We start from the raw sequence: 57,671 nt of genomic DNA on the forward strand, positions 1-57,671 counted from the left end.
GCGGCGTCGGCGTTCCTGGCCGAGCAGTTCGCCACCCTTGTCGTTGCTGTTAGTCATAAACATACCCGTTTGCCTATCCCTTATCTTAAGGGCGGAACGGTGTCCTGTCTTTCATGGGGCTCGTTCATAAAGTAGCTCGGCCCGCACAGATTTGGAGGATCGCAGAGAGTGAAGCCCTACTCCTTTGGAGGCGCATCCCTGCTCTGAGCTTCCCAGAAAGGTGGGCACAAAAAAGCCGCCTTGGAGGGGCGGCTTTCTCGGCCAGCTAGCTTTTGGAGAAGCTTACCGGCGACTTGATGACACGTTCGACGGGTTGAATATAGCTACGTGTTAAATCACGTGCAATAGCATCCTACGTTGCCTTTTTTGATCAAGCGCTCCATCTCTACGAAGCTCATCGGGATTCTATGGATCTCTTCGGAAAGATTGAACATCATCATTTTGGTGGCGTTTTGACTCCATTTTGGGGGTTAAGCTAGCTGAATCGGGCATTTAGGCGATTTCCGCCTACCTAGACACACCGTCGGATAGAGGTGTGTTGCTACTAGCAACAGGGGTTACACGATATGTGTATTTCACCCATACCGTTCGTCGGAAACATGCCAAAATCCGACGAGAAACAGTCGCCACTGCTCTAGGTCGGCTCGCCGATCAATGGTAAAAAGATGGCACGCGCTAGCTTGCTATCGCTTGGCCCCTCAACCACGGGTGGAACCGTGCCGGGAATGGGCCTATTCAAAGAATTCGGACTTGATGGTGCGTTCGACAACAAATCATCAGCCGACCGCCGAGCCCGGAGAGGCGGTCGGAGTCCGGTTCCTGCACTAGGAGCCTTCCCCAATGGGGTTGAAACTTCCTTTGCGCTACGTGTGGCGCGCTTTGCAGGTGATCCCTGGCGTGCTTAACGCTGGTCGCTTGTTCAGCGGTGTGCTGGACATGCTTGATCGCTTGGATCACTGAATAAAAGACCCCGCCAATCGGCGGGGTCTTTTTTTGGGCTTTGCCTGTCGAGGGAAGGCCCCCTATCCAGCAACAACCCAAGGGGTATGGGTGAAAAGCGAAGGCGGTATCGACGCTGGCTCACACTACCGGCTGGATTTTACGGCCACCTAGCTGAATGGTTAGCTGAGGGTGTCCCTCCACGGCTCCGCGCAGCTCGATGGTGCCACCCTCGTAGTCAACGCGCCCCCTCGCCAAAAGGGTGTAGTTGTCGATGCCTACGACGTTTACGTTACCGTTACGATATTTCCGAACGATAAACCGTGACTCGAACTCGCCAGATTGAGTTGGAACCTCCCCTTGATAGAGGTAGTGAGGATCGCCTCCATTCACCGCGCCGTCCTTCACAACCACGAGCCCGTCACCGAAATCGCCTGTGCTCGCGCGAAACTCCACATGAAAAATCCCACTGGCCATACGCATTAACCTCGGTTTATTGGAGTGAAGAAGCGTAGTTCACCAAGGCTAGAGGCGTGGTGGGGCACTGTAACTTTGTGTGTAGCAAAATTTTGGGAAATTGCACCTGAACTGACAAGGCGTTTGCATCCCACTTAACCACCTGTTGGCATTCAACTTGGCCAGCCGTTTGCATCGGATGTGACCAGCACACTGCAAAAATCTACCCATCGAGACCATTCAACACTTGGCTAAGGGGGTGTCCACCGGAGTTGCTGAGCGGCAAGCCTAGGCAGCATGCTTCACATTTGGTTTCAGATTGGTAGCAAGGCGTCTTGCACGCTCCAGGCCAAGGCCCGAGTCATGGATTCGCCCGGCCGAGAGTCGAATCCTCTTCATGTAGGATCATTCTGCAACCGGCCTACACGCCTATGCGTGTCGCAGTCACTCGTGCAATGAAAAAGGTCATTATCCTAACGCCGAATGGACGATTTCGCAGCCCGCTACTTTGAGCGTTTGGAGTCATGCCGATGGTGGTCCTGAGGCTAATGGAAACTTACTCCTGCTGGCTAGTGGGTATAGGCGCCTTCGCTAACAGCCGCTGACGACGCACCGCCGTCCCTCGCGTCGCACCGCAAGCGGCTAGGAGAAGCCACTCGTGGAGGCCTTGTAATTTTGAGTAGGCTCCGACTATTGTCTGGAGCAGTTGTATCGGGTTCTGGCGAAGCCAATGGGTTACAGTTACGACTCAATGCTACTAACGTAAATATTTCAACATGACTCCTAGGATGGCTCATGGAAAAGGAAATCGTACAGAGGGCGGTCAGTCGGCTTGCCAATACAATGCGGATCTATGGTGAGGAACATCTTCGTTACAAGAGTTTGGTAGCAGTTGACAAAGAGGAAGCTATCGAGAACTTAGATAGAGCCTGGGAAGCAAAGTTAGAGGCTTTTCATACACTGTACGATGTCTCTAAAGATGAGTTCGATTACTTTGCACAGTCGGATACATCTTTGCTTATTGCCTTGCGTAATGCGTTGCATCATCGAGATCACTCATTATTTTCCAGTTTGCTCCCAGAGTTGTGGCTCTGCGAGGCCCCTGAGAGGTTGGAGGGAGCAGCATTTTTACTGGCGAGCCATAAATTTGTGGGCGGCGAGCAATCACGCATGCATCATTTTATCAAGTTGGATGACATATATTCTCGCCTAGATCCCAGTAAGAATTCGCCAGAACTTCTGGGGCTCGGAAAAACGGCCGATCTCCAAAAACGGTTCAATCTCATAGCGGAAGGCCTTACTTTTATGAAGATTCAGGCAGAGGCTAAATCTGAGCGATATCCAGAAAAGCAAGTGTATCTCGATATCATGCCGATTTTTATATCCGGTGTGGTTAGGGTGTTTAGGGCACTAAAATCCTTGGGCGTAGAGTTCAAGGGGTACGACGCAAGAGCTTATGAGAAGTGCTTTACGGAAGAGCTTGAAATAGATCTAAGTTTCTTTGAGTTCAAAATTCTCAGGATGAATATGGTCCAGCTCTATCTTGGGCCGGCTCTTACAGTTAATGAGGCTGCAATTTTATATGGTCGCAAGATAAAATCTTGCGAAGAAGATTCTTATTTTGATTTTTAGATGCTAAGCTACATTGAATAGAATCTAATATTGTCCCGCTGCAAGATGACTAGGCCGCGCCTAGATTCTGAGAAGGCGAATGATCTTCGGCGCCATAGCATGTAGTGGTTACGCCAATTTTTATGTTCATGCAGGCGCGCTAGCAGCATTAATCATAAGGGTAGCCCTAGGTCGTCTTTCGCTTCTAGACTAAGGTCATTTGACCCAGCGAGTAGCCTTTGGGCTACTCGCGATAAACCCGGGATTACAGCGCCGGGCCTCAATCTAACCGGGAGCATGATATTGACTCGTAGAATTGCGGTAGACCACGTTCGCGACAACTTTATCAGGGAGATTCAAACCGCACGAAAATTGGTTCAGTCGATTCACGCGTTGCCTCGCTACTCTCCCAAATCACAAGGTATTCATCCCTCGCATGTGCTTCAGGTAGCTGAGCTTGCATTCATGGGATTGGTTGCCTCTTGGGAAGAGTTCTTGGAAGGAACACTTGTAAGATATGTTGCCAATGCTACGACCAACTCAGGCTACAAGCCGACGGCCAAGATAGGTTATTCTGCCACATTATCAGATGCCTATGTGGTTCTATCCCAGAACCCAAACTACGATCCTGCCAAACACTACCTAAAGGTCACTGATTACCAATGGGTAGTGAAAACTGCTGACTTCCTTTTCTCGGTCCACCCCTATAGCTGTATTAGTAACCAACTGAACCTATTGAAATATGCGATTTCCATCCGTAATCGGGTCGCTCATGCTTCCGATAAGTGTAGGAAGGACTTCGTGTTAGTTGCAAAGCTATTCAAGTTTGCGGCCCCTAATGCACAGCCCTTACCACAAGGCTTCACACCAGGCAAATTGCTATTCGAAAATGTACAGCGCCACTTCCCTCAACAATGCATCCAGCGGCAAACAACTCATTTCGAGGCCTATGCGAGTTTATACGAGGTATTAGCTCGCCAGATCGTTCCCTGAAGTTGACAAGCGTTAGCACAGAATTGATTTAAACTTTGTCGTAAGCTAAGGCCGTAGTCGCTCTTCACAAAGGCAGCTATGGGTCAACGGCCGTCATTCGTGGTCACCAGACTTCGTTCCAAGTCGCACGATCATGAATGACGGTCCTTGGTAATAGAGAGGCGCGCACTCATCGAGATGATGCCCTTCGACAACGAGTTATCTCATCTCAAATAGATTTCAGCAGGTGTGGTTCATGGCCGCAGCGCCAGATCAGTTTGAGCTCGCGTACCACTTTGGGCGGCAGGGGAGCATCTTAGGCTCTGTACGAAAAGAGATGTCGCAAACACCGCATGGAACAAGCCAGGGAGACAATGGCGGCGCAACTTTTAGCGAGCTTGTCGAAGCGCGTCACGATCCGGCAGTTCTCTTTCAGCCAGCCAAACATGCGCTCGATGATGTTGCGCTGTCGGTACTTGGGCCGATCAAACAGCCTGGGTAAGCCAGGCTTGGGTTTGCGCTTCATCGAGCGCAGCGGGATGACGGGCTGCATCCGATATTGATCGCAATAGCGGCGTAGCGCGTCGGCGTCGTAGCCTTTATCGGCAAGCAGCCATTTGCAGCGTTTGCGCGGGCGGCCATTTTGGCTCGAATGTCACTGGCTTGACCGCCAGATAGTAGGAAGCGCAACGGTGTCCCGTTAGCGTCGCAGAGCATGTGGATTTTGGTTGTCAGGCCGCCGCGACTGCGGCCTAGAGCGTGATCGGCAGGCTCGTCAGGCCCCCTTTTTTCCCGGCGCCAGAAGAGGCTCGGGTTGCACGTACTGCGGTTGAGTCGATCATCCAGGTTTGCAGATCGATCAAGCCTTGCTCATTCAATCTCAGGTGCAGGCGTTTCAGCATCTGATCGAACGTCCCCTGATTTCGCCAGCCCCGAAACCGTTGATACACCGTTGACCACGGGCCGAAGCGCTCCGGCATATCTCGCCACGCAGCGCCCGAGCAGAGACCCCAGAGCACGCCATCAAGCATCAGTCGGTCGCTCAAGCGAGGCCGCCCTCGGCCATGGGTTTCGATGAAGAGATCGGAGACTACTCCCCAGGCCACGTCCAAGAGTTCCTAACGCTTTGCCATCACAGAATTCCTTTCCGTCGATGGCGGGTGACTCTACAAAATCTCGGTGTTCAAGGGGCGGCGATTGGTTTTCTCGGGATTTCGTACAGAGCCTAGCCCCGAAGGGCGCTGATGAAATTACTCGGGGACCGTACGGAGTCTTATATCTTTTTTTAACGGGGCTTTATACAGTTGAAATTAGTGACCGAATTTCTGCGACTCGCGTAAGGTAAATTTCATGATATGACTTCACACCACTCTTATATTTTTTATTAGCCAGCTGCGTATCTTTAAAGTAGTTCTCAACGAAACCATCGACTTCTTCCAGCAGGTCATTTAGGATTTTTAATGTTCGCGGTGTTTTCCAGGCAACCTTAAGCTGGGTTAAGTTAAGTAGATACTTTCGCGCAATGCTTGTTAGCTCTTCAATTTGATAAAAAGTAGCCTCAATGGTGGTTCGAAGTGCTGCTATCTTCTGATAACGATGAGCGTATTCCGCGCACTCATTAAGCATTTTCATGCTTCGCAAAGCTGGATAAAACGGATTGCCTTGGTTAAACATAAATTGGCGGTCATTTATCCTTGACCTGTCATCTGCGCCGTGTTTTTTTGCGGGCACTACCAACTCTTTAGCTTCGCGCCTACGATCGCCGATCAGCTCCTTTCCTTCAACTAGGTTGGCTAAGCAAGCGTTATATTTAAAGACAAAACGCTCCTCCACCAAGTGTTCAATTAACCTCTCTTGCTTGAGAGATACCACCTGTGAAATAGAATAGCCTGCAAGAACTAATCCGGTGACTGCTTCTATACTTGAAAGCGCTCGTGCTAAACCCAGAGGTTGCAGGTCGCCGTATCCGAGCGTTGTCACTGTTACTAAGCTAAAATAGCAAGCATCGCTGAAGCTAACACATGAGAGATTTTGGAAGACTGGAAACTTTGCGAGTGAAAGACCCCAGTAAAATACGGCGAATAGCAACACTACAAAAAAAAAATAAAGGGTAAGCCTGACTATCAATCGAATATATTGCTTATTGGTTGGATACATTGTTGACCGTCCTTGCTCAAGCCATGGATAGAGATGGTTCTACCATCCTCCGAGTAGATCTGCAAGAAAACGCGCATAGTTGAAAAATTTACTCGGATGATGCATAATTTTCGATTACCACAATTTATGCAGGGAAGCAAGATGAGTGACATGGAAAAAGCAAATATTTTACATCAATTAAAAACGTACTTTGATGTTTCTCCAGAGGTTCTTGACACTCTGCTTGACCAAATATCGAACAAGTCTGTTAAGGATAATTTCAAGCGGATCACTAGTGGGTTGACTATTGAGGATAACTATAAGCATTTGTACTCTTCTTTGCCCTGGATCAAGAACATTAGTGGACTTCATCAAGCTCAGGCAGAGAAATACAAAAAGAAATTCCAAATTCCAGATTACTCACTGCTAATTGAAAATTCTCAAAAAGACACCTTTCCTTTATTAGTAGACGTCAAATATGTAAAAGGTGCCGCCCAAAATTGCACTATAATTCCGAAGCAAAAGCATACCCTGCGCGAATACGCAAAGGCTCACCGGCAGCCGTTGTTGGTCGCAATATACTGGGAGTTTATAGGTTACTGGACGCACACCTGTCTTTCTCACTTTGGGGGCAAAAAAAATAATAAGATTGATTGGCAGACCGCAATTCGTAATGATCTGTCGCATATGCTGAGCGACTACACCTTTCTAATTAACGAGCCATTTTATAGAAAAACTGTCTTTCCGAAGCCGGCTGATCACTCGGATGGAAACGTCGCGCGCCACGAAATTTATGGGAAATATGACTCGGTTTTCATTGGTCGAGATGTGAATTCTCTCTTTAGAGAGGATGAGCCGTTTTACTCAATGGTGATTGATGCGAATTTTAACGCAACTTCTGTTTCAGTTGAAGAGCAGGAGGATAGAATCTGTCTTACTGAGGAGTTTTCTCGTCAGCCAAGCATGATAAAGATTAGCCAGTGGTTGTTGAATTTTACTCAGTTTATGAGCATTAAGCAGTCGATGGCAGTCAATGATATGCATGTTTTGGAAATGGCGAGAAACATTATAGTTGATCTTATGCATAGGCTCGGGTATTCATTGAGCTATAATATTCCTTCTGATAAGAATAAGTGCACTGACGAACTTTTTGAGCTCGCTTATAAGGACACAACTGTGATGTACAAGTATCGTCGCAGCTAGGTGCTGTACGAAATGAGGTCTTGTGAACTTCGTCGGCAGTAGGCCAATGTGGCCATAGTCGAATAATTTCTGTGTTGCAGTAACTAGTGGCCGGTCGGCGATGCTCCTTAACGCTTGAGAAAAATTCGCTCTTGGTATTCTGGATTTTCGAATAGCTGTGGCCAATTTAATTGAATAAAGGGGATGGGTCAAAGCATGACAGTGAGCGTTGGGAGATACACTTATGTGAGGTCTGCTTTTTTCGTGGTGAGTCGGCAGACATCGCAAACAACATCACTGACGCCTTCAATTTCGACTATGCCGATAACTTTCATCCCTATCTCCTTGCGTCAGCGAGCGCATGAGAGCAGATCCGCCCCGAAGGATCGCGTGCAGGGTCGCTGCTACTGGTATACACCCAAGCGAGCGCGTTCCAAGTAGTCCATCACAACCTTGAAACCCACCGAGGTATCAAGCATCTCGAAGGGAACCATACCTGACAGATGCTTACATGGCCGTCCCAGCCAATGCTCGGCTAGGGCTTGAGAGCCGAAGACCGTGACAGCAAGATCCAAGCCTTGGGCGTACTGGACCGCGACTGCACTCTGCTGGGGATTCAACCGGACTTCGTTATGGGGAGCACTCAGCCGCTGGATAGTCCGAGAAGACTTCCCCATGATTTGCTCCAGTAGCTTGCGGGCCTTGAACAGGCACGACGAGTGGACCATAACCTGGACATCACTCAGGGCGAAACCAGCTTTAACAAGCTGCAGGATGTCCAGTTGGCTCAAGCTTCCTGATTCAGCTTGGGTCAACAGGAACATCGGTGGTTGAGCTACCGCCCCTCCTTGAGGACTCAATAATGATGAACTCATTGCACTGACCTCCCTATGATCTGGATGCCAGATTAAATCCGTTTCACTCTCATAGCACTAGAATGCTGCTCAAGGGGGCTGAGTACACAGCTATATGAACTGGCCTTCTCATGCGTCGAAATCCATTTCGGCCTGATGAGGAGGCGCTTCCCTGGCACACAGTGGCTGCAGGGTGAGCTTTTTCATGATGATGTCGGCGAGCGGTATAGACTTGGCTTGTACCTCTGTCTCCGGCCAACTCATTGGCTGGCCAAGTAGGCTTTCAGGCTCAGGGAGCCTTCCCCAGTTTTGGACGTCAGGCGCCTCAAATCCAGCCATCAGCGCACGCTCAAGCCAATAACCTTCAAAGTAGGTTGCATTGCTTTGGGTGCCTGCGACCCAAGTCAACACGGCAGCGCGAACCTCCACCTGCTCATGTTTTGCCCATTCAAATAGCGCGTACGAGCTGTGCCCCACTCTGGCGTGATTGAAATGCTCTCGCAGGCGCTTGCGCAGGTTAGCTGCCTGGCCGATGTAACAGGCTTTACGAATACCGTCATCGCTCTGTGCGGTCAGCGAGTAAATCCAGTAGCCGCCTGTCTCCGTTCGACGCACGATTTTCTCAGGGCCTGGCGGCGGACGGTCTTTGAAGTCAAATCGGACTCTGAGCCGCTTTCCGCTCTTGCAGAGGAAGCCGGCGTAGTCACGACCGTTACGCGTGACGCTCAGGTCGTTGCTCGCGGCTACTGCGAGTAGCTGCTGTCGAGTTCGAATCAGCCCAGCATCAATCGCGGCCTGCATGGTGCTCCTCAGCCGCCTGGCATGTTCGATAGCTTCCCGGTCCATTTGGGCTCCTGATGGCTCTTTGCAATCGGAGCCTACGGTCAACAGTGCGGGTATGGCAATTCACGCGTTGAGCAAAGCAGCCCCAGAGAACGCGCCGGACCCATTTCTCGACTACTGTTTGGTGGCTATTAGACTTGTCATCTAAGGCTTACACGGGATCGGGAGCGGACGGATATGCGGGTTGCACGGCTGCAGATTGAGAATTTTCGGGGTATTAAGCGTGCGGATGTCTTGTTGCCCAAGCATGCCGTCGTCGTCGGTGACAACAACATCGGTAAGTCAACGTTGTTGGAGGCGGTTGATCTCGTCCTAGGCCCCGAGCGACTCTCGCGTCGGCCAGTGATTGATGAGCACGATTTTTATGCGGGGGAATATGTCGATCTACAGGGGCAACCAGTCAACATCACCATTGAAGCAGTGATCACTGATCTGAACCCGGACCAGGAAATGCGTTTCCGGGATCACATCGAGTGGTGGGATAACGGTACGGGAGATCTGCTCGGGGGCCCGCCAGCAGAGGGTACCGACGAGCAAATGGTTCAGGCCTGTTTACGCGTCGTTTTTGTCGGTAGCTACGATGCTGATGAGGATGATTTCACTGGCACCACGTATTTCTGTTCGCCGATGAAACAGGATGGGTCCTACGATTTCTTCAGGACGGCCGATAAGCGTGTCTGTGGCTTTCTGTACCTGCGCACGATCCGAACCGGCAGTCGTGCGTTGAGCCTTGAACGTGGCTCGCTCCTGGACATTATTTTGCGGTTGCAGGACAACAAGAACTTCAAGATCTGGGAAGGACTCCTAGTTGAGCTTCGACAGTTGCAGGTTGCAACTGATCCTGAGATTGGGATCAACGACATCCTGGCGAATGTGCAGGCCTCAATCCGCGGCTACATGCCCAGCGATGACGGCAGCGATCCCCAAATGCGAGTCACGCAACTGACGCGTGAGTCTCTGCGGAAAGCGTTAACTGTCTTCATGGCAACCGGTGCGCAGCGCAGTGATGGCGAAGCGCATGCAGCACCATTTCAGAGCCAAGGTACCGGTACTATTAACATGATGGTGCTGGCACTTCTGTCGCTAATCGCGGAACTGAAGCAAAACGTGATTTTTGCGATGGAGGAGCCTGAGATTGCAATCCCGCCGCACATTCAGAAACGCATCATCAACGGGGTGCGCAGCAAGTCAGCCCAAGCGCTGTTTACCTCGCATTCGCCCTACGTGCTCGAAGAGTTCGAACCCGAGCAGGTCATCGTCATCAGCCGAAACGATGGGGAGCTGAGTGCCATGCCTGCTGGGCTCCCGCCTGGCATCAAAGCAAAAATGTACCGGCAGGATATGCGGCTGCGTGTTTGTGAGGCCCTTCTAGCACGTCGAGTGCTGATTGCCGAAGGCCGGACAGAATACGACGCTTGGCCTGCCGTAGCGCGACTGCTTCATCAGCAGGAGCCAGAATCATTTATGCCGCTTGAGGCCTTGGGCATCCCAATCATCGATGCGACGACTGACTCGCTGATCGCTCCGATGGGTGCCTACTACCGCAGGCTCGGGAAGAAGGTCTATGCCGTTTTCGACGAGCAGGCACCCGAGCAATTGGAAGCTATTAGGGCGTCGGTCGACTACCCCTATCAAGCGCCTGAGAAAGGTTTTGAGAACGTCGTTCTCAAAGGAATCGATGAGGAAGTGTTGCGTGGTTGGGCTGCGTCTCTGATTGAAAGCGGTGCTTGGCCTTCAGACCTAAGGGACAAAGCCCCGGGCCCTGATGCCACGAAGGATGACGTAGCAGCGATTCTAGGGGTGCTGCTGAAGCGCTGGAAAGGCGATGGTGCTGCTGCCAGCTTGCTTTGTACCGCCATGACCCGACACCACCTCCCGGAATTCATTGTCAGCACCCTCGAGAGCATTACAGCCACAATTGTCCCAAAGAAGCCCGAGCCTGAACTTCCAGAACTGGATGATGACCTTCTCGATTTGGTCGGGCCTTAACAGATGATGGTGCTAGATCAGTCTAGACGGGATGTTATTGACTCCCCCACCCATCTGGTCGTGATGGGGGGGCCTGGCTCAGGGAAAACCACAGTCGCATTGCTTAAAGCTGAAGCATTTCTAGGCCGACTAGACCTCACAGAGTATCAGCAGGTGCTGTTCCTGAGCTTCGCCAGAGCAACGGTCGCAAGGGTTGCGGAACAGGCCGGGAAAATGCTGCCGAAACTCGAGCAGGCTCGGCTCGAGGTCAACACCTACCATGGCTTCGCGTGGAATTTGCTGCGCAGCCATGGCTATTTGCTACGCAATGGGCGTCCCTTATCACTGCTTCCTCCGCCAGAGGCTGCTGCGCGATTGTCCACATTGAGCAAAGAGCAGATAGCGTTGGAGAAAACCAAGCTGCTCGAGGAGGAGGGACTGCTGCACTTCGACCTGTTCGCCAGCAATGCTGCCATGTTGCTGGAGAGAAGCCAGTCGCTGCAACGCATCTACGGCAACAGCTATCCACTTATCATCCTCGACGAGTTCCAGGACACGAACGAGGATGAGTGGCGTTTCATTCGAGCGCTGACTCGACATAGCCAGGTAGTGGCTTTGGCTGACCCGGAACAACGAATCTACGAATTCCGCGGTGCTAGTGCTAGCAGGATTCAAGAGTTCGAAGACGCCTACCGCCCCGCCTCCTTTTCTTTTGGGATGGAAAATCACCGGAGCACAGGGACCGACATTGTCCAGTTCGGCAACGATCTGCTGACAGGAGCCAATAGGTGCAGAGCCTACACCCATGTGTCGGTGACACCCTATGCCCCGCGCAAAGGGATGCTTCATCGGGCTTTCAAATTCGCCGTTTTGACCGCCATTGCGCGGCTGAACAGAGGCGACCGTGATTGGTCGCTAGCAATTCTGGTGCCCAGCAAGAGCTTCATGGCAGAGGTTTCCGCGTATCTGTCGAGTGACTCGGATAGTTTGCCGAGACTTTCCCATGAGGTTGCGTTCGACCAAGAGGCTGCGGCGCTCTCTGCTACAGCTATAGCCGCGCTTCTCGAAGGCGGCGCGACTGCAGAAATCATTACTGAAAGGTTGCTCAGAAATTTATGTGCTCACCTGCGTGGTAGGAAAGGCGAGAATGCCCCCAGCAAGCAGCATTTGGAATTGGTGCTCGCCCTGGAGCAATTGTTCGGTGGACAAGCGCTTCGTCGAGTGCCGCACAAGAGGGTTCTTGCTGCCGCACAAGTCATCGCGGTCCAGCGCATTGACCTGCAATTGACTGGCGACCCACAGCTTGACTGGATTGCCACGCGGCAGCTGTTGGATTCAAGCACCGAGCAGGCCTTCAATCAGATAGGTATCGATGGCCGGTATGTGCGCTTGCTGGGGAAGGGATCGCTACTTCGAAGCCGTTTGGGTGAGTTGTGGCGCTTAGCTGAAGGTTACCCAGGAGCAGAGAGGCTAGTGCGAGATGCTCTTATTCAGGATCACTTCCAAGCTGTCACCAAGGACTGGAAGGGCCTCCATCTCATGACCATGCACAAGTCGAAGGGAAAGGAATTCACGGAGGTCATTCTCTATGAGGGCGTCATGAAGGGACGTTTTGTACCGACCGAAGCAACTCCAGATCGCATGCGCCAGGCCCGCTTGGCCATGCGTGTCGCGGTCACTCGTGCAATGAAGAGGGTCACCATTTTGACGCCGACTGGACGGAATCGCTGCCCGTTGCTTTGAACGCAAGAGAATGCCTCAATTGGTGTGGCCGCCTGGGATCATCGAGCTGTTACCGATGTGCGGCTGAGTGGACGAAGTTGCCCGCAGCTGCCGTCAGGCGGAGAAGGTGATCTACCTCCAGAGCAGACGGCTAAAGAGAAATTCAGATTTTCTGTGGACATTCATTTTCCGCGACAAGTCCATACAAAACAATCGGTTAAATAAATGTCCATGACTGACAATTAGTCGGTGCGATGTCAACGTCTGATGGTTGCCGTGGCGTGCCACGGTGCTTGATGGACCTGTGAACCCCCGTAATCGCTAGGCGATACGGGGGTTTTCACTTTTGGCAAATGCAAAAAATGCTGCAGAGGCTTACGGCTTCAGATGATGAAATCACACCAGAAAAGCCTGCATCAGTAAGTACTGTGCAAGAATTTCTTGATCCTGTACGCCAGGTTTTCAAGGGTTCGGGTGCTGTAATGCTGGGGATCCCACGCAGCGTGCAACGTGATGCCCAGGCTCAGCTCCGGCGTTCGCGCAGATGCCTGGATCAACACTCCGTAAAGGCCGTACTGTGGCAAGTCAGTGATGACTCCTACACTACGATTGTTTGCTGTCAACGCCTGAATGGTTTGCGATTGATCGCCCTCCTCCACCGACGCATAGCACAAACCTTCTCGGGTCATGGCCAGGTCCAGTTCCAAACGGCTGACGCTGGTATTGCTCGGCAGCAACAGGGATTGGTCGGCCAATTCCGCCAGCGTTACCATGGTAAGACGATTGATAGCCCAGGGATGCTCATTAGTGACATAGGCACGCAGTGGTACCAATCCCGACTGCACGCTGGGTTCCTTCTGAATCTTTCAGGACTAGCCTCGGCGCACTAGCTTTTCGGCCGTCGTTTATCAAGCAGCGTTTGTTCCTGTAGCCAATCAAACTTTCAACAGCCGATAGAACCTCCACAGCCATGTCAGAAGGTTTCACAGCATTGCCGTCTCTCAACGCACTTCGCATGTTCGAGGTAGTTGCCCGTCATCTGAATTTTCGCCTGGCCGCCGAGGAACTGGGCGTGACGCAGGCTGCCGTTGCGCAGCAGATCCGTGGCCTGGAGGCGAGCCTCGAGGTGCGCCTGTTCGAGCGCCTGCCCCGAGGGCTGGGAATGACGGATGCGGGACGTGCCTACAGCGGGAGCGTGCGCAGTGCATTGGCGATGATCGACGAAGCAACCCGCTTGCTGAAACCGGAGCCGTCTCATCTGACAGTCAGCGTGACCCCGACCTTTGCCTCGAAATGGCTTATTCCGAAGCTGGGCGCCTTTGCCGAAGACAACCCGGACATCGACTTGCGGGTGCTGGCGACCGACCGGCTTTCACACTTTCATACCGATAGCGTCGATATCGCCGTTCGCTACGGGCAACCGCCGTTCGGGGCCGGGCTGAACGCCGAGCTGTTGATGGAGCAACGCATCGTCGCAGTGGCGAGCCCGGGCTTGCTTGAAGACAAGGGAATGCCAGACAGCTTCGAACGCTTGCAAGACTTCCTGGTGCTCCACGATGCACACGATTTCTGGCCCGAATTCACCTCCGCTCTATTCCCCGAACACACGCAGGCCACCGGCAAGAACATGCGTTTCAACCAGACTTCGCTGGCGATCGAGGCTGCTATCAATGGACAGGGCATTACCTTGGCCAGTCATGCATTCGTAAAGCAGGATATCGCCGCAGGACGGCTCGTCCAGATGTCTCCCCAGCAACTGCGGCTCGACAAAGCGTTCTATCTTGTATGGCCGCGCAGGGCCAAGGAATCTCCGGCTCTGCAGGTCGTCAAGGACTGGCTGAAACGCCAGGCAGCCGATAGTTGAGCTATCGGCAAGGTAAAGCCTGACTGTCTCCCCCAGGCAATGGGCTGCTGCTACGGTAGGGGCACATGAAAGTGTGATCCGCATTTCCCAGGAGGCAGCATGACAGTCGAAAAAGTAGCAATCATCACCGCCGGTGGTAGTGGCATGGGCGCGGCCGCCGCACGAAAACTCGCCACCGACGGTTTCAGGGTCGGCATTCTGTCCTCCTCGGGCAAGGGTGAGGCCCTGGCCAATGAATTGGGCGGTGTCGGGTTTACCGGCAGCAACCAGTCAGTGGAAGATCTGCAGCATCTGGTCGACGGTGTCATGTCGAAATGGGGACGCATCGACGTATTGGTCAACAGCGCCGGCCACGGTCCTCGCGCGCCAATCCTGGAAATCTCCGACGAAGACTGGCACAAGGGCATGGACACCTACCTGCTCAACGTCATCCGCCCGACCCGGCTGGTCACGCCGATCATGCAGCGCCAGAAAGGTGGTGTGATCATCAACATTTCCACCGCCTGGGCCTTCGAACCCATGGATCTGTTCCCCACTTCCGCTGTTTTCCGCTCGGGCCTGGCAGCCTTCACCAAGATCTTCGCGGACAACTATGCGGGCGATAACGTACGGATCAACAATATATTGCCAGGCTGGATCGACAGCCTGCCGGCCACCGACGAGCGCCGCGACAGCGTGCCTCTCAAGCGATACGGCACCAGCGAGGAGATTGCCGCCACCATCGCTTTTCTGGCCAGTGAGGGGGCCGCCTACATCACCGGACAGAACATCAAGGTAGACGGCGGTGTGACGCGCAGCGTCTGATTGCGCAGGATCGCGTCCTGGCGCGGTCCGCTTTTTCCATCGATGCGAATGCAGCGCTGCATCAGGGGTATCAGCCAGGCTCCCGAGCTGATACCCGTCCACTCTCACGCCCGCTCGGGCACCGGCGCCTTGACCGGCACAGTGACGCCCTCGCCTGCCAGGCTTTTCTGGAGCGCGGTCGGCAGCGACTCGACATACAGCGTCCTGGCCGGGAAGGCGAACTTGACGCCTATCTTGGCGAACGCTTCCATCATGGCGATATTGATGGCCTGCTGAACGTCCATGTACACGTTGTAGCTGGGGTCGAGCACGATGTAGACGGTCTCGAAGTCCAGCGAATACTCGCCGAAACCGAGGAAGTGCGAACGGTCGAAGCGCGCAAGCTTCTGCTCGCGGATGATGCGCTCGACCTGCTGGGTGACCTGCTTGACCTGCTCGGGCGTGCTGCCGTGAGTGAGGCTGAACTTGAAGACGATACGTCGCTCTTGCAGGCGCTTGTAGTTCTGGATGGTGCTGCCGATCATCTCGGCGTTGGCCATGACGATCTGCTCGCCGCCCAGGCTGCGGATACGCGTGGTCTTGAGGCCGACATGCTCCACGGTACCCGCCAATGAGCCCACGACGATGAAGTCGCCCACTTCGAATGGCTTGTCCACCGCGATCGACAGGGAGGCGAAGACGTCGCCGAGGATGTTCTGCACGGCGAGCGCGATCGCAATACCGCCTACGCCAAGGCTGGCCACGAAGGCGGTGATGTTGACACCCAGATTGGACAGCATGGCCAGGATGACGACGGCCCACAGCAGGACCTTCGCGCCCCAAAGCGACAACGTGGCCAATGCGCTGCCACTGTAGTTTTCGGAGTGGCTATGCCTCTTGAAATAGCGCAGCATCGCCAGCGCAATGGCCCGACTGGCCCAGAGACCGACTTGCAGGGCCACGACCACGAACCACAAGCTGCTTACCCTGGAAGCCCAGCGCTCCGGAAGGTCGAGAACACCGATACCAACCAGGATCGAGCCCAGGAGCAACAGCGTATTGCTGGTACTGGACAACACGTCGATCGCGATCTGGCTGACATGTGAACCTCGCTTGCCACTGCGTGCCTTGAGGTTCCTCATTATGAAACCAATGCCCGCACGTGCGATGGTGAAGCTCAGGGTGGTAGCGCACAGCGCCAGGAACCAGTTGGCAAGTGTAATGCCAAGGAATTCGGTTTCGGTGATGACGGCTAGGAACCCTAGATCCATGATCGTTGTACCTCACTGCTGGGTGTTAGCTGAATGCCCGGCCCTCTCAGAGCCCTGTAGTCCAGGTGAGCGCAAAAGCGCTGGCCGGTAGAGAAACTCGGTTCGGTATGACCGCTTGGGCGTGCCGCTACCGTCTGGGTTTCGAGGCCCATGGTGCGGGTTTGTCCAAATTTTTTTTCCAGCGGATCCTGTCTTGGCCTCAAAAAGCGCTATCTGGGGCGTATGAACACTGTAGGAAGAGCTTGTATTGCGAATGGTCGAGCGGGCTGTTCCAGCTCAGGCTGGGCAACGTAATTGGAGGATGGTCGAGCGGGGTGTGATGCTTTCCGGGAGAAACCACCGTGCCGCGCGGCGAAGCACGCGGCACTTGGCATCAGGCGTCCTTGCCTTGGACAAGACCCGAGCCCAAGTCGACCCCAGTGATCGGGTTGGCGTCAGGGTCAGACTTGGTGCGCAGCTTCATGGCTTCCAGCACGTCGTAGTCGGCTGCATCGAGTTGAACCGACGCGGTCCCATCCCCGCCATCCACGGCAGGCTCCGGCGACTCCACGTACTCCCATTCTTCGCCTTGGTTCCAAGGCCCACGCATGTTCGGTTCGCCCGACATGTTGAAGTACTTGTTGGTGAACTCTGGATTGCCTGGCAGCTTGCCTTGCGGGAAGTTCGGCTGGATGGCATGCAGCGCCTTTTCAAAGGACATCTGATGAGCGATTTCGCGGGTCATGAGGAACCCGAGCGCTTCCTTGACGCCTGGATCATCGGTGACATTCATCAAACGCTCATAGACGATCTTCGCCCGCGCTTCCGCTGCGATGTTGGAGCGGAAATCGGCGGTCGGCTCGCCGATAGTGTCGATATAGGCCGCGGACCAAGGTACACCGGCCGAGTTGGTCAGTGGCGCACCTGCGCCATACAGCAGGCTGGTGATGTGCGAATCGTTGCCGGCGCCGTTTATGGCCCGGTAGAGCTCGCCTTCTTCCTCGACACCTTCGGCCAACTGGCCTTTGGCGCCCTTGTTGAGCATCACGATAATGGAGCCGACGATTTCGAGGTGGCTCAACTCCTCGGTGGCGATGTCCATCAGCAGGTCCTTGCGGCCTGGATCATCCTCGGCGAGCGCTTGGGTGAAATAGCGACCTGCCGCAGCCAGTTCACCTTGGGCACCACCGAATTGCTCCAGCAGCAGATTGGCCAGGCCAGGATTCGGACGGGCGACACGAACGGTATATTGGAGACGCTTGTTATGCATGAACATGTGCGTTTTCCTCAGGCTATTCTCAGGGAAGCGTGTGATCGACCATTGCTGGCGTGATGGACGCATTCAGTATTGAGAAGGGCTATGCGAGGCAAAGAGTCCATCCGATTGATGACTCCAAGATGAGCGGTGGTCTTTCGAGAGTTCCATGTAATATACGAATCACCTGGATATCCTGTGGCTATCGTCGTAGAAAAACACTTTTATGGATCAAGAGACGTGCCAGGGTTGCCGGGTGGGTTCTATCGGTTGTGGTTGCTCGTGGGAGGCAGGCGTATTTGATCCTGCTTGGGACACCGCACAACAAGAGCAAGTCTGTCCTCAAGACACCTGAAGGCAGCGAGCTAGCCGACAGATTGCCGATCAATGCCTATCGCCAAGGTCGGATGATCCGGCGCCTGCTGGAAATCGAGACCTACCGCATGATGACGTCCTTGACCTTGGATAAGGCCAAGGCATCGAGTGCCGAGCTGAACGCCTTCGACAAGACCCTGCTCGACCTGTCCCAACGTAGCGCCAGCGTCGACGGTCACGATTCCAAGGCTTTGCTCGAGGCGATTGCCCATCTGTCGCGGCAGGTAGTCAGCCGCACGGTACGCACCTGTCACCGCTTCGGTGCGACCAAGGCTTACGCACAGCTGGTATTCGAGCGCCTGGGCGAGCTGCGCGAAAGCCATGTCGGAGATTGCCAGCAGCTGGGGTGTTCATCGAGGGTCGATTCAAGCCCACCGTGCGCTCCTGCGCGGCGACCGACCAGCGTCTGGAACAACTGGCGAAGAATGTCGCCAACCTGGGCGACCTGCTGCAGGCGCGGGTGCAGGTCGAGATGGAGGAGCAGAACGCCGAGACCCTGCGCAGCCTGAACACCCGTGCCGATGCCCAGGTCAAGATCCAGCGAGCGGTGGAAGGCTTGTCCATCATCGCCATCACCTACTACCTGCTGAACCTTTTCAAACTGCTCTACAGTGGCTTGAACGTGCTTGGCACGCAGCTCACGTCGCGCGACGCGCTGTTGCGCATGGCACCGCCCGTGCTGCTGGTCCCGCTGCTGATCCTGCTCCGGATCAGGCGGGCCAAGCAGCACTGAAACGACGGTTCAGGACGCGTCGTCTACCGGGCGCAGCGTGTCCTGCAGCAAGACCATGCTCTGTGGCGTCGACAGCGCGATGCCCTTGTCACGCAAGCGACCGAGAATGGTGAACAGCAGGTCGCTGCGGGTTCCGGACACAACACGGGGCCCTGCCACGTAACCGCTCGCGCTCATGACCATCCCCGCGCTGGTGAGGTCCTTGAAGGTCACCGAAGGCGCTGGCGCGTCGAGAATCGACTCATGCTCGGCGTAGGCCTGGAGCAGTAGTTCACGCACCTCTCCCGCATCGGTGTCCAGCGGCAAGGTCAGGGTGATCCCCACCACGCCCAGGGCGTTGGCCATGGTCACGTTGCGCACGTTCTGCGAGATGAACTGGGAGTTGGGCACGATCACGGTGGAGCGGTCCGACATCTGGATCTCCGTGGCACGCACATTGATCCGCCGGATGTCTCCCTCGACACCCGCCAGGCTGACCCAGTCGCCGACCTTCACCGGGCGCTCGGTCAGCAGGATCAGGCCGGAGATGAAGTTCTGCACGATGGCCTGCAGACCGAAACCGATACCCACCGACAGCGCGCTCACGACCCAGGTCAGGCTGGTCAGGTTGATGTGCAGGGTCGACATCACGAACATCGCCAGGAGCAGGAAGCCGAGGTAACCCACCAGGGTCACCAAGGAGGCCCGCATGCCGGCGTCCATGTCGGTCTCGGGCAGCAGACGATCGTTCAGCCAGCGCTTGACCACGCGAATCGCGAACAGGCCGCCGAAAAATATCGCGACCGCAATGAAGATGTCCTGCGGCACGATGTCCAGGTTGCCGAGGATCTTGCCGCCGCTTCCATCCCATTCGGAAAGGCTCGACAACAGTTCGCCGGGGCTGGTGCCAGACGGCATGAAGATGAGCAGCACGGCGATGAACAGCAGCAAGGTGCGACTGACACCGGCCAGGACGGTACTGGCCTGGGCCTGGTGCCGCGGGGCCAATCCCAGGGCGGAAGCCAGCTTGAGGCCGTCGGGCTGGTGCGGCGATAGCAGGCTTTCGCAGAGGTCACCGAATGCGGCAATGAGCAGATAGGCACAGGTGACCACCACGCTGACCCATAGCAGCTTCGCGGTGAGGAAGTAGGCCAGTGTCAGGTAGCCGGTCAGCAAGGTGAGCAGGATGAGGCCGACCCACACGGTGATCACGAAAGGAATCAGGCCGGCCAGCCCCGCCGGACGCGCGATCCCATGCGTGCGACGGATGCGCCGATAGCGCATGAGCGCGGCCGCGAAGATCAACGACACGACCAGTGCGGTGATGCCGTTGGTCGCCACGGTCAAGGCCAGACTGCTGGCAATCACGCTGTTGATGCGCTCCTGGGTCAGCAGGAGCATCAACGCCGTGGCCAGCAGTGGTGGGAACCAGTGCAGCGCGTGAGCGACCTCGTCGGGGATCGGCGGCAAGCGCCAGCTCGGCCGCTGCAGCATGAGCACGGCCCGGCCGAGCCCGGCGATAAAGGCGCAGAAGACCGCCAGGGTAAGGAGCTGGTTGATCAGGCTGGCGACATCGCTGCCCAGCACGGCGCTGCTTTCCAGCCCCCAACGCACCAGGGACACGGCACCGCCGATGGTGATCAGGGTCGCCACGCCGACGCTCAGCGCGAAGGCGCTACGACGTAGCCGACCTTCCGGCAGCCAGCGGATCACCGCCCAGGCCAACCCACGCTCGAGCAGCAGACGACCCAGGGTCCAAACCAACAAGGCGGCGATCAGGCTGGAAATGAACAAGACGCGGTTCTGCGCGCTGAAGGCGCTGCTGATCGCGGTCGCGGCTTCGCCCCTGAGGTCTCGCAGGCGCCCGAGGTCATCATCGGTAGGACGGATGATACTGGACCAGAACGCAGGGCTCAGCGGGCTCGCCGCGCGGCTGGTGATCTGTGAGTTGAACAGGCTGCGGCGCAGGTTGACGATCTGCGTCGACAGGTCGCGGGCTGACTGAGTCACCTGGATGGCCTGTTGCTGCTGAGCGAGCAGCGTTTTCTTCTGCGCGTTCAGTTGCTGGCGCTGACGTGTCAACGTTTCGGCCTCGTCCGGCAACACCGGGCCCAGCACATTGAGCTGATCGTCCAAGCGTGCCAGATCACTGGTGCGCGACACGCTGAGAGCATCGGCCTGGCGCTGCACCTGAAGGGCTGCCTGACGCAGTTGGGCCAGCAGGTCGTCGTTGGCATTGCTGGTAACGCCCTGCCGGATCAGGTCGAGCCGGTCATTGAGCTGGTCCAGGCTGGCATCTTCGGCCAATACCGGCAGGTCGCCCGTCACCACGCGCGAAGCCGGGACGGACGGTGCCGACCAGGCCGGGGTCGCCACAGTCAGCAAAAGAGAAAATATCCCCAGGCAAATGACTCTAAGGCTGATACGCATGGAATTACCTTCCTCCCATCAAGACAGGGCGGGGATTCTACGCTGCTTGCGCGCCTCAGGTGAGCGCTGTTTCGCGCTCCAGCAACTGTCGTTTGCGCTCCACGCCCCAGCGGTAGCCACTGATATCGCCGTCACGGCGTACCACGCGATGACAAGGTATGGCTACAGCGATGTGGTTGGCAGCGCAGGCCAGGGCCACGGCGCGTACGGCCTTGGGCGCGCCAATGCGTTCGGCGAGCTCGGTATAGCTGACGCGGCTGCCGGCCGGGACCTCGCGCAAGGCCTGCCAGACACGCTCCTGAAAGACCGTGCCCTGGATATCCAGCGGCAGGTCCAGGCCCAATCCAGGATGCTCGACAAAACCCACCACCTGCGCGACCAACTGCTCGAACTGCGCATCGCCGCCAATCAGTCGGGCTTTCGGAAAACGTGCCTCCAAACTACGCAACAGCGGTTCCGGGTCATCACCCAGAAGAATCGCGCAGATTCCGCGCTCGCTCCGGGCAACCAGGATAGCCCCCAGGAAGCATTGGCCAAGGGCGAAGCGAATGGTGGCGCCCACCCCGCCCGCACGGTACTCGCGTGGGCGCATGCCCAGGCGGTGTCCGACGCTTTCATACAACCGGCTGTTGGAATTGAAGCCTGCTTCATAGATGGCATCGGTGATCGAAGTGCACGGGTCATCCAATGCCTCGCGCAGGCGCTTGGCACGATACGCCATGGCATAGGCCTTGGGCGACAGGCCGGTCTCGGCCTTGAACTGGCGTTGCAGGTGATAGGGACTCATCGCCAGTCGCCTGCCCAATTCCTCGAGCCCGAGGTCGGCATCGCTGTTCTCGATCAAGGTGCAGGCGCGTGCTACCCAGGCCGCGCGCCGGTTGTTCGAGTCAGGGTTCGCGTTGCAGCGCAGACAGGCACGATAACCCGCGCTTTCCGCCATTGCAGGCGTCAGGAAGAACTCGACGTTGTGCTGGCGTGGAGCACGCGAGCTGCAACCCGGCTGGCAATAGATCCCGGTGGTCCGTACGGCATAGACGAACTGGCCAGCCGCACTGGCATCGCGGGCCTGGACGGCACGCCAGCGCTGTTCGTCGGTTGTGAAGCATGGCGTAGGTTTCACATTGCCTCCCGTCCCTTCAGGCGCGGCCTGAGCAGGGCACTGTTCAATGCAGCGGAGCGCCGCGCTGGCTCAAGCCCGCCATAGATACCAGGATGCTACCGTGCGATGAGGGCTCCAGGGGCCAGCCAACGCACGCATCTGCGCCGGCGTCGGGGCTTTTTCAAAACCCTTGATTCGCCGGTACCCCTCGCGCACGGCAAAGTCATCCACCGGTAGTATGTCGGAGCGTTCGAGGCAGTAGATCAGCAACATCTCGACGGTCCAGCGGCCAACGCCGGGCAGGACCACCAGTCGCTCGATCAGCGCATCGTCATGCAACGCCAGGGCCTCTTCCCGCGTGGGCACCGTACCCTGCAACCGCGCCTGGGCAATGCCTCGGATCGTCGCCAATTTGTTGGCCGAAAAACCGCAGGCACGCAAGGCCTGGGGATCGAGGGCCAGCAGTTGCTCGGGCGAGGGGAAATCCACGTCCGGATACAACCCCAGCATGCGCCCGAGAATCGCTTCGGCCGCCCTGGCGTGCAGTTGCTGGTAGGCAATGGCGCGTACCAGGGCTTCGTACGGTTCACGCCCCGGCGTGGCGCGATGCAGGCAAGGCCCGATCGTTGCGATGTGCCGAGCCCAATCCGAATCGAGGGTTTCAAGAAAACGCGATGCGTTGCCATAGGCTTCGAGAGACAAGTCAGCCTGGATCATGACGCACTACCTGTGGTGGCCGTGGAGGACCATGTTAGCCCAGGCGGTCATTCGGTTGAACGTCGATTCTTGCGGAGCAATTGCCGAGGCGGCATCGCTCTTCCTGTGCCCCTTTCCCGCCTCGCCGAGCAAGGCGGATTTCAATCGGCCACTGCCCGCATCCGCCCCACCCGTCGGTAGGAATGACGGGCAAAGCACACGAACAGACCCGCCATCAGTGCCAATGCCATGGGCAGCCCATGAGGCGCCACATCCATGGCGGCACCGCTGACCAGCGGCCCGACCAGGCTGCCGACACCCCAGAGCAGGCCGACACTGGCATTGGCGGTCACCAGGTCCTGTCCCTTGAAACGCTGGCCGATCAGCACCAGGGCCAAGGTATAGATCCCACCGGCGACCGCGCCCAGCAGCAGCAGCAACGGCCAGAGCAGCCAGGTCATCTGCAGCAGCCAAGGCAACGCCACACCGATCGACATGGCCACCAGCCCGCACATCAGGTGCAGCCAGGTGCGCTCGCAGCGGTCGGCCAGCCAGCCCAAGGGCAGCTGAAAGAGCATGTCGCCAGCGAACACCACGGTCACCATCATCGCCGCCACACCGATGGCGAAGCCATGGCTGGTGGCGTAGACCGGCAGCAACGAAAGCACGACGGCATCGAAAAACGAGAAGAACAGCACGGCGACGCATAGCGCAGGTGCCACGCGGAAGAATCCGGCCAGGGAGAAGCTTTTGTCTCCTTCTTCCTCATGTTCGACATAGTCGTTCGGTACCGTCAGCACGATGCACAACAGCGCCAGACCGTAGCAACCCGTGACGACGCCGGTCACCCAGGGGCTGTGCGCGCCGAGCACGGCCAGCATGGCCGGCCCCAGTACTTGAAAACCGGTGAAGCTGGTGGCGTACAGCGCCATGATCTTGCCGCGATTGTGCTCCGGGCAGAGTTCATTGACCCAGGACTCGCCCAGGATGATGGCGACCCCCATGCCGATTCCCAAGCCCAGGCGCAACAGGGCCAACAGGTAGATCGAGCTGAATGCCCATTCGAGCAAGGCGATGCTCGTCATGCACAGGCCGAAGCACAACAGGTAGATGGTACGCCGAGTCAGGTGTCGACAGCAGGCATCGACCATGAAGGCCGACAGCATCATGCCGGCCGCAGGGATCGCCGATACGATGCCGATCTGCAAGGTATCGGCCCCGGCATCGAGCAGTCTCAGGGACACCAATGGCAGACTCGCGCCAAGACTGAAACCCACCACGGACACGGCAAACAGCAGGCCAGCCAGCAAACGCTTGTTCATTTCCACTCCTCATGCCCCCGTCGCTGGCGACATGGCCGCGACGGGTGACGATCACTCGACGATGTTCGAACGCAAGCGCCCGCGAACACACGGCAAGCGTGCCCGCACTTGGCGCGATCGATTCACGCGGTGGGTGGGGAGAAGGTGAAGGCGAACAGCACGCTGCGTCGACGCTTGAGCACCGTGTCGCTTGGCCACGCCTTGCGCATGGCCCCGACGAGGGGCTGGCAGAAACGACCAAGGATCGGATAACGGCGCATGCATCGACTACGCAGGATGAAAAGGAGGCGGCACTCTAGCCAAGGCCCGCCGCCTCGTCAATGTGCCTCAGCGCTTGCCGGTGGAAGGCAGGAAGATCGCCAGCAGCCCGAACAGCGGCAGGTAGGAGCACAGCCCATAGACATACTCGATCCCGCGAAGGTCGGCCAGATAGCCCAGCAGCGCGGCGCCGATGCCGCCGAAGCCGAACATCAGGCCGAAGAAGATCCCGGCGATCATCCCCACATTGCCTGGCACCAGCTCTTGGGCGTAGACGACGATGGCCGAGAACGCGGAGGCCAGGATGAAACCGATCACCACGCTGAGTACGCTGGTCCAGAACAGGTCGGCATAGGGCAGTGCCAGGGTGAAGGGGGCGACACCAAGGATCGAGAACCAGATCACCGCCTTGCGCCCGATACGATCGCCGATCGGGCCGCCGAAGAATGTGCCCGCCGCCACGGCGCCCAGGAACAGGAACAGGTGCAGCTGGGAGCTGGCTACCGAGAGGTCGAACTTCTCGATCAGGTAGAAAGTGAAGTAACTGGTGAAGCTGGCCATGTAGAAATACTTGGAGAACACCAGCAGCCCCAGCACCACCAATGCTGCGATCACTCGCTTGCGCGACAGCCCATGGGTGGCCTGCTGAGCGGCGCGGGTCTTGAACTGGTTCAGGTGATCCTTGTACCAGCGGCGCAGCAGCAAGGTCACGCCGAAGAAGAACAGCCCGGCGATACCGAACCAGGCGACATTGCCCTGACCGAACGGGATGACGATGGCTGCCGCCAACAGCGGACCGAACGCCGACCCCGCATTGCCGCCGACCTGGAACGTCGACTGTGCCAGGCCGAAGCGCCCACCCGAGGCCAGCCGGGCGATACGCGAAGTCTCCGGGTGGAAGGTGGAAGAACCGATACCGACCAGTGCCGAGGCCAGGAGGATCATCGGGAAACTGCCGACGAAGGCCAGCATGACGATGCCTGCCAGCGTGCAGAGCGTCCCGACGGGCAACAGGTTGGGCGTAGGTCGTTTGTCGGTGAAGAATCCGACCCACGGCTGGAGCAGCGAGGCGGTGATCTGGAAGGTCAGCGTGATCAGGCCGATCTGGGCGAAGCTCAGATCGTAGTTGGCCTTCAGCAGCGGATAGATCGCTGGCAGCACTGACTGGATCAGATCATTGATCAAGTGCGCCAAGGCGCAGAAGCCGATGATGCGCATCACCAGAGAGTTGCCTTGTGCAGTCGTTGTAGGACTGGCTGTGGGATTCCGAGTACTGCTGAGGGCCATGGGAAAGATCCATCCACTGGGGTCGGGATCCAATTATCCAGATACAACTGGACACAAATCCACCGCTTTCTGCCAACCCCCTACAATGCGCCTGTAAATGGTTCTCAACATACCTAGAATTTTTGCTTCGCCGTCGTCCCCTTAGGTACCCTTGCCCTCCGCGAGCAGCCAGACAATGAGTCCGATGCCAGCCTTGCAACACCAGCCTGATCCCGAGCGGAAAGCACTCGACTGGTTTTCGCGCCTGCGCCGTTTCCAGTGCGACGAAGCACTGCGCCAGTCCTTCGCCATGTGGTGCGAAACGTCGGCCAACGCATCCGCCTATGCCGAACTGGAACGCTACATCGAAGGGTCAGCGGCGACTTCAACCTGGATAGGTGCGCCGAGACCGTTGAGCAATTGGCCCGACAGCAGCACTTGCGGGTCCATGACGTGCTCGGGCACTGGTTGATCGTCCGCTGAGCCCTCACCTGGCTAACCTTTTGATCATGCGTGAGATTTTTTTCAAAGAGGGTGTTGACAGCAATTCGTTTCAGGGGAATAATGCGCGCCACTTGGCTACATAGCTCAGTTGGTTAGAGCATAGCATTCATAATGCTGGGGTCCGGGGTTCAAGTCCCTGTGTAGCCACCAAGTTCGATTTGCAGAGTTCCTGAGAAGTCTGCAAATCCATCAAGAAGCCCGCCTAGTGCGGGCTTTCTTGTTTTCGATCGCGCCCCTGGATTTCCTTCCCCCCTTTTGCGCTCCTTGCGAAAATTTCGCCTAGAACAAGGCGCCGCGCTTTAGCTAAACACAGTAATAGCCCCCAATCTGGGAAGTGCCGAGCAGGAACATCAGGGGATCGCGAATACCATTACGGCCCTACCTCGCATGAGCTGGCGCGATCTCTGCATGGAGCCTTGCCCCAAGGGCTGTCATGATAGTCGCAAGGCTGAGGCTTCCGTCCACAGACAGCGCTTTGTAAAGCCCCTCGCGAGCCAGGCCAGTATCATGTGCAAGCTGAGCCATTTCCCGGACGCGAGCAATGTCGCCCAGCGCAGCAGCAAGTAATCTCGGGTCGTTTTCCTCAAGACAGACCTCAAGATAGAAGGCTATGTCCTCTTCATTCTTCAAAGGGTCTACTGCGTCCCATTGGTCAGCTTGATATTTGTCATGGCGCCCTCCTAAAGGTCGCGAGCCAGCTTGAGTGCGGACTTGATGTCTTTGGCCTGACTGGCTTTATCGCCACCCGCCAAAAGGATGATGAGTTCATGACCGCGCTGAACGAAATATACCCGCTAGCTTGGACCATAATCGATTCGCAGCTCTGATACGCCCTCGCCGACCGACTTACAATCGCCCAGCACTCCAAGCTCAACCCGACGCAACCGAACATTGATACGGGCCTGCGCGCGGCCATCTCGCGAGGCAGCAAACCACTTCCTGTATGTGTCGGTTTGAATGAGTGCATGCATAGGCCGAATGTAAACCTTGGTTCACACCAAATTAATCTTTCCAGACTGAACGGTGAGGCGGGGTCCTGCGCCGCTGAATACCAGGCCCTCACCTTTGTTGAGCCGGCTCGACAGCCGATCTCGGGCAGAAGGAAGAACCCGCCCCGCCATCACCACCCCAGGTACGATGACCTGCCGTATCGATATGGATACGCCCAGACGGATAGCGCCCAAGCCCCATGTTCCAGGCCTGGCCATGTTGTTGCCAGAAGCGGCACAAGGGGTTCGGATCGGCCCAATCCGGGAGCAGCACATCGACCGCGAACGCTCTCATGTGGGCGCTGTCGGCCGCACCGCCCGCGCAAAGATTGAGCCGCGGATCGCGGTAGGCCGAGACCACTTCGAATTGACGCAGCTGGCCTTGATCGACCAGGGTCTTGAGCAATTGCAGGGTGGAGCGTACCGCGGGCCACTGGCTGGCTGGCGGTACCGCGAAGGGAGAGGCGCGGCAAAGACGCCAGTCGGATGCCGAACGCAGCAACTGATGGATGGGGACTACTCCATAGAGCCGCGCATCGACCAGCATTTCACGGAAACGGCGGGTTTCGTTGTCGCCAGCCCACTGCGCGAACATCCAGATATCGCGGTCGTCGGCGTGGGCTGGGAGTGAGCCTAGCAAGGCTGCTGTCACTACTGCTCTGCTCCAGCGGATCATCATTACCATTGTCCTCGGGAGGGACCTGAATGGAGTGTACTCAAGGCTCCAGGTGCACTCTCGTCTTGGTCAGCGTAGTACCTGAGCGCACTCGCCAGGGCGATCATAGATGATTTGAGAGCGGAAGAATGAAAGCGAAGGCTGGGTTGAAAGCCTAGAAATACGCATTGACGATATCATCCTTGTCCTGGCCAGCACCTTCCGAGCCATCAGCCTCGACGATCCGCGGAAACTGCGGATCGGAAGCGATAATCAGAACGAGCTCGTCTTTATCCCACAACTGATTCCAACCCGGCGTCACATACTTTGCATATGAGCGGGGCGGTTGAGAACAGACGGCAAACCCCATAGGTTCGTCGATCGTAACACCGTCGACCTTTACTGCATCGCGAGGCGCCGGCTTACATCCACTCAGTGCCGCTATCGCCACAACCAGGGTAGATAATATCCATGATGTATTCATGACGCGTACTCAAGGAGGATTTGCTGTTATTAGAGCGACTCCCAGAAAACGCGTCACCTGACAAAAATATCAGTATTGATGTTTATGACAGTCCAAGTTTATTCCAACGGCCGCAACCGATACTGCGGCGGCAACTGTTCGAATCCGCTGATCGTGGTATCCAGACTTTTCCAGCGGCCATCCTTGATGCCGTAGATACAGCCATGGATCGACAGGCTCTGTCCGCGGTGCCAGGCGTTCTGGATGATGCTGGTGTGACCGACGTTGGCCACCTGCTGGATGACGTTGAGTTCGCACAGACGATCGACCTGGGCTTCTTCGCTGCCCAGCTTGGCCAGTTCGGCACGCTTTTCGTAGTAGAGGTCGCGGATGGAACGCAGCCAGCCATCGATCAGGCCGAGTTGGCGATTCTGCATGGCGGCGCGCACGCCACCGCAGCCGTAGTGGCCGGTAACCAGGATGTGCTTGACCTTGAGCACCTCGACCGCGTACTGGATCACCGACAGGCAATTGAGGTCGGTGTGCAGCACCACATTGGCGACGTTGCGGTGCACGAACAGATCACCTGGCAGCATGCCAACGATCTCGTTGGCCGGCACTCGGGCGTCGGAGCAGCCGATCCAGAGAAACTCCGGGGTTTGCTGCCGCGCCAGCTTGGCGAAGAAATCCGGGTCACGCTGGGTAATGGCGTCGGCCCAGCGCGCATTGTTGTCGATCAATTGCTGCAGGTCGTTCATGTCGCTGCCTCATCAAGGGTGCACGTGCGAGACTGGTCCTGCGCCCCTCAGGGTCACACCCTAATCGAACAGGGTACAGGCCATCACCAGGGCATCTTCGCGCCCGCCGGCCATTGGGTAGTAGTCCCGACGCCGGCCGACTTCATTGAATCCGTAACGCTCATACAAACGATAGGCCGATTGGTTGCTGGCGCGCACTTCCAGGAAGCATTCCCGTCCATTGAGCGCATAGGCGCGACTCATCAGGTGTTCCAGCAGGCGCAGGCCGAGACCTTGGCCCTGGCTCTCCGGCTTGACGGTGATGTTGAGCAGATGGGCCTCGTCGATGATCACATTGATCACCCCATGGCCGACTTGTTGCTCGCCCTCGAACATCAACCAGATTTCATACGACTTGAGCCCATCGAGGAAGATGCCCCGCGTCCAGGGATGACTGAAGGCGGCGTATTCGATCTTCAGCACGGCATCCAGATCCGCCTCGGTCATCGGGCGGAAACTGATCGAGTCACTCATTCTGCGGGTTTCCAGCGCGCCATCAGCCGGCGCATCGCTTGCCAGACGTCCGCCTTGCGCTGCGGCTCGTCCATCAACAGTTCAAGGCCAGGCAGGGCCCAGGCATCGCCCAGGCCTTGCACCGACAGTTCGCGGTAGTAGGCGTCTTCCCCGGCCTGCCCGGCAAAACGCATCGCCGGCAGGCCGATCAGCCAAAGACAGGTACAAGGCGCTTCTTCCAGTCGCGCCTGAATGAATCCCTGGACGAAATCACGCGCGGCATCAGGCCCCTGGTCCAGATTGCCGCGCATCAGCAGTGGCCAGCGCACCGGCTCGCCGATGATCTGCGGGCTGTCAGGCAGGCCGGCGGCGCGCAACATGTCCTTGAGCAGCAGGTAGGACGGGTCGCGGCTCTGGAACGGTTGGCCGGTCGCCAATTCGACCAGCAGCAGGCAGCGCCCGGCGCGCAGCAATTGCAACGCGAAACGCGGCGGCGGCACCTGTGCGTTTCGCGCGGCGGTAGCGGGAGCCTCGGCATCGGCTGCGGCGGGCTTGTCGCTGGCTTTCGGCTGGCTGGCCGGACGGGGAATCTCGATCTTGGGTCGCTCACCGGAGCGTGCCTGCACCGGGGACGGTAACTGGGGGGTCGCGGGCGCCTGCGGTCGCGCCTCGAACTCGATCGGCTCCACGGGCGCTACCGGCAGCAGCAGCTCCGGACGCGAGGGCGCGGCGAACGGCAATTCGGCGCGCGGCAGCCAGTGCACCACTTGCATGGCATTGAGGTAGGCGCGGCGGCGGGACTCGATCAGCAAGGCACGGTCATCCGGGGAAAGTCAGTCGGCTATTCTACCGTCCTCGCGCCGGACATGCCGCTGTTGATCTGTAGAAACTCTTCGAAGCAGATCAAGGGTCAAACCCTACCCATCCGATGCAGTACAATCCTCGCTTTTATTTGGCAATGAGTCGACCCGCCAATGATCGAACCCAAGCGCGTCCTGCGCGCCCTAGCCGAACACTGGGCCCTGCTCGAGCCGCTGTGCGAGCGCTTCGACCAGGGCACCTTGAGCCTGGTCGAGCTGCGCCTGCAGCTGGCCCGGCAGCGACTGGAAAGCACCCCGCAGGAAATCACCCAACTGCTCGATGTGTGGATTCGCCTGGACATCCTGGTACCCGTCGCCAAGAGCCCGAACCGCTTCGAGCTGAACGCGCAGATCCACGATTTCCTTGCCTACCTGCGCCGGGAGCACCGCCTGGGCCTGTGCCTGGAGATCGAAGCCTACCTGCGTCACCTCGAACGCCTGGCGGGACACATCCAGGATGCCTTCGACAACCGTGACAGCGATGATCTGGCGCGTCAGCTGCGCCTGCTCGACATGCGCGTGCGGGACGTGCTGAAGAAGCTCGACAATGACGAGCAGGCGTTGGTCGCCGTGGCCGAGCGCGCCAAGACCAGCAATCGCCAGATTCCGCTGCGCCAGCGCTACGCGGAGGTTCTGGCGACCTGGGACGAATACGTCGAGCCGATGATCCAGCTGGTCAATGCCGATGGCGCCTTCGAGCAGGGCGTGCGCAAGGCCGAGACCGTGTTGTTGCGCTTGCTTGGCGAGCAGGCGCGCCTGGGGCAATTGGTAGACGACGACATGCTCTTGCGCACCCATGCGCGCATTCTCGAAATGCAGACCAGCGCCCAGTTGACCTTGCGCCATGCGCGCGAGCTTCTGCTTCCGTTGCGCGAGGAAGCGCGTCGCCACAACGCCGTGACCCGTGGCGCGGCGCTGGCGCTGTCGGTGATACGCCGCAAGGGGCTGGACGCCATACCGCAAGCGGCCCTGCCACTGTTCACCCGTCCGCAGAGCACTTTCCTTGGCAGCGCCAGTCAGGTCGAGGCCTATGTCTATGCGCTGGCCCGCTTCGAGCCCAAGCCCGCGCGTTTCCCCAAGGCTCACAAGAGCGACAAGGATGCCTCGACGCGAGCGCCACGCACGGTCAAGGAAATGCTCGAACGCTGCGAGGATGCCCTGCCCCTGCCCGACCTGATGGTCTGGCTGCTGGAGCAGGAGCCGGAAGGCGCCACCGACGAGTTGCTGTACTGGTTCTCGCGACTCTCCCGCGAGAAGCGCTTCAAGCGCGAGCGCCTGGAGCGTCGCGACTATCTCACTCAGGAACATCTGGTCAGCCTGCGCTCCTTTGCCCTGGCGTCCAGCCGCGAAACATCGCCTGCCTCTAACGCGAGCCCAGTCCATGCATCTTGATCTTTCCGAACTGCCACAGCTCGCACCGATCTTCCGTGAGCTGTTCAAGGGCTTTCATATCAGTCGCCGCGACCCGGAACTGTATGCCCAGCTGTCCAACTTCCAGGACCAGTACCGCACCCTGTTCAAGGCTCTGGGCTTCGAGCTGGTCTGCGACACTCGCGGCTTCTACTACTTCGTCCCCGACCAGGTGGCGGCACAGGTCAACAAGACGGCCCAGCGCCTGTCGCTGTTCACCTTCATCCTGGTGGAGCACCTGGCCGACCAGGGCCGCGACCCGATAGCCGTGCTCGATGGCGGCAGCCTCGGCCGCGACGAACTGCCTTCGTTGCTGGAGAAGTACCGCGACCTGTTCATCCAGGCCGAGGTGCAGACGTCCGACGAGCTGGAAGAAAAGATCCTGCGACGCATGACCCACTTGGGTTTCGCCCACGAGGAAAACGGTATCTACCGATTCCTGCCGCCGATGCACCGCTTTCTCGATGTGTGCCTGTCGGTGCAGCAGGACCGCGATCTCGCGGCCACCCTGCACAGCGACCTGCCGCTGCCGATACCGGCGCTGGCCGAACAGGATGGCCTGGACGACATGCTCGACGGCGGCGCTCCGCTCGCCCTGGACGCTTTCGCCACCGAAGAAACAGAAGAAGAGGCCTTGGCCCGAGCCATCCGCGAAGAGCAACAGGAGATTGATGCATGAGCCAGGAACGCTACGGTATCCGCCGCTTCGCACTGCTCAACACGGCGGGCTACAGCCTTGGCCTGTTTCCCCTGGAGCATCCGCTGTCGGTCTACGGCGCGAACAATCTGGGCAAGTCTGCCTCGATCAATGCCTTGCAGTTCCCCATCCTGGCGCGCATGTCGGACATGAGCTTCGGCAAGTACAGCCTGGAACAGTCCCGACGCTTCTACTTCGCCAGTGATACCAGCTACATCCTCTGCGAGGTCCACCTGCCTCACGGCCCGCACGTGATCGGCGTGGTCGGCCGTGGCCCTGGTGGCGGCTTCGGCCATCAATTCTTCGCTTACGCCGGCGAGCTGGACCTGGCGCACTATCAAAAGGACGACAGCTGCCTGCGCCAGAAGGAGCTGTTCGCCAACCTGGAGCGTAACGGCCTGAAGGCCTATGAGCTCAAGCCCGACGAACTGCGGCGCCTGCTGGTCGGCGGTCATACTTCCGTGCCCCTGGACCTGACGCTGATCCCGCTGCGCTCGACCAGCGAGCAGAGCCTGAAGACCTTCCGCGCGCTGTTCATCAACCTGCTGCACATGCGTGAGATCACTGCGGCCAAGCTCAAGCAGCTGTTCCTCGATGCCTTCGAGCACAGCCTGCGTTCGGGCAGCGTCGACTACATCGCCGCCTGCGAGGAAGCTTTCCGCGACGTGCGTCGCATGGAGCAGGACTACAACGCGCTGGTCGGCGCCGGCCCGCTGGTCGAAGCCTTGGCTGGCGGCGTGGCCCAGCGCGATATCCTGCGCGGCAAACTGCACCGTATTTCGCCCTTGCTCGATAATCTGCTCGGCACTTGGCAGGACTATGCCTTGGCGCGCAAGGAAGAGCTGCTCATTCAGGTCGAGCATTATCAACGCGAGCAGGACGGCCTGCAGAACAACCAGCGCAGCGGCACTCAGGAATTGATGCGCCTGGAGCGCGAGATGACCGGTATTCAGCGCTGGCTGGGCGAGCTGTCCGTGCTCAAGCATCGTTTCGCGCTGGTCGACGACGTCAAGGTCCTGGAGCAGCAGTTGCTGGCGGCCAAGGACGCCCACGATGAGCTGGCAGGCGCGCTGGCACAATCCCGGCAGTTTTCGGCAGAGGACCTCGACGAGCGTCTGGCCGAGCTGGAAAGGCGCTTGAAAACGGTCAGGCAGCAACTCGACCATGCCGACAACAACAGCTATGCCCGCTTGCGCGAAGAGTTTTCGCAGCAGGATGTGGAGCGCCTGATGCGCCTGTTCAATGGGGCCTTGTTCAGCTTGCCTCTGGGTGAGCAGGGCATCGGGCTGGATGACAGCGGCCTGTGGGTGAAATCCCTCGAAAAGGTGCTCGACGGTTTCAAGGGCGAACGCTTCGAGGTGCCGGGCCTGTTGATCGACCTGTCGCAGATCGAGCCACCGGCACTGCAGGCCCTGGCGGACCGCGCCGCCCTGCGCGAGCAGAAGGAGCGCCTGGAAAAAGAGCTCAAGCAGCTCAAGGCCCAGCAGGCCGTGACGGCCGACCGCAGCGCCAGCAAGGAACGAACCGAGGCCCTCTACCAGCAGGTGCTGGATGCCCAGAAAGCTTTGGAAGACTTCCGTCGCGCCCAGACCCTGCACGCCGAGGAGCCGGACAAACTCGAACAGCTCGCGCAACTGGAGGCGGCCCAGGACGAGCTCAAGCGCTCCAGCGATGCCTTCACCGAGCGCGTGCAGCAGCTGTCCGCCAAGTTGCAGTTGGTCAACCGTCAGATTGCCGAACTCGAGGCCAGGCAGCGCACGCTTGACGATGCATTGCGTCGTCGTCAGCTGCTGCCGGCGGATCTGCCTTTCGGTACACCGTTCATGGAGGCCGTGGATGACTCGATGGACAACCTGCTGCCCCTGCTCAATGACTACCAGGACAGCTGGCAGAGCCTGCAACGCGTCGATAACCAGATCGAAGCGCTGTATGCCCAGGTACGCCTCAAGGGCGTGGCCAAGTTCGACAACGAAGAGGATATGGAGCGTCGCCTGCAGCTGTTGATCAACGCCTATGCGCACCGTACCGACGAGGCCCTGACCCTGGCCAAGGCACGCCGCGCGGCAGTCACCGACATTGCCCGAACCTTGCGCAACATCCGCAGCGACTACGACAGCCTCGAACACCAGCTGGCCTTGTTCAACCGGGAGATCAACAAGCGTCAGGTCTCCAACCTGGAGAGCTTCCGCATCGTCCTGGCGCCCAACAAGGAAGCGCTCAAGCACATCGACCAGATCATCCACAGCGCCGGTCAGTACGAAGAAGGCCAGACGTTGTCGGTGTTCGACCTGAGCCAGAGTGCCGAGCAGGACAACCGCAACGAAGAAGCCAAGGAGTACCTGGCGCGACTGGTCGCGGCCAACCACAATCAACTGGGCTTGAAGGAACTGTTCGAACTCGCGTTCGAGATCACCAAGGTCAACGGCCAGCCGGTGATCCACACCGATATCGACGGCGCTGCCTCCAATGGCACCACCATGACCATCAAGGCGCTGACCAACATGTACCTGTTGCTGCACCTGATGGACCGCGACCAGGCCGGGCGTATCCGCCTGCCCTACTACCTCGACGAAGCGGCCGATATCGACGAACGCAACCAGGCCGCGCTGCTGGAAACCAGTCAGCAGCTCGGCTTCGTGCCGATCCTGGCGAGCGTCAAGCCGCAGGTCTCGGCCAAGGTGGCCATCGACCTGGAAGGCGGAAGCGGGCCGAACGGGATCTACATCGACGAGGCGGACTGGAAGTTCATCAGCCGGCGGGAAGATGAGGCAGAGGTGGTCGAGCGCAAGGAGGAAGTGGTCTCAGCTTGATGCCTCAAGGTGCGCCGGACTGCCAAGGATCAATCAGCTTGCGCTGCTCCGCCTTGTAGGAGCTGACTCCTGCGATCGAGCCTGAAAGGCTCGCTTGGCAACGCTGAAGCTCTTCTCACCCTGATAGTTGTGGTTACGCCGGTCGCCTGCATTCAATGCATCCACGACTATCGTGCTGGGCGAGCATTCTTCATTGCCAGGCGAGCCTTTGGCTCGATCGCAGGCGTCCCGGCAAGCCAGCTCCTACAAGGGCGTCACTGCGCCCAGGGCAGGATCGGTATGGCCGTCACCGCATTCTGCGGACTGCCTTCGATCAAACGATCGCTGTACACGAGATAGACCAGGGTGTTGCGCTTCTTGTCGAGGAAGCGCACCACCTGCATGGTCTTGAATACCAGCGAGGTACGCTCCTTGAACACTTCGTCGCCATCGCGCAGCTCGCCCTTGAAGCTGATCGGTCCGACCTGACGGCAGGCGATGGAAGCTTCGGCGCGGTCTTCGGCCAGGCCCAGGCCACCCTTCAGCCCGCCGGTCTTGGCACGCGACAGGTAGCAGGTCACGCCTTCGACCTTGGGGTCATCGAATGCTTCGACGACGATGCGGTCGTTGGGCCCCACCATCTTGAAAACGGTCGAAACCCGGCCGATCTCTTCGGCACCCGCCAGCATCGGCAACGCTAATGCGGCAACGGCTAATACGCTCTTCAGCACGGCTGTCTTCCTCAGACCAGGACCAGGTTGTCACGATGGATCAGCTCCGGCTCGGCGCTGTAGCCGAGCAGGCTTTCGATGGCATCCGATGGCTGGCCAATGATCTTCTGTGCCTCCAGGGCACTGTAGTTGGCCAGGCCGCGCGCGACCTCATACCCTTGGGGATCGACGCAGACCACCATCTCGCCGCGACGGAAGCTGCCTTGCACGGTCTTGACGCCAACCGGCAACAGGCTCTTGTTGGCCTCGCGCAAGGCCTGCACCGCACCGGCATCGAGCACCAGGGTGCCGCGGGTCTGCAAGTGCCCGGCGAGCCACTGCTTGCGCGCCGCGATCATGCCGCGCTCCGGCGACAGCAGGGTACCCAGGCGCTCGCCTGCCTTCAGGCGATCAAGGACGCGCTCGATGCGCCCGCCGATGATGATGGTGTGCGCGCCCGAACGGGCTGCCAGGCGTGCCGCGCGCAGCTTGGTCTGCATGCCGCCACGCCCCAGCGCGCCACCGGTGCCGCCGGCAACGGCGTCGAGGGCGGGGTCATCGGCACGGGCCTCGAAGATCAGCTCGGCATCGGGATTGTTGCGCGGGTCGGCGTCGAACATGCCGTCGCGGTCGGTGAGGATGACCAGCAGGTCGGCTTCGACGAGATTGGCCACCAGCGCCGCCAGCGTATCGTTGTCACCAAAACGGATCTCGTCGGTGACCACGGTATCGTTCTCGTTGATGACCGGCACGACCCCCAGATCGACCAAGGTGCGCAGGGTGCTGCGGGCGTTGAGATAACGCTTGCGATCGGACAGGTCGTCGTGGGTGAGGAGAATCTGCGCGGTGTGCTTGCCGTGCTCGCCGAAGCTGGACTCCCAGGCTTGTACCAGACGCATCTGACCGATCGAGGCGGCCGCCTGCAACTCGTTCATCGCGCTCGGTCGCTTGGCCCAGCCCAATTGACTCATGCCCGCCGCCACTGCCCCGGAGGACACCAGCACCAACTCGACACCCGCCTCGCGCAACGCCACCATCTGTTCGACCCAAACGGCCATGGCCGCCCGGTCCAGACCCTTGCCATCCGCTGTCAGGAGGGCGCTACCGATCTTCACGACCCAACGCCGCGCGCCTGTCACCTTGCTCCGCATCTTCTTCAACCTATGTCGATCTGTAGATACCAAAACGCCGCTCTGGAGAGCGGCGTTCAGTGTACTGCAACCGGTCAGTCGCGCACGTAAATGATTTCCGGACCGTCTTCGTCGTCCTCGTCATCCCAATCGTCATCGTCGCCGATGTCGTGCACGCTCTTCACGCCGCTGCGGCGCAGGGTGCGAGCATCGTCCAGCGCCTGGAGCTGGGCACGCGCCTCGTCCTCGATGCGCTGATCGAGCTCGGCCAGCTCCGCGGCGTAGGCCGGGTCATTGGCCAGGCGGTCGGCGCGATCCTCGAGGTAGCGCATGATGTCGTGGCTGAGTTTGTCGGTGCCCTGCTTGGAGATGGCCGAGATCACGTAGACCGGACCTTCCCACTGCAAGCGCTCGACCACTTCCTTGACGCGCTCGTCACGCTCGTCGTCCATCAGCATGTCGGTCTTGTTCAGGACCAGCCAGCGATCACGGTCAGCCAGCGCCGGGCTGAAACGCACCAATTCGTTGACGATGACTTCGGCGGCATCGGCGCTGCTGCTTTCGTCCAGCGGCGCGAGATCCACGAGGTGCAGCAGCAGGCGGGTACGCGCCAGGTGCTTGAGGAAGCGGATACCCAGGCCGGCACCTTCGGATGCGCCTTCGATCAGGCCCGGAATGTCGGCGATGACGAAGCTCTTCCAGCGATCGACGCTGACCACGCCCAGGTTCGGCACCAGGGTCGTGAACGGGTAGTCGGCGACCTTCGGCTTGGCTGCCGAAACCGCGCGGATGAAGGTGCTCTTGCCGGCATTGGGCAGACCGAGCAGACCGACATCGGCGAGGACCTTCAGCTCGAGCTTGAGGTCACGCTGATCACCCGGCTTGCCTGGGGTGGTCTGGCGCGGCGCGCGGTTGGTACTGGACTTGAATCGGGTATTGCCCAGGCCGTGCCAGCCGCCTTGGGCGACCATCAGCTTCTGCCCGGCCTTGACCAGGTCGCCGATCACTTCCTGGGTGGACGCATCGATCACCGTGGTACCCACCGGCACACGCAGGACCAGCTCGTCACCCTTCTTGCCGGTGCAGTCGGTGCTGCCGCCGTTGGCGCCACGCTGGGCTTCGAAGTGCCGGGTATACCGGTAATCGACCAGCGTGTTGAGGTTTTCGTCGGCGATCATGTACACCGAGCCACCGTCGCCGCCATCACCACCGTTGGGGCCACCGTTCTCGATGAATTTCTCGCGACGGAAGCTCATGCAACCGTTACCGCCGTCACCGGCTTTGACTTTGATCGATACTTCGTCAACAAACTTCATAAAAACCGCCTCTCGCCAAGTGACGAGCTGAGTGACACAAAGACATAAGGCTCTTGCAAAAATGAGCGCGGCGACCCCCGTCAACGACCGAACAATCCGGTGCCGGCAGCCCATGCAAACAGCTTTGCGAGAGACTCACCACAAACGAAAAAGCCCCGTCGCATGACGGGGCTTTTCCAGCGACAGCGCGATTAGCCCGCGACGACGCTTACGTAACGGCGGTTGAACTCGCCTTTCTTCTCGAACTTGATCACGCCTTCGATCTTGGCGAACAGGGTGTGATCCTTGCCCATGCCAACGCCGTAGCCGGCGTGGAACTGGGTGCCGCGCTGGCGGACGATGATGTTGCCGGCCTTGATGACCTGGCCGCCATACATCTTCACGCCAAGGCGTTTGGATTCTGAGTCGCGACCGTTACGAGTACTACCACCAGCCTTTTTATGTGCCATGGTTCAATTCTCCAAAAATTGGATTTAGGCGATTAAGCCTGAATACCGGTGATTTTGATCTCGGTGAACCACTGGCGGTGGCCCATACGCTTCATGTGGTGCTTACGGCGACGGAACTTGATGATGCGCACTTTATCGTGACGGCCTTGCGACACGACTTCAGCCACAACGGTAGCGCCGGCAACGACTGGAGCGCCGATGTTCACGTCGTCACCGTTGGCGACCAGCAGAACACGGTCGAAAGTCACGGATTCGCCAGTGGCGACTTCCAGCTTTTCGATCTTCAGGTATTCACCTTCGGCGACTTTGTACTGCTTGCCACCGGTAACAATTACTGCGTACATGGGTATTTCTCCGATAATCCTGCTCACCCAGCTCTTTATAAGTAAGGGTAGTGGCTGGCATGGCTGCATAGGGCTGGAACGGCCCGGTGCAATTGCGTAAGGCAGGTGATGCCCAGGGAAGTTCAGGGTGCGCGATTGTACGCAAGGCGCCCAGGGCTTGCAAGTCCCGGCAGGGCCCGGCGGGCACCGCGCCTTGACACACCGGGACCCGCGACCTAGCATGCCGCGCAACCCCAATGGAGTAGCCGATGCAACCCCAAGCTTTCTACCGCGCGGTAGCTGAAGATTTCAGCGCCGTCGACGAGATCATCAAGAAACAGCTGACCTCGCGCGTGCCGCTGGTATCGAAGATCGGCGACTATATCACGTCGGCCGGTGGCAAGCGGCTGCGCCCCCTGCTGGTACTGCTCTGCGGCAAGGCCCTGGGCCGCGAAGGCGACGACCTGCGCCTGCTGGCGGCAACCATCGAGTTCCTGCACACCGCCACCCTGCTCCATGACGACGTGGTCGACATGTCCGGCATGCGCCGTGGTCGCTCCACCGCCAATGCCCTGTGGGGCAATGCGCCGAGCGTGCTGGTCGGCGACTTCCTGTATTCGCGCTCGTTCGAGATGATGGTCGAGCTCGGCTCCATGCCGGTCATGCAGATCCTGTCCAGGGCCACTCGGGTAATCGCCGAGGGCGAAGTGCTGCAGCTGTCTCGTGTACGCGACGCCAGCACCACCGAAGACGTCTACATGGAAGTGATCCGCGGCAAGACTGCCATGCTGTTCGAAGCCTCGACCCACAGCGCCGCCGCCCTGGCCGATGCCAGCGCCGAGCAGCGCGAGGCCTTGCGCACCTTCGGCGATCATCTGGGCGTGGCCTTCCAGCTGGTCGACGACCTGCTCGACTACAAGGGCGATTCGCAGACCCTGGGCAAGAATGTCGGCGATGATCTGGCCGAGGGCAAACCGACGCTGCCGCTGATCTACACCATGCGTGAAGGCACCGCCGAGCAGGCCGCACTGGTTCGCCAGGCGATCCAGAAAGGCGGCATCGAGGACCTCGAGAGCATTCGTGCAGCCGTCGAGACCTCCGGCGCCCTCGACTACACCGCGCATCTGGCACGTGACTACGTGGCCCGTGCCATCGGCTGCCTGGAAGCTCTCCCGGCCAGCGAGTACCGCGATGCCCTCATCGAGCTCAGCGAGTTCGCGGTCGCCCGCACTCACTGATTCCCCCGGCCCGACCTCATGGCGGGCCCGCTCCCCCTCGACAGCTAAAACCCTATACAATGTGGGCTTTATCCGCTTGTCTTGAGGAACCCCTGTGAGCACGCTGCCACCCTGCCCCAAATGCAATTCCGAATATACCTATGAGGACGGCTCCCAGCTGGTCTGCCCGGAATGCGCCCACGAATGGTCGGTCACTGAAGCCGAGGCCGCGAGCGATGACGTGGTGAAGAAGGATGCCGTCGGCAATGTCCTTCAGGATGGCGATACCGTCACGGTAATCAAGGACCTCAAGGTCAAAGGCTCGTCGCTGGTGGTCAAGGTCGGTACCAAGGTCAAGAACATCCGCCTGTGCGAGGGCGATCACGACATCGATTGCAAGATCGACGGGATTGGCGCGATGAAGCTCAAATCCGAGTTCGTGCGCAAGGTCTGACGGTGTCGACGGCCGCGGTCATCGCTGCTTCAGGCGAATACTCGTCGAGCCGTTCGCGAAAAACCAGCAATAGACGCTTGCTATTTTGATAATAAGAATTATTCTCAACGGAGTCGCTTCCAAGGAGAATAGCCATGACTTATCTGATCGACGCCTGGCTTGACCGCCCCCACCCTTACCTGCGCATCCTTCATCGCGAGACCGGCGATGTCTGCGCCGTACTCGAGGAGGATGCCCTGGATGAGCTGCGCGACCAGGGTGACCTGGACCTCAGCGGCTTGAACTCCAGCGAGCCCGTCGTGCTCAAGGAGCTGGTGCGCAACCTGTTTCTATTCTGTTATGCCCGGGCATTGCGCCCTGGCGGTACCGACTGGCATTGAAAACGCGGGGCAATTGCGCCCCACGCTTGTGAAACCTTACAGAACGTCCAGCAGCTCGACGTCGAACACCAGGACGCTGTGTGGCGGGATGCTGCCGACGCCCTGGGCACCGTAGGCCAGTTCGCTCGGCACGTACAGGCGCCATTTGCTGCCGGCATTCATCAGTTGCAGGGCTTCGGTCCAGCCAGCGATCACGCCACCTACCGGGAATTCGGCAGGCTGGCCACGTTCGTAGGAGCTGTCGAACACGGTGCCGTCCACCAGGGTGCCGTGATAGTGCGTGCGGACTTGGTCTTCACGGGTCGGCTTGGCGCCTTCACCTGCGGTCAGCACTTCGTACTGAAGGCCCGACGCCAGGGTGACGATGCCTTCGCGCTTGCCGTTCTCGGCCAGGAATTCCTTGCCGACCGCAGCGGCGGTTTCGGCCTTGGCGGCAGCTTCTGCCTGCATGATGTCACGGATGACCTTGAAGCTGGCCGACAGGTCGGCTTCGCTGACACGGCTTTCCTGGCCATTGAAGGCATCGGTCAGACCGCTCAGGATGGCTTCCAGGCTAACGCCCGGTGGCGGGTTGTCACGTAGCTGGCCACCGAGTTGGCGACCGATGCCGTAGCTGACGCGGGATTCGTCGGTAGACAGGTTGAGTTCGGACATTTGCTTGCTCCGCTGCAGGACGCACGACTACTGCGCCCTTTGTGAAAAGGGCGAGCAGCCTAGCATATTGCGGTGTAGTGGATCAGTGCTTGGTGATCCTGTCCAGGTAACCCATGGCGAAAGCGGAAACCACGAAGGTCATGTGGATGATCACGTACCACATCAGGTATTCGGTCGAGATGTTCTGCGCATCCATGAATACCCGGAGCAGGTGGATGGAGGAGATCGCCACGATCGAGGCCGCGACTTTCATCTTCAGCGAAGACGAGTCCATCTTGCCCAGCCAGTTGAGTTTTTCCTTGCTGTCGTCGATATTCAGTTGAGAGACGAAGTTCTCGTAGCCGGAGAACATCACCATCACCAGCAGACCGCCGACCAACGACATGTCGATCAGCGAAAGGATCACCAGGATCAGGTCGGCTTCGCTTAGCGCGAAGACGTTCGGCAGAACATGCACGACTTCCTGGAAGAACTTGAGTGCCAGTGCCAGCAGGCCCAGCGAGAGACCGAAATAGATCGGAGCGAGCAGCCAGCGCGAGGCATACATCGCGTTTTCGAAGAAACGTTCCATGGAGATAAGGACTCATCAGGTGGCTAAACAGCGAGCGCGAGTATAGCCAGCCCCCCGTGACAGCAAAAGCCTGCGGCACGGCGCCGCAGGCAACGGGATGCATCAGGTCTCCGGATGGAACTGGTAATCACCCAGGTTACGCGCGCGTTCACCGTTGATGCGGCGCAACTGTGCTTGCAGGTGCAAACACCATATCTGAGGATCGTCGGCCACGTTGTACCCGTGCAAGGTAAGGCTGTCGACGATGGCATTGAGGACGGACTCCGCGACGAGCGGGCCGTGAAAAGGTCCCTGAGCCTTGATGGCCGAAGGTTGCTCTCCCGCCATGCCGGCGGCGAACAACAAGGTCCACATGCCGGTATCGCCGGCCAATGGACGAATGCTGCATTCAATGCGGGTCACCAGGTCCAGGCATTGACGAGTGAGGCTGAGGTTGCGCGACATGGCGACATCCCCTATGTAGTGCCTTGTTCGGCCTGCCCGGCAAGCCGTTTCCATCCTGAAGCCCGATAAACGTCCTCATTCCAGCATAGATGACAGACGAAAAAGATGGAAAACCGGCGCTGAGCGGTAGCACTTGGCCGTCACCGCCGGTTTATTGGCTTAAACAGGTTTCGCCTGAGCCACCATGTCTTCCAGTCGTTCCTTTTCCGCCTCCTTGATGTCTTCCTCGCTGACCATCTCGGCAATGGCGCTGAGACGCTCGACCACGCGGGCGTTGACGCTGCCTTCTGGGAATTCGCCCTTGTCGTCGGGCGCACCGGCATCCTCGCCCACCAGCAGACTCAGCGCCTCGTCAGCCTGGCTGACGGCATAGACGTGGAAGCGCCCCGCTTCCACCGCTTGCAGGACACGCTCGTCGAGCATGAGGGTAGTGACGTTGGCCTTCGGAATGATCACGCCCTGCTCGCCTGTCAGACCCCGCGCTTCGCACAGCCGGAAGAAGCCTTCGATCTTCTCGTTGACCCCGCCCACGGCCTGGACTTCGCCAAACTGATTGATCGAGCCGGTGATGGCAAAGCATTGCTTGAGCGGCGTCTTGGACAAGGCCGAGATCAACGTGCACACCTCGCCCAGTGACGCGCTGTCACCGTCCACGTAACCATAGGACTGCTCCAGGGCGATACTGGCCGAGATCGCCAGGGGGAATTCCTGGGCATAGCGACTGCCAAGGTAACCGGTGAGGATCATCACGCCTTTTGAGTGAATGGGCTGGCCCAGGTTGACCTCACGCTCGATGTCGACGATGCCGCTGCCGCCCGGGTACACGGTGGCGGAGATCCGGGCGGGTACGCCAAAGGCCGAATCACCGACTTCGAGCACGGTCAGCCCGTTGCACTTGCCGATGGCCGCGCCGTCGGTATCGATGAGGATGATGCCTGCAAGCATGTCATCGAGGATGCGGGCCGAAACCCGACCGGTACGCGTGGCCTTGGCCTTGAGGGCGCGCTCGATATGACCGGCGTCGGTCATCTCGTCACCCGCCAGTTGACGGATGAAGTCCGCCTCGCTGACCAACTGGAACAGGTCTCCTATACGCGCCGACAGACGTCCCTGGTGCTCGGCCAGGCGGGCGCTGTAGGTGGCCAAGCGCGCGACGGCGTCGGACGTCAGCGGCGCCATGCCTTCTTCGTTGGTACGCGTGCGCAGCAACTGCGCGAACTGCTCGAGATTTTCGTCGAGCATCGGCATGTCTTCGTCGAAGTCCACCAGCACCCGGAACATCTCCTGGAAGTCCGGATCATGGTCCTGTAGGGCGTAGTAGAGCTGCCGCGAGCCGACGATGACCAGCTTGACGTTGAGCGGGATCATCTGTGGGGTCAGGGAGACGGTAGCCACCCTACCCAGCTCGCCGAGCGGCGATTCCATCTTCAGCTTGCGCGACTGCAGGGCGCGCTTGAGCGCATCCCAGACAAAAGGCTCGCTCAGCATCTTCTCGGCCTCGAGCACCAGGAATCCGCCGTTGCCTCGATGCAGCGCACCCGGGCGCAGTTGCCGGTAGGAGGTGTAAAGCCCACCCTGGTCGGTGCTGTACTCGATGCGGCCGAACAGATTGTCATAGGTAGGATGCGGCTCGAACACCACCGGGGCTCCGCCGCTGGCGGGATGGCCGACGACCAGGCTTGGCGCGTACTGCTCCTCCAGCACCTTGCGCGCCACGGCATCGGTCTTGCTGTCATCGACCAGTTGCTCGACCACGGTGCGCAACAGGTTGAGCTGCATCGATTGCAGGTAGGCGCAGACAGCCGCGTTCTCGGCGTACTTCTCCGACAACGGGGCCAGCAGCGGCTCCAGGGCCAGGGTGATGGTCTCTTCGTTGAGCTGACGTAGCTGGTTGCCGGACTCGCGCTTCCACTGGGGAAGGCTGGCGAGTTCCTCGTTCAGGCGTTCCTCCAGGGCAGCGATGTCATCATGGAAACGTTCGCGGACCTCCTCGGGCAACTGGGCGAATTCGGCTTCGTCCAGGGCCTTGCCGTCGCTCATCGGAGTGAACGCGACATTCGTGCTGTCGCGGTAGAGGGCTACATCCTTCTCCAGCGAAACGCGCTCGATCACATCCAGGGCGCGGTCGTAGCGCTGGTTGAAAGCACGATCGATGGCGCTCTTCTTCTGCTGATAGGAAGGGTGCTCGAAGACTGCCGGAAAGGTCGACAACAGGTTGTCGATCAGGCCGTTCATATCGGCCGTGAACTCCTGAGCGCTACCGGGAGACAGTTCGAGCGCGCGCGGCTCGCGCAGATCGTCGAAGTTGTTGACGTACAGCCAGTCCGACGGAGTCTGCTGACGCTTGCCCTCGGCCTTGAGGTAGCGTTTGACGAACGAGAAGCGCCCAGTACCGGGCTCGCCCATGACATACACGTTGTAACCGGGACGCGGCATGGCCACGCCGAATTGCAGGGCCTCGACGGCTCTTTCCTGGCCCAGGACTCCACGGAAGGGTTCCAGATCGTCGGTATTGGCAAACGCAAACTGCTCAGGGGTAAAACGCCGGGTCAGGGCTTCAGGCGCAAGACGCAAGCGCGCAGCGACAGGATCGGGCATTGGGCTTCCTTACTTCGGCGGGCGGATGAAAGCATTCTGGCGCCGCCTGCACACGGGTTGCAAGGTTCCAGCAGACTTTATGTCGATTCAACGTCATGAGTAATTTCTGTAATTTTTAGCAATAAGCAACGCAACCTTTGGATCGTGCCTAAACTCCAAACTGCGCGGGGAAGCGGATCGCCTTCCCGACCTGGCAATGGCACTGCCAGACCCTGACCTTTGGTAAGTCCAATGAAAACGAGAACAAAGCTATGAAACGGATTCTTCTGGGTACGCTGTTCACCGTTGTTTCCCTCAACGCCATGGCGCAAGCGCCCGGCGGGCCGGATTGCGGCTGGGGCAACATGCTGTTCGAGGGCCAACGCGGCACGCCCGCTCACTTCCTGGCTTCCACCACCAACGGTACTTCCGGCAACGCCACCTTCGGCATGACCTCCGGCACCAACGGCTGCTCGACCAATGCGTCGCTCACCTATGGCGGCAAGTCCTGGTTCGCCATGAACGGCATGATGAACGAGCTTTCCGAAGACATGGCCAAAGGCCAGGGCGAAGCCCTGACCACCTACGCCGTCGTCCTCGGCGTTGCCCCTGAAGATCGCGCGCACTTCGCCGCGGTCACCCACGAGCATTTCCAGGAAATCTTCAGCAGCGCAGACGCTACCGCCGAAGACGTTCACGGCAACACCCTGGCAGTCCTGAAAACCGACCCACGCCTGGCCAAATACGCCACCGAGGCTTGAGCCCGGCCTCCCCGCCCCTGATACCAGGGGCGGGATTTCGCTATCCTTTCGGCATCATCCAGACTTAGTTGCCCGACATGCTCAAACGCCTTGCCTATCTGGCGCTCTGCGCCTGCGCTCCGCTGCACGCTGCTTCCCTGCCGGATGAAACTCGACTCGAGCAACTGGCCAACACCCCCTACTGGATCGCGCTGGGTCACTACGAAACCGGCAAGCTTGGCGGTTGGCGCAGTTATGTGGACGACCAGCGCTTTTTCCTGGCAGAAGACGGCGCACACCACCCTGCTCGCGAACTGCGAGCCACGGTAGAGGCGCTGTATGCACCTGCCAGTCTGGGCGACAAGCATGCCCAATGCGTCTTCCCGGCACGGAATCGTTGGTTGCGCGATCAACTGCAACTGACCGACCTGCCTCAGCCGGACTGCCAGCAATACACCCAGTGGTACAAGGACGTCTCGCCCCATAGCGCCGTACTGGTGTTTCCTGCCGCCTACCTGAACAGCCCCTCCTCGATGTTCGGCCACACCTTGTTGCGCATCGACCAGATCGACGCCCAGCGCAACAACACCGCGCTGCTGAGCTATGCGATCAACTTCGGGGCCTATATCGAAGGCAGTGACAACAGCATCCTCTATGCCTGGAAAGGCCTGATGGGTGGTTATCCCGGTCTGTTCGCGCTGGTGCCCTACCAGGAAAAGCTGGCCGAATATCGCAGCCTGGAGAACCGCGACCTGTGGGAGTACGAGCTGAACCTCACACCCCAGGAGACCGGACGCATGGTCGAGCACGTCTGGGAGCTCAAGCAGATCCAGTTCGACTATTTCTTCTTCGACGAAAACTGCTCGTACCGCCTGCTCGAACTGCTTCAGGTCGCCCGTCCGGGCCTGGACCTGACGTCACAGTTTCCGTTGACCGCGATCCCCACCGACACGGTGAAGGCGGTCAAGCAATCGGGGCTGGTCGCCAACACCCATTACCGACCGTCACGCGAGCGCGAGCTGCTGGCCCGTGCAGAGCCGCTGGACAAGGCCGAACAGCAGCAGGTGTTGGCGGTCAGTGCCGATATCGACCGCTTGCAAAGCCCCGACTTTATGTCACTGCCCCGCGACCGTCAGGCCTTGGTACAGGACGCCGCCTACCGCCTGGAGCGCTATCGCGCAACCGGTCGTGAACGAGATCCGCAACAGGCGCAGCGCAGCTTCGAGCTGCTGCGGGCGATCAACCGCAATCCTCCGCCACCGTTGGAGATCGAACGCCCTGGCCTGCCCGAAGACGGCCACCAGTCGCGCACCTGGCAATTGGGCGTGGGTTCGCGCGATGACCGCGCCTTCGCCGAGTACGGCTTGCGCATGGCGTATCACGACCTCAATGACAACGCCTACGGCTTCCCCCTCGGCGCACAGATCGAGATCCTTCAGCTCAAGCTGCGCCAGTATGAGGGCAATGACTGGCAAGTGCAGCGGCTGGACCTGGCCACGATTCGTTCACTGACACCGCGCAACGCCCTGTTGCAACCTTGGTCCTGGCAGGTCGCCGGCGGCCTGGAACGGGTGCCGGGCAAGCATGGCGACGAAGTCCTGGTCAGTCATGTCAACGGCGGGGCCGGCGGGACCTGGGAGCTTGCCGACGGCCTGCTCGGTTTTGCATTGGGCACCGTGCGGGTCGAGCATCACAATGACTTCGCGCAGTTCATCGCCCCTGCAGCCGGTTTCAATGGCGGCCTGCTGTGGCGCAACGGCCTGGGCAATCTGAGCCTGGAAGCCAAGGGCGATTACTTCACCAATGGCGAAGTGCGCCGCAGCCTGAGCCTCAATCAGCAGTGGGAGATCAATCGCGACCTTGGCCTGCGACTGAGCGCCAAGCGTGAGTTCAGCCAACTGGCCTCGGCGCAGAACGAGGTGATGCTGGAGCTCAAGTGGTACCACTACTGATATTGAACCTGTCGTCATGATCCGCGTCCTGATAGAGAGAGCATCGAGAGGATCCGACAGCCATGAGCCGAGCATTCGTTAACGAAGACCAGGCCGCGGCACAGGCCAGCCAACCGGTCGAGCGCAGGGTCAGTGACCAGCCCAACTACGTCACGGCCCTTGGCCTGACCCAGTTGCAACAGCGCGTGGCGACCCTGAACGCCCTGCGCAGCGAGCTGCTGGCTCAAGGCGAGCGCGCCGACAAGCAGCGCCTGGCGGACAGCGAGCGCGACCTGCGTTATTTCACCGCGCGCTTGCAGAGCGCGCAGGTCGTGCCCCCCGCGACCTCGCGAGACAAGGTGCAGATCGGTAGCTGGGTGAGTTTTGTCGATGAACAGGACCACGAGCAGCAGGTGCAGCTGGTCGGCGAGGACCAGGCCGATGCTGCGCAGGGCCTGGTCAACTGGGGCTCACCGCTGGGGCGAGCCCTGCTCGGTGCAGGGCTGGGCGATGAAGTGTTGTGGCGACGACCCGCGGGTGATCGGACGATCGAGATCGTCGCCATCAATGCGCAGGATCAGACCACGCCCTGAGCCAGCATGGCGTCGGCCACCTTGACGAAGCCGGCGATATTGGCGCCTTTCACATAGTTGACGCTGCCGTCGGCTTCTTCTCCGTAGTGCACGCAGGCATGGTGGATCGACTGCATGATGTGGTGCAGCTTGCTGTCCACTTCGCCCGCGGTCCATAGCAGGCGCATGGCGTTCTGCGACATCTCCAGGCCACTGACCGCGACACCGCCCGCGTTGGATGCCTTGCCTGGCGCGAACAGCGTGCCGGCTTCGAGGAAGACATCCACTGCCTCGAGATTGGTCGGCATGTTCGCCCCTTCAGCTACGCAGATGCAGCCGTTGCGCAGCAAGGTACGCGCGTCTTCGGCGTCCAGTTCGTTCTGGGTGGCGCATGGCAAGGCGATGTCGCATTGCAGGCTCCATGGCGTCTGACCCTTGCGGAACTCCAGACCGAACTGCTCGGCAAGTTCGCTGATGCGACCGCGCTTGACGTTCTTGAGCTCCATCAGCGCATCCCATTGGGCATCGTTCAGGCCTGCCTCGCAGTACAGCGTACCCTCGGAGTCCGACAGTGAAATCACCTTGCCGCCCAGGTCCATGACCTTGCGAGCGGCATATTGGGCAACGTTGCCGGAGCCCGAGATCGCGACGCGACGGCCATCGATACGCTTGCCCTGGCGCTTGAGCATTTCTTCGGCGAAGTAGACGCAGCCGTAGCCGGTCGCCTCGGGACGGATCAGGCTGCCCCCGTAGGTCATGCCCTTGCCGGTCAGTACCGAGGTGAACTGGTTGGCCAGGCGCTTGTACTGCCCGAACATGAAACCGATCTCGCGCGCGCCGACACCGATATCGCCGGCCGGTACATCGAGGTCGGCACCGATATGACGGTACAGCTCGCTCATGAAGGCCTGGCAGAAACGCATGACCTCGGCGTCGCTCTTGCCCTTGGGGTCGAAATCCGAACCGCCCTTGCCCCCGCCCATCGGCAGCGAGGTCAGGGAGTTCTTGAACACCTGCTCGAACGCCAGGAACTTCAGCACGCCGAGGTTGACCGAGCGATGGAAGCGCAAGCCACCCTTGTACGGGCCGATGGCACTGCTCATCTGGATGCGGTAGCCGCGGTTGACCTGGACCTTGCCTTGATCATCGACCCACGATACGCGGAACAGGATCGCGCGCTCCGGTTCGACCATGCGATCGAGAATGCCGGCTTGCAGGTAGTGAGGATTGGCCTCGAGGAAGGGCCAGAGACTGCGCAACACTTCTTCCACCGCCTGGTGGAATTCGGGCTGGGCGGGGTCGCGTTGCTTGAGGCGAGCAAGGAAATCGTCGACGGATTCGAGCATGGAGACATTCACCAAGAGGAGTGGACTTATTGATTTTTCCCGACTTTATCAAGATTGAGTCGCACCGCAACAGGGCGGAATGTCGTTTTTTTGAAATTTTTTGGTGCATTGGTATAAATGTATACAAAGCACGGAGGGTCTACGTGGGGTTAAGTCTCATGGGTAGTAAGGTAGGCAAGCATTCGCTTTTTCAAGGTCGAGGCTTGTTATCTTGAAATCTGCTGTGCGACGTATGGCCTCATCGCGGGACAAGCCCGCTCGCCACTGGAGCGCGCAGCGAAGATATTCTAGGTGGCGAGCGGGCTCGTCCCGCGATGAGGCCATGCGCCGTACAGCAGATTCGACGGCTGCAAGCTGAACATGCCCCGTCCTGGCTGCTCAACGGATCATTGCAATACGCACAAGAATGGGGCCCTTGAGGGCCCCATTCTTGTGCAGCAGGCAGAGTCTTACTGGGCCAGCTTCTTGTGTCTTACCCGGTGCGGTTGCGCGGCAGCGTCACCCAGGCGTTTCTTGCGGTCAGCTTCGTATTCGGTGTAGTTACCTTCGAAGAACACCACGTTCGAGTCGTCTTCGTACGCCAGGATATGCGTGGCCACACGGTCAAGGAACCAACGGTCGTGGGAAATCACGATGGCCGCGCCCGGGAAGTCCAGCAGCGCTTCTTCGAGGGAGCGAAGCGTCTCGACGTCGAGGTCGTTGGACGGTTCGTCGAGCAGCAGGACGTTGCCACCCTCCTTCAGCGTCAGGGCCAGGTGCAGACGACCACGTTCACCGCCGGAGAGGTCCCTGACGAACTTCTGCTGGTCGCCACCCTTGAAGTTGAAGCGGCCGACGTAGGTACGCGAAGGAATCTCGTAGTTGCCGATGCGGATCATGTCCGAACCATCGGAAACCTGCTGGAACACGGTCTTGCCGCCGTCCAGGTCCTCTCGGCTCTGGTCGACGCACGCCAATTGAACGGTATCGCCGATCTCGATGCTGCCCGAGTCTGGTTGCTCCTTGCCCATCAGCATGCGGAACAGGGTCGACTTACCGGCGCCGTTGCCGCCGATCACGCCAACGATGGCGCCCTTGGGCATGGCGAAGGACAGGTTCTCGATCAAGACGCGATCGCCATAACCCTTGGAGACGTTCTTGAACTCGATGACCTTGTCGCCCAGGCGTGGGCCTGCGGGGATATAGATCTCGTTGGTCTCGCTACGCTTCTGGAATTCCTGCGACTGCATCTCTTCGAAACGCGCCAGACGAGCCTTGGACTTGGACTGGCGGGCCTTGGCGCCCTTGCGCACCCACTCCAGCTCCTCCTTCATGGCCTTTTCGTGAGCGCTCTGCTGCTTGGATTCCTGCGCCAGACGATCCGACTTGGCTTCCAGCCAGCCGGAATAGTTGCCTTCGTACGGGATACCGGCACCACGGTCCAGTTCGAGAATCCAGCCAGCGACGTTGTCGAGGAAGTAACGGTCGTGGGTGATCGCGACCACGGTCCCCGGGAAGTCATGCAGGAAACGCTCGAGCCATGCGACCGAGTCGGCGTCCAGGTGGTTGGTCGGCTCGTCGAGCAGCAACATGTCGGGTGCCGACAGCAGCAGACGGCAAAGGGCGACACGGCGCTTCTCGCCACCGGACAGGTGTTCGATGCGCGCATCCCAGGCTGGCAGGCGCAGTGCGTCGGCGGCCACTTCGAGCTGGCGCTCGAGGTTGTGACCGTCGGCGGCCTGGAGAATGGATTCGAGCTTGGCCTGTTCGGCCGCCAGTGCGTCGAAATCGGCATCGGGCTCGGCGTAGGCCGCGTAGACCTCGTCCAGGCGAGCCTGGGCATTCTTGATGACGCTGACCGCTTCCTCGACCACTTCACGAACGGTCTTGCTCGCATCGAGCTGCGGTTCCTGGGGCAGGTAACCGACGTTCAGCTCGGGCATCGGACGCGCTTCGCCGTCGAACTCTTTGTCGACCCCGGCCATGATCCGCAGCAAGGTCGACTTGCCCGCGCCGTTGAGACCGAGCACGCCGATCTTGGCGCCCGGGAAGAACGACAGTGAAATGTTCTTGAGAATTTCCCGCTTCGGCGGCACGACCTTGCTCAGCCGATGCATGGTGTAGACGTATTGAGCCAAAACCAAGCCCTCTATCAGATAGGTAAAGACAGCGACAAAACCCACGCAGGCCGTTCGACAACGCCATGCGGGACGTCGCAACAGAATCAGGCGATGTGTTTATGGTGTGTCATGGACAAAGTCGGTCATTCTACGCCAAGACAGGGCCTTGCGCAGATGCCGAATGGCAGCCGGCCATGAAAGACCGGCCAACTGCTAATAAAGGTCAGACGTGCGCCTGTTTGCGTGCGCCGCGCGGCAGACGGCAGCGCTCGGCTTGCCCCGCAAGACGGGCGCTCCAGTCGGCTTTCACACTGAAGCCTGCGACACGCGCAGCAGGCGCGGCGGGCTCGGCCAGCGGCCGTGCCGCGGGCGCAGCGGCCGTCTTGCGCAACTGGGCCAGCGAGGGGCTCTTGCGCATGCTGGTGACAGGCGCGCTGGCCTTGACCAGCGTACGCTGGCAGGACTTGCAGGACACGTCCTCGATCACCCGAGAGCTGACCAGCGTCGGGCTGTTGCGCCCGCAGGCGGAGTCGTTGCCATTGGCGGAATAATGCGTAACCAAAACCGTACATCTCCAAAGCGTCATAAATAAAGCCGCTGCATTTTCGCACAGCTGCCCTGGCCCTGCCGATCCGGATGAGCCGAAGCCATATATCGCGCACGCTGGCACTTTGCCACATTTGCGCGCATGCTAGCCGCCCTCATGTGTCCGCCTTACAGTTCGCCACGGCCACGTGTCCTGATTACCGGCATGTCCCGTGCATGTACAACCCTGCCATCGCCAGCCCAATCGCAGGATCAACGCTTGACCAACCTTAATCGACCGTCATTCCTGCGAACCGCGCCCTCCCATTTCGCCACGCCGTTGCGTGGGTCGCGCAAGGCTGCCTTGGCTCTTCTGGCCTTGATGCTGCTGGGTTTGCTGCTGGGACAGCTGTTCTCGCAGTTCCGCCATACCCAGGCCGAGTTACGTCAGCACAGCGTGGACGCGAGTGCCGAACTGGCTGACCATCTAGGCTTGAACATGGCACTCAAGGCCCAGGAAGCCCTGAATGCCTTGCTGCCTTACGTCAAAGCACCGGCACCATCGGCCCTGCGTGTTCTGGAAAGCACATTGCGCGCGCGCCTGCCTGCATTGCGTCAGTTGTCCTGGCTCGACGGCGAAGGCAAGGTGCTGGGTGGCAGCCAGATCGAGCATCAGGATCGCCAAGTGGTTGACAGCTATTTGCACCTGAATCGAGGGCGTCCCTATTTCTATGGCAACTCATACGACAAGCGGCATGTCTATCTGCTGATCCGCCAGCCCAGCGATCAAGTCGAGGGCTACTGGCTGCTGCGCATGGATGTCGACTATTACCGGGATCTGACCCGTCACCTGGACAGCATCAGTCATCCGCTCTGGTTGCTGGAGAATATCCGCAGTGGCGACATCATCCAGAGGCATGCGCCTGTCCCGACCAGCGATGAAGCTCCGGAAAGCGTGATGCTCTCGTTCATCGACAACAGCGCCTGGCAACTGCGCGGTCTGTACGATGTCGCCCAGGCGCGAGACCGATTGCTGCCAGCGCTGATCGGCAAGTGCCTGCTGGTATTGTGTTGCGCCTTGCTGCCGATCCTGGCTCTGATCAATATGCGCCGTCGCCAGCGTGTCCTGCAGGAAGACCGTCGACGTTATCAGGAGATCTTCGAAGGAACCGGCGTGGCGCTCTGCGTCCTGGACCTCTCCAGCCTGCCCGGACAACTGGACCGCTACCCGCTACGCAACCGCGCCGCGCTCAAGCAGCGCCTTGCCTTGGAACCCGACCTGCAGCGCACGTTGCTGCAGGACCTGAAGATCACCGAGATCAACGAAGTCGCCCGTCAGTTGCTCGACGTCGACTGCCATCAGGATGCATGGCAGCGGTTGATCGACAGTAGCGGCGAGGGTTTTCAGAGCGTTGGCGCCGAGCTCATCGACGCATTGATCGAACATCGGCCACAGCTGGAGCTGGAAGTGCGCCTGTCCGCGCCGCAAGGCGGCGAGTTGCACTTGTGGCTGATGGCCCGTCTGCCGCAACAGCGTCGCGACTACCGGGCCGTGATCCTGAGCATCAGCGATATCACCAGCCGCAAGCAGGTCGGACTGTCATTACTGGAGCGTGAAAGTTTCTGGTCGGACGTGGTCAGAACCGTACCTGACCAGCTGTATGTGCAGGATGTACAGAGCCAGCGAATGATCTTCAGCAATCGCCACCTGGGCCATACCCTGGGTTACGCGCGTGCCGAACTGACCCAGATGGGCGATCGCTTCTGGGAAATCCTGATGCACCCCGAAGACGCCGAGTACTTCCACCGGTTGCGTCTGCAGCAGCATGAAAACAATCACAGCGAGCCCCTGCATTGCCAACTGCGCTTGTGTCACCGTGATGGCAATTGGCGCTCCTACGACATCCGCGAACAGGTCCTGACCCGCGATAACGATGGCCGGGTGACGCGGATCATTGGCGTGGCCAAGGATGTCACCGTACAGATCGAGGCGAGCGAGTCGCTGCGCGAAAGCGAACAGCGCTATCGCCTGCTCGCGGAAAGCATCAGCGACGTGATCTTCTCCACGGACAACCAGTTGCACCTCAACTACGTCAGCCCGTCGGTGCAGACGGTATTGGGTTACAAGACCGAGTGGGTCTTCGAGCATGGCTGGCAATCGGTCATCGCCAATCCCGCCCAGCTCAGCGGCATGCATGGCCTGATGCAGCGACTCAGCAGCGCCCTTGGCGACAGTACGCAACTGGCATTGCTGCGCACGCAATTGCCGACCCAGGTATTTCTCTTCGACTGCCTGCGCGCCGATGGCCGCAAGATCCCGATCGAACTGCGCCTGGTGCTGGTCTGGGACGAGCACGAGCGGTTCGCCGGCATTCTCGGCGTCGGCCGTGACATCAGCCAGCAGCGGCGCGCGGAAAAAGACTTGCGCATGGCAGCGACCGTGTTCGAGCATTCCACATCGGCGATCCTGATCACCGACCCCGCCGGCTATATCGTCCAGGCCAACGAGGCTTTCACCCGGGTCAGCGGCTATGAAGTCAGCGACGTACTCGACCAGTTGCCGGGCATGCTGACCGTGGATGAGCAGCAGGAGGCCCACCTTCGCTATGTGCTCAAGCAGCTGCACCTGCGCGGCAGTTGGGAGGGCGAGGTCTGGCTCAAGCGCCGCAGCGGCGAGCATTACCCGGCCTGGGTCGGTATCACGGCGGTACTCGACGACGAAGGCGACCTGGCCAGCTATGTGTGCTTCTTCACCGACATCAGCGAACGCAAGGCCAGCGAACAGCGCATTCACCGCCTGGCCTACTACGACGCCCTGACCCATCTGCCTAACCGGACACTGTTCCAGGACAGGCTGTATACCGCGCTGCAGCAGGCCGAGCGGCAGAAGTCCTGGGTGGTGTTGATGTTCCTTGACCTGGACCGTTTCAAGCCGATCAACGATTCGCTCGGCCACGCCGCTGGTGATCGCATGCTCAAGGACATGGCCGAGCGTCTGCTTGGTTGCGTCGACGATGACGACACCGTGGCGCGCATGGGCGGCGACGAGTTCACCTTGCTGCTGCAGCCGCGCGCCACGCGCGAGATGGCCCTCACCCGGGCCATCCACGTGGCCGAGAATATCCTCGCCGGGCTGGTACGGCCGTTCGTGCTGGAGAATCGCGAGTTCTTCGTCACCGCCAGCATCGGGATCGCGCTCAGTCCCCAGGACGGTAGCGAGCTGAGCCAGTTGATGAAGAACGCCGACACGGCGATGTACCACGCCAAGGAACGCGGCAAGAACAACTTCCAGTTCTACCAGGCCGACATGAATGCCAGCGCGCTCGAGCGCCTGGAGCTCGAAAGCGACCTGCGCCATGCCCTGGAGCAGGACCAGTTCGTGCTCTATTACCAACCGCAGTTCAGTGGCGACGGCAAGCGTCTGACCGGCGCCGAGGCCTTGTTGCGCTGGCAGCATCCGCGCCGCGGGCTGGTGCCACCTGGCGACTTCATCCCGGTGATCGAGGAGCTCGGCCTGGTCGTGGACGTGGGCGACTGGGTCCTGCGCGAAGCCAGTCGTCAGCTCAAGGCCTGGCACAAGGCCAAGGTGCGCGTGCCCAAGGTTTCAGTGAACATCTCCGCACGGCAGTTTTCCGACGGCCAGTTGGGCACACGAATCGCCACCATTCTCGAAGAAACCGGCCTGCCCCCGGCATGCCTGGAGCTGGAGCTGACCGAAAGCATCCTGATGCGCGAGGTCAACGAAGCCATGTTGATTCTCGATAGCCTGAAGAAGCTCGGTCTGAGCATCGCGGTCGACGACTTCGGCACCGGCTACTCATCGCTCAACTACCTCAAGCAATTCCCCATCGACGTACTGAAGATCGACCGGACCTTCGTCGACGGCCTGCCCGAGGGCGAACAGGATGCGCAGATCGCCCGGGCGATCATCGCTATGGCGCACAGTCTCAACCTGGCCGTGATCGCCGAGGGCGTGGAGACTCACGAACAGTTGGAGTTCCTTCGCGAACATGGCTGTGACGAGGTACAAGGCTACCTGTTCGGCCGTCCCATGCCGGCTCGGCAGTTCGAGACGCAGTTCGCCAACGAAACCCTGTTCATGCTTGGCTGAGCCCCGCCCTGCCGTTGCCGGTGAAGCGTTCAAGGGCGCCGATCCGGCGGGCGGGAGGCGACCGAGTCAGCTGTGCTGATGGCACTTCATGTCCCTTGTGCCGCTTGAATTCCTTTGGTCCGCGACATGATGCCCATTCATATGCCTTGTCCAAGGCAATGGGGTAGAATGCCCCCCCAATTCAGCCCGATCCTTGAGGACCGCCATGTTCAGCCGTGATTTGACCATTGCCAAGTACGACGCCGAGCTCTTCGAAGCCATGCAGCAAGAAGCCCTGCGCCAGGAAGAGCATATCGAGCTGATCGCTTCGGAAAACTACACCAGCCCGGCCGTCATGGAAGCCCAGGGCTCGGTCCTGACCAACAAGTATGCCGAGGGCTATCCGGGCAAGCGCTACTACGGTGGTTGCGAATACGTCGACGTGGTCGAGCAACTGGCCATCGACCGCGCCAAGGAACTGTTCGGCGCCGACTACGCCAACGTCCAGCCGCACGCGGGCTCGCAGGCCAACG

The 57,671-nt window shown here is 59.3% G+C and carries 50 protein-coding genes, 1 tRNA gene and 3 pseudogenes (1 of these 54 running past the window's edge); 21 read left to right on the plus strand and 33 right to left on the minus strand.

The annotated features are described in order from the left end of the window. Positions 1-1,080: 1,080 nt before the first annotated feature. Complete coding sequence (locus G7009_RS22965; RefSeq protein ID WP_181132395.1) at positions 1,081-1,416, minus strand: GrlR family regulatory protein; 336 nt, start codon at positions 1,414-1,416, stop codon at positions 1,081-1,083. Positions 1,417-2,190: 774 nt separating this feature from the next. On the opposite strand from G7009_RS22965, the gene G7009_RS22970 reads away from it, so the two are divergent. After that, positions 2,191-3,027 (plus strand): hypothetical protein, encoded by an 837-nt coding sequence (locus G7009_RS22970; protein WP_181132396.1) that lies wholly within the window; start codon positions 2,191-2,193, stop codon positions 3,025-3,027. 282 nt (positions 3,028-3,309) lie between these two features. Continuing rightward, positions 3,310-3,999: a hypothetical protein gene (locus G7009_RS22975; RefSeq protein WP_181132397.1), complete on the plus strand. Its 690-nt coding sequence runs from the start codon at positions 3,310-3,312 to the stop codon at positions 3,997-3,999. Positions 4,000-4,294: 295 nt separating this feature from the next. Here the strand turns inward: G7009_RS22975 and G7009_RS22980 are convergent. Together G7009_RS22980 and G7009_RS22985 are read right to left on the minus strand one after the other, a co-directional pair. Continuing rightward, positions 4,295-5,090, minus strand: a pseudogene (locus G7009_RS22980) (IS5 family transposase). A 184-nt stretch (positions 5,091-5,274) separates the two neighbouring features. Next, a complete protein-coding gene (locus G7009_RS22985) occupies positions 5,275-6,135 on the minus strand; it encodes a potassium channel family protein (RefSeq protein ID WP_181132398.1) in 861 nt (286 codons plus the stop codon). 141 nt (positions 6,136-6,276) lie between these two features. Here G7009_RS22985 and G7009_RS22990 point away from each other — a divergent pair, with 141 nt between their 5' ends. After that, entirely contained in the window at positions 6,277-7,317 is a 1,041-nt protein-coding gene (locus tag G7009_RS22990; protein ID WP_181132399.1) for a hypothetical protein, read from the plus strand. 383 nt (positions 7,318-7,700) lie between these two features. On the opposite strand, the gene G7009_RS22995 is transcribed toward G7009_RS22990, so the two are convergent. Together G7009_RS22995 and G7009_RS23000 are read right to left on the minus strand one after the other, a co-directional pair. Next, positions 7,701-8,171, minus strand: a complete 471-nt coding sequence (locus tag G7009_RS22995) for an antitoxin Xre/MbcA/ParS toxin-binding domain-containing protein (RefSeq protein WP_181132400.1) — start codon at positions 8,169-8,171, stop codon at positions 7,701-7,703. A 108-nt stretch (positions 8,172-8,279) separates the two neighbouring features. After that, positions 8,280-8,996 (minus strand): GIY-YIG nuclease family protein, encoded by a 717-nt coding sequence (locus G7009_RS23000; RefSeq protein ID WP_181132401.1) that lies wholly within the window; start codon positions 8,994-8,996, stop codon positions 8,280-8,282. Positions 8,997-9,170: 174 nt separating this feature from the next. On the opposite strand from G7009_RS23000, the gene G7009_RS23005 reads away from it, so the two are divergent. Both G7009_RS23005 and G7009_RS23010 read left to right on the plus strand, forming a co-directional pair. Further along, complete coding sequence (locus tag G7009_RS23005) at positions 9,171-10,982, plus strand: ATP-dependent nuclease (protein ID WP_181132402.1); 1,812 nt, start codon at positions 9,171-9,173, stop codon at positions 10,980-10,982. 6 nt (positions 10,983-10,988) lie between these two features. After that, positions 10,989-12,704, plus strand: a complete 1,716-nt coding sequence (locus G7009_RS23010; RefSeq protein WP_258198038.1) for a UvrD-helicase domain-containing protein — start codon at positions 10,989-10,991, stop codon at positions 12,702-12,704. Between the two features lie 395 nt (positions 12,705-13,099). Here the strand turns inward: G7009_RS23010 and G7009_RS23015 are convergent, their stop codons facing one another. After that, positions 13,100-13,528 carry a hypothetical protein gene (locus tag G7009_RS23015; RefSeq protein WP_181132404.1) on the minus strand — a complete coding sequence of 143 codons (429 nt, stop codon included), beginning with the start codon at positions 13,526-13,528 and terminating at the stop codon, positions 13,100-13,102. 125 nt (positions 13,529-13,653) lie between these two features. On the opposite strand from G7009_RS23015, the gene G7009_RS23020 reads away from it, so the two are divergent. Continuing rightward, a complete protein-coding gene (locus G7009_RS23020) occupies positions 13,654-14,547 on the plus strand; it encodes a LysR substrate-binding domain-containing protein (protein ID WP_181132405.1) in 894 nt (297 codons plus the stop codon). Between the two features lie 99 nt (positions 14,548-14,646). Continuing rightward, on the plus strand, positions 14,647-15,351 hold the full coding sequence (locus G7009_RS23025) for an SDR family oxidoreductase (RefSeq protein WP_181132406.1): 705 nt from the start codon (positions 14,647-14,649) through the stop codon (positions 15,349-15,351). A 104-nt stretch (positions 15,352-15,455) separates the two neighbouring features. Here the strand turns inward: G7009_RS23025 and G7009_RS23030 are convergent, their stop codons facing one another. Together G7009_RS23030 and G7009_RS23035 are read right to left on the minus strand one after the other, a co-directional pair. Further along, positions 15,456-16,601, minus strand: coding sequence for a mechanosensitive ion channel family protein (locus tag G7009_RS23030; RefSeq protein WP_181132407.1), 1,146 nt, complete (start codon positions 16,599-16,601; stop codon positions 15,456-15,458). Between the two features lie 373 nt (positions 16,602-16,974). Next, positions 16,975-17,856 carry a manganese catalase family protein gene (locus tag G7009_RS23035; RefSeq protein ID WP_181132408.1) on the minus strand — a complete coding sequence of 294 codons (882 nt, stop codon included), beginning with the start codon at positions 17,854-17,856 and terminating at the stop codon, positions 16,975-16,977. Between the two features lie 422 nt (positions 17,857-18,278). On the opposite strand from G7009_RS23035, the pseudogene G7009_RS23040 reads away from it, so the two are divergent. Beyond that, a pseudogene (locus G7009_RS23040) lies at positions 18,279-18,943 on the plus strand (DUF3422 family protein). 9 nt (positions 18,944-18,952) lie between these two features. On the opposite strand, the gene G7009_RS23045 reads toward G7009_RS23040, so the two are convergent. The 6 genes from G7009_RS23045 to G7009_RS23070 all read right to left on the minus strand — a co-directional run bounded on the left by G7009_RS23045 (position 18,953) and on the right by G7009_RS23070 (position 26,014). Then, positions 18,953-21,352 carry a DUF3772 domain-containing protein gene (locus tag G7009_RS23045; RefSeq protein WP_181132409.1) on the minus strand — a complete coding sequence of 800 codons (2,400 nt, stop codon included), beginning with the start codon at positions 21,350-21,352 and terminating at the stop codon, positions 18,953-18,955. Positions 21,353-21,407: 55 nt separating this feature from the next. Further along, entirely contained in the window at positions 21,408-22,472 is a 1,065-nt protein-coding gene (gene ada, locus G7009_RS23050) for a bifunctional DNA-binding transcriptional regulator/O6-methylguanine-DNA methyltransferase Ada (protein ID WP_181132410.1), read from the minus strand. Positions 22,473-22,541: 69 nt separating this feature from the next. Then, a complete protein-coding gene (locus G7009_RS23055) occupies positions 22,542-23,168 on the minus strand; it encodes a DNA-3-methyladenine glycosylase family protein (RefSeq protein ID WP_181132411.1) in 627 nt (208 codons plus the stop codon). A gap of 140 nt (positions 23,169-23,308) precedes the next feature. Further along, positions 23,309-24,469 (minus strand): MFS transporter, encoded by a 1,161-nt coding sequence (locus tag G7009_RS23060; protein WP_181132412.1) that lies wholly within the window; start codon positions 24,467-24,469, stop codon positions 23,309-23,311. Positions 24,470-24,591: 122 nt separating this feature from the next. Beyond that, entirely contained in the window at positions 24,592-24,729 is a 138-nt protein-coding gene (locus tag G7009_RS23065) for a hypothetical protein (RefSeq protein WP_181132413.1), read from the minus strand. A gap of 67 nt (positions 24,730-24,796) precedes the next feature. Next, complete coding sequence (locus tag G7009_RS23070) at positions 24,797-26,014, minus strand: MFS transporter (protein WP_181132414.1); 1,218 nt, start codon at positions 26,012-26,014, stop codon at positions 24,797-24,799. Positions 26,015-26,189: 175 nt separating this feature from the next. On the opposite strand from G7009_RS23070, the gene G7009_RS23075 reads away from it, so the two are divergent. After that, positions 26,190-26,465, plus strand: a complete 276-nt coding sequence (locus tag G7009_RS23075) for a FecR/PupR family sigma factor regulator (RefSeq protein ID WP_181132415.1) — start codon at positions 26,190-26,192, stop codon at positions 26,463-26,465. Between the two features lie 105 nt (positions 26,466-26,570). Beyond that, positions 26,571-26,647 (plus strand) — tRNA-Met (locus tag G7009_RS23080). A gap of 228 nt (positions 26,648-26,875) precedes the next feature. Here the strand turns inward: G7009_RS23080 and G7009_RS23085 are convergent. The 7 genes and pseudogenes from G7009_RS23085 to G7009_RS23110 all read right to left on the minus strand — a co-directional run bounded on the left by G7009_RS23085 (position 26,876) and on the right by G7009_RS23110 (position 30,666). Then, positions 26,876-27,127 carry an addiction module antidote protein gene (locus tag G7009_RS23085; protein WP_181132416.1) on the minus strand — a complete coding sequence of 84 codons (252 nt, stop codon included), beginning with the start codon at positions 27,125-27,127 and terminating at the stop codon, positions 26,876-26,878. A gap of 50 nt (positions 27,128-27,177) precedes the next feature. Then, positions 27,178-27,468: pseudogene (locus tag G7009_RS27890) on the minus strand (type II toxin-antitoxin system RelE/ParE family toxin). An 88-nt stretch (positions 27,469-27,556) separates the two neighbouring features. Further along, complete coding sequence (locus G7009_RS23090; RefSeq protein WP_181132473.1) at positions 27,557-28,162, minus strand: D-Ala-D-Ala carboxypeptidase family metallohydrolase; 606 nt, start codon at positions 28,160-28,162, stop codon at positions 27,557-27,559. Positions 28,163-28,316: 154 nt separating this feature from the next. Further along, positions 28,317-28,625 (minus strand): hypothetical protein, encoded by a 309-nt coding sequence (locus tag G7009_RS23095; RefSeq protein WP_181132417.1) that lies wholly within the window; start codon positions 28,623-28,625, stop codon positions 28,317-28,319. Positions 28,626-28,723: 98 nt separating this feature from the next. Then, on the minus strand, positions 28,724-29,362 hold the full coding sequence (gene can / locus G7009_RS23100) for a carbonate dehydratase (protein ID WP_181132418.1): 639 nt from the start codon (positions 29,360-29,362) through the stop codon (positions 28,724-28,726). 60 nt (positions 29,363-29,422) lie between these two features. Then, complete coding sequence (gene rimI, locus G7009_RS23105; RefSeq protein ID WP_181132419.1) at positions 29,423-29,875, minus strand: ribosomal protein S18-alanine N-acetyltransferase; 453 nt, start codon at positions 29,873-29,875, stop codon at positions 29,423-29,425. After that, a complete protein-coding gene (locus G7009_RS23110) occupies positions 29,872-30,666 on the minus strand; it encodes an energy transducer TonB (RefSeq protein WP_181132420.1) in 795 nt (264 codons plus the stop codon). Before G7009_RS23110 ends, rimI begins: the two co-directional genes overlap by 4 nt. 162 nt (positions 30,667-30,828) lie before the next feature. Between G7009_RS23110 and mksB the strand changes: the two genes are divergently transcribed. The 3 genes from mksB to mksF are packed head-to-tail and all read left to right on the plus strand — an operon-like array spanning position 30,829 to position 35,631. Further along, on the plus strand, positions 30,829-32,106 hold the full coding sequence (gene mksB / locus G7009_RS23115) for an Mks condensin complex protein MksB (protein ID WP_181132421.1): 1,278 nt from the start codon (positions 30,829-30,831) through the stop codon (positions 32,104-32,106). Beyond that, positions 32,096-32,803, plus strand: coding sequence for an Mks condensin complex protein MksE (mksE, locus tag G7009_RS23120; RefSeq protein WP_181132422.1), 708 nt, complete (start codon positions 32,096-32,098; stop codon positions 32,801-32,803). The genes mksB and mksE overlap by 11 nt, the downstream gene beginning before the upstream one ends. Next, complete coding sequence (mksF, locus tag G7009_RS23125) at positions 32,800-35,631, plus strand: Mks condensin complex protein MksF (protein ID WP_181132423.1); 2,832 nt, start codon at positions 32,800-32,802, stop codon at positions 35,629-35,631. Before mksE ends, mksF begins: the two co-directional genes overlap by 4 nt. Before the next feature lie 254 nt (positions 35,632-35,885). On the opposite strand, the gene G7009_RS23130 is transcribed toward mksF, so the two are convergent. The 5 genes from G7009_RS23130 to rplU all read right to left on the minus strand — a co-directional run bounded on the left by G7009_RS23130 (position 35,886) and on the right by rplU (position 39,559). Next, a complete protein-coding gene (locus G7009_RS23130; RefSeq protein ID WP_181132474.1) occupies positions 35,886-36,299 on the minus strand; it encodes a CreA family protein in 414 nt (137 codons plus the stop codon). A gap of 53 nt (positions 36,300-36,352) precedes the next feature. Further along, positions 36,353-37,471, minus strand: coding sequence for a glutamate 5-kinase (proB, locus tag G7009_RS23135; protein WP_181132424.1), 1,119 nt, complete (start codon positions 37,469-37,471; stop codon positions 36,353-36,355). A 74-nt stretch (positions 37,472-37,545) separates the two neighbouring features. Further along, positions 37,546-38,766 (minus strand): Obg family GTPase CgtA, encoded by a 1,221-nt coding sequence (gene cgtA / locus G7009_RS23140; protein WP_181132425.1) that lies wholly within the window; start codon positions 38,764-38,766, stop codon positions 37,546-37,548. Positions 38,767-38,957: 191 nt separating this feature from the next. After that, positions 38,958-39,215 carry a 50S ribosomal protein L27 gene (rpmA, locus tag G7009_RS23145; RefSeq protein ID WP_101316402.1) on the minus strand — a complete coding sequence of 86 codons (258 nt, stop codon included), beginning with the start codon at positions 39,213-39,215 and terminating at the stop codon, positions 38,958-38,960. Positions 39,216-39,247: 32 nt separating this feature from the next. Then, positions 39,248-39,559 (minus strand): 50S ribosomal protein L21, encoded by a 312-nt coding sequence (gene rplU, locus G7009_RS23150; RefSeq protein ID WP_181132426.1) that lies wholly within the window; start codon positions 39,557-39,559, stop codon positions 39,248-39,250. A 248-nt stretch (positions 39,560-39,807) separates the two neighbouring features. On the opposite strand from rplU, the gene G7009_RS23155 reads away from it, so the two are divergent. The 3 genes from G7009_RS23155 to G7009_RS23165 all read left to right on the plus strand — a co-directional run bounded on the left by G7009_RS23155 (position 39,808) and on the right by G7009_RS23165 (position 41,589). After that, positions 39,808-40,776, plus strand: coding sequence for a polyprenyl synthetase family protein (locus tag G7009_RS23155; RefSeq protein WP_181132427.1), 969 nt, complete (start codon positions 39,808-39,810; stop codon positions 40,774-40,776). Between the two features lie 94 nt (positions 40,777-40,870). Continuing rightward, positions 40,871-41,209, plus strand: a complete 339-nt coding sequence (locus G7009_RS23160; protein ID WP_181132428.1) for a zinc ribbon domain-containing protein YjdM — start codon at positions 40,871-40,873, stop codon at positions 41,207-41,209. Between the two features lie 134 nt (positions 41,210-41,343). Further along, positions 41,344-41,589 (plus strand): PA4570 family protein, encoded by a 246-nt coding sequence (locus G7009_RS23165; protein WP_181132429.1) that lies wholly within the window; start codon positions 41,344-41,346, stop codon positions 41,587-41,589. Between the two features lie 36 nt (positions 41,590-41,625). Here G7009_RS23165 and G7009_RS23170 read toward each other — a convergent pair whose 3' ends face one another. From G7009_RS23170 to G7009_RS23185, 4 genes are all read right to left on the minus strand, one after another. Then, positions 41,626-42,243, minus strand: coding sequence for an FKBP-type peptidyl-prolyl cis-trans isomerase (locus tag G7009_RS23170; protein WP_181132430.1), 618 nt, complete (start codon positions 42,241-42,243; stop codon positions 41,626-41,628). Positions 42,244-42,325: 82 nt separating this feature from the next. Further along, positions 42,326-42,814: a TIGR00645 family protein gene (locus G7009_RS23175; protein ID WP_181132431.1), complete on the minus strand. Its 489-nt coding sequence runs from the start codon at positions 42,812-42,814 to the stop codon at positions 42,326-42,328. Positions 42,815-42,916: 102 nt separating this feature from the next. After that, a complete protein-coding gene (locus G7009_RS23180; RefSeq protein ID WP_181132432.1) occupies positions 42,917-43,258 on the minus strand; it encodes a PA4575 family protein in 342 nt (113 codons plus the stop codon). A 159-nt stretch (positions 43,259-43,417) separates the two neighbouring features. Beyond that, on the minus strand, positions 43,418-45,856 hold the full coding sequence (locus G7009_RS23185; protein ID WP_181132433.1) for a Lon protease family protein: 2,439 nt from the start codon (positions 45,854-45,856) through the stop codon (positions 43,418-43,420). A gap of 251 nt (positions 45,857-46,107) precedes the next feature. Here G7009_RS23185 and G7009_RS23190 point away from each other — a divergent pair, with 251 nt between their 5' ends. From G7009_RS23190 to G7009_RS23200, 3 genes are all read left to right on the plus strand, one after another. Then, complete coding sequence (locus G7009_RS23190) at positions 46,108-46,596, plus strand: DUF3015 domain-containing protein (protein WP_181132434.1); 489 nt, start codon at positions 46,108-46,110, stop codon at positions 46,594-46,596. Between the two features lie 77 nt (positions 46,597-46,673). After that, positions 46,674-48,527, plus strand: a complete 1,854-nt coding sequence (locus G7009_RS23195) for an Lnb N-terminal periplasmic domain-containing protein (RefSeq protein ID WP_181132435.1) — start codon at positions 46,674-46,676, stop codon at positions 48,525-48,527. A 62-nt stretch (positions 48,528-48,589) separates the two neighbouring features. After that, a complete protein-coding gene (locus tag G7009_RS23200) occupies positions 48,590-49,099 on the plus strand; it encodes a GreA/GreB family elongation factor (RefSeq protein WP_181132436.1) in 510 nt (169 codons plus the stop codon). Here G7009_RS23200 and gdhA read toward each other — a convergent pair. The 3 genes from gdhA to G7009_RS23215 form a co-directional block, all read right to left on the minus strand. After that, a complete protein-coding gene (gene gdhA / locus G7009_RS23205) occupies positions 49,084-50,424 on the minus strand; it encodes an NADP-specific glutamate dehydrogenase (protein ID WP_181132437.1) in 1,341 nt (446 codons plus the stop codon). The two genes, G7009_RS23200 and gdhA, sit on opposite strands and share 16 nt — an antisense overlap. Before the next feature lie 449 nt (positions 50,425-50,873). Continuing rightward, positions 50,874-52,541 (minus strand): energy-dependent translational throttle protein EttA, encoded by a 1,668-nt coding sequence (gene ettA, locus G7009_RS23210; protein WP_181132438.1) that lies wholly within the window; start codon positions 52,539-52,541, stop codon positions 50,874-50,876. A 205-nt stretch (positions 52,542-52,746) separates the two neighbouring features. Beyond that, positions 52,747-53,085 carry a hypothetical protein gene (locus G7009_RS23215; RefSeq protein WP_181132439.1) on the minus strand — a complete coding sequence of 113 codons (339 nt, stop codon included), beginning with the start codon at positions 53,083-53,085 and terminating at the stop codon, positions 52,747-52,749. A 243-nt stretch (positions 53,086-53,328) separates the two neighbouring features. On the opposite strand from G7009_RS23215, the gene G7009_RS23220 reads away from it, so the two are divergent. Beyond that, positions 53,329-57,159: a bifunctional diguanylate cyclase/phosphodiesterase gene (locus G7009_RS23220; RefSeq protein WP_181132440.1), complete on the plus strand. Its 3,831-nt coding sequence runs from the start codon at positions 53,329-53,331 to the stop codon at positions 57,157-57,159. A 205-nt stretch (positions 57,160-57,364) separates the two neighbouring features. Continuing rightward, positions 57,365-57,671 carry the 5' end (the start) of a serine hydroxymethyltransferase gene (gene glyA / locus G7009_RS23225; protein ID WP_181132441.1) on the plus strand. 947 nt of this gene lie beyond the right edge of the window, so only the first 307 of its 1,254 coding nucleotides appear in the window; it begins with the start codon at positions 57,365-57,367; the stop codon falls past the right edge of the window.

It is taken from the genome of Pseudomonas capeferrum (assembly GCF_013523055.1).
GTDB classification, from domain to species: Bacteria; Pseudomonadota; Gammaproteobacteria; order Pseudomonadales; family Pseudomonadaceae; genus Aquipseudomonas; species Aquipseudomonas capeferrum_A.

Excerpts from the sequence above, each read along its gene's own strand:
- G7009_RS22965 (WP_181132395.1), bottom strand. The coding sequence starts at position 1,416 with ATGGCCAGTGGGATTTTTCATGTGGAGTTTCGCGCGAGCACAGGCGAT.
- G7009_RS22970 (WP_181132396.1), top strand. The coding sequence starts at position 2,191 with ATGGAAAAGGAAATCGTACAGAGGGCGGTCAGTCGGCTTGCCAATACA.
- G7009_RS22985 (WP_181132398.1), bottom strand. The coding sequence starts at position 6,135 with ATGTATCCAACCAATAAGCAATATATTCGATTGATAGTCAGGCTTACC.
- G7009_RS22990 (WP_181132399.1), top strand. The coding sequence starts at position 6,277 with ATGAGTGACATGGAAAAAGCAAATATTTTACATCAATTAAAAACGTAC.
- G7009_RS22995 (WP_181132400.1), bottom strand. The coding sequence starts at position 8,171 with ATGAGTTCATCATTATTGAGTCCTCAAGGAGGGGCGGTAGCTCAACCA.
- G7009_RS23000 (WP_181132401.1), bottom strand. The coding sequence starts at position 8,996 with ATGGACCGGGAAGCTATCGAACATGCCAGGCGGCTGAGGAGCACCATG.
- G7009_RS23005 (WP_181132402.1), top strand. The coding sequence starts at position 9,171 with ATGCGGGTTGCACGGCTGCAGATTGAGAATTTTCGGGGTATTAAGCGT.
- G7009_RS23010 (WP_258198038.1), top strand. The coding sequence starts at position 10,989 with ATGGTGCTAGATCAGTCTAGACGGGATGTTATTGACTCCCCCACCCAT.
- G7009_RS23020 (WP_181132405.1), top strand. The coding sequence starts at position 13,654 with ATGTCAGAAGGTTTCACAGCATTGCCGTCTCTCAACGCACTTCGCATG.
- G7009_RS23025 (WP_181132406.1), top strand. The coding sequence starts at position 14,647 with ATGACAGTCGAAAAAGTAGCAATCATCACCGCCGGTGGTAGTGGCATG.
- G7009_RS23030 (WP_181132407.1), bottom strand. The coding sequence starts at position 16,601 with ATGGATCTAGGGTTCCTAGCCGTCATCACCGAAACCGAATTCCTTGGC.
- G7009_RS23035 (WP_181132408.1), bottom strand. The coding sequence starts at position 17,856 with ATGTTCATGCATAACAAGCGTCTCCAATATACCGTTCGTGTCGCCCGT.
- G7009_RS23045 (WP_181132409.1), bottom strand. The coding sequence starts at position 21,352 with ATGCGTATCAGCCTTAGAGTCATTTGCCTGGGGATATTTTCTCTTTTG.
- G7009_RS23055 (WP_181132411.1), bottom strand. The coding sequence starts at position 23,168 with ATGATCCAGGCTGACTTGTCTCTCGAAGCCTATGGCAACGCATCGCGT.
- G7009_RS23060 (WP_181132412.1), bottom strand. The coding sequence starts at position 24,469 with ATGAACAAGCGTTTGCTGGCTGGCCTGCTGTTTGCCGTGTCCGTGGTG.
- G7009_RS23065 (WP_181132413.1), bottom strand. The coding sequence starts at position 24,729 with ATGCGCCGTTATCCGATCCTTGGTCGTTTCTGCCAGCCCCTCGTCGGG.
- G7009_RS23070 (WP_181132414.1), bottom strand. The coding sequence starts at position 26,014 with ATGGCCCTCAGCAGTACTCGGAATCCCACAGCCAGTCCTACAACGACT.
- G7009_RS23075 (WP_181132415.1), top strand. The coding sequence starts at position 26,190 with ATGAGTCCGATGCCAGCCTTGCAACACCAGCCTGATCCCGAGCGGAAA.
- G7009_RS23090 (WP_181132473.1), bottom strand. The coding sequence starts at position 28,162 with ATGATCCGCTGGAGCAGAGCAGTAGTGACAGCAGCCTTGCTAGGCTCA.
- G7009_RS23095 (WP_181132417.1), bottom strand. The coding sequence starts at position 28,625 with ATGAATACATCATGGATATTATCTACCCTGGTTGTGGCGATAGCGGCA.
- can (WP_181132418.1), bottom strand. The coding sequence starts at position 29,362 with ATGAACGACCTGCAGCAATTGATCGACAACAATGCGCGCTGGGCCGAC.
- rimI (WP_181132419.1), bottom strand. The coding sequence starts at position 29,875 with ATGAGTGACTCGATCAGTTTCCGCCCGATGACCGAGGCGGATCTGGAT.
- mksB (WP_181132421.1), top strand. The coding sequence starts at position 30,829 with ATGATCGAACCCAAGCGCGTCCTGCGCGCCCTAGCCGAACACTGGGCC.
- mksE (WP_181132422.1), top strand. The coding sequence starts at position 32,096 with ATGCATCTTGATCTTTCCGAACTGCCACAGCTCGCACCGATCTTCCGT.
- mksF (WP_181132423.1), top strand. The coding sequence starts at position 32,800 with ATGAGCCAGGAACGCTACGGTATCCGCCGCTTCGCACTGCTCAACACG.
- G7009_RS23130 (WP_181132474.1), bottom strand. The coding sequence starts at position 36,299 with ATGCTGGCGGGTGCCGAAGAGATCGGCCGGGTTTCGACCGTTTTCAAG.
- proB (WP_181132424.1), bottom strand. The coding sequence starts at position 37,471 with ATGCGGAGCAAGGTGACAGGCGCGCGGCGTTGGGTCGTGAAGATCGGT.
- cgtA (WP_181132425.1), bottom strand. The coding sequence starts at position 38,766 with ATGAAGTTTGTTGACGAAGTATCGATCAAAGTCAAAGCCGGTGACGGC.
- rpmA (WP_101316402.1), bottom strand. The coding sequence starts at position 39,215 with ATGGCACATAAAAAGGCTGGTGGTAGTACTCGTAACGGTCGCGACTCA.
- rplU (WP_181132426.1), bottom strand. The coding sequence starts at position 39,559 with ATGTACGCAGTAATTGTTACCGGTGGCAAGCAGTACAAAGTCGCCGAA.
- G7009_RS23155 (WP_181132427.1), top strand. The coding sequence starts at position 39,808 with ATGCAACCCCAAGCTTTCTACCGCGCGGTAGCTGAAGATTTCAGCGCC.
- G7009_RS23165 (WP_181132429.1), top strand. The coding sequence starts at position 41,344 with ATGACTTATCTGATCGACGCCTGGCTTGACCGCCCCCACCCTTACCTG.
- G7009_RS23170 (WP_181132430.1), bottom strand. The coding sequence starts at position 42,243 with ATGTCCGAACTCAACCTGTCTACCGACGAATCCCGCGTCAGCTACGGC.
- G7009_RS23175 (WP_181132431.1), bottom strand. The coding sequence starts at position 42,814 with ATGGAACGTTTCTTCGAAAACGCGATGTATGCCTCGCGCTGGCTGCTC.
- G7009_RS23180 (WP_181132432.1), bottom strand. The coding sequence starts at position 43,258 with ATGTCGCGCAACCTCAGCCTCACTCGTCAATGCCTGGACCTGGTGACC.
- G7009_RS23185 (WP_181132433.1), bottom strand. The coding sequence starts at position 45,856 with ATGCCCGATCCTGTCGCTGCGCGCTTGCGTCTTGCGCCTGAAGCCCTG.
- G7009_RS23190 (WP_181132434.1), top strand. The coding sequence starts at position 46,108 with ATGAAACGGATTCTTCTGGGTACGCTGTTCACCGTTGTTTCCCTCAAC.
- G7009_RS23195 (WP_181132435.1), top strand. The coding sequence starts at position 46,674 with ATGCTCAAACGCCTTGCCTATCTGGCGCTCTGCGCCTGCGCTCCGCTG.
- G7009_RS23200 (WP_181132436.1), top strand. The coding sequence starts at position 48,590 with ATGAGCCGAGCATTCGTTAACGAAGACCAGGCCGCGGCACAGGCCAGC.
- gdhA (WP_181132437.1), bottom strand. The coding sequence starts at position 50,424 with ATGCTCGAATCCGTCGACGATTTCCTTGCTCGCCTCAAGCAACGCGAC.